The sequence below is a fragment of the Blautia hydrogenotrophica DSM 10507 genome, from assembly GCF_034356035.1.
GTDB lineage: Bacteria > Bacillota > Clostridia > Lachnospirales > Lachnospiraceae > Blautia_A > Blautia_A hydrogenotrophica.
The window spans coordinates 461,371-518,568 of sequence record NZ_CP136423.1 but is presented as its reverse complement, the minus strand read 5'-3'; the positions used below and the strand labels follow the sequence as shown (position 1 = coordinate 518,568).

Here is a 57,198-nt window from a genome sequence, read left to right as displayed (position 1 = left end):
CAACGCATAAATTTTTCCCTCTTGAAGCTTAAAAGAACAGTCTTGAAGAATTGGTAGATTTCCATATCCTTTTGTAACTTTTTTTACATCTACTTTCATCTTTTCCTCCTTTAATACCAACCGTTGGTATGTATTTGTCAAAAAAAATAATTGAGCGATTTTCCACACCCTCGCCAACTCAGGGCATGGAAAACCTATATTATTCAGATCGGCTCTTATAAATTCTCGCATACTCCGCAAATATCTCCACTGCCTGGTCTTCGATCACATCCAACCCAAACTTTCTCAACATATATTGATAAAACTTCATTCTCTTCGCCATCTCTGCCGGCCCACAGTGATAGATCATCGGATTCAGCCATATATTTCCCGTCAAGATTAATACTTCTGCCAATTCTTTCGGATATTCTGTCTGAATGGACCCATCTTCTACCCCTTCTTTTAGGATCTCATACGTCATTGTGGACACTTCCTCCATCAATTCCTTCATGTAGAGCTGCAGAAGCTGAGGACTTTTCATCATATCTGGAGCTGACTCGAACATCTCTTTCTGTGCCGGATTAAACACAGAAATGCGAAACAGCTCTCTTAACTTCTCTTTCCCATTTAAATCTTTACGACGGCGGACCTTCTCCATCTCTCCTGTAGCAGCAGAATAAATCATGTCAGATACTGCTCCCATAATCTCTTCTTTAGATTTAAAATGGTGATAAATGGCGCCTTTGGTCAGCCCCCCCAAATTATCAATAATATCCTGTATGGATGTGTGATCGTACCCTTTTTCCATGAACAGACGGGCAGCGGTGTCGACTATCCGCTTTCGCGTCTCCTCTGGATATTTATTTCTCGCCATAATTTTCTCCTACATACTAACGGTATGTTCATTATACATACTATCAGTATCTTCGTCAATACATTTTTCACCTTTTCTTTCTCATCTGTCCATCCCGCAGCTCATACACCTCAACTACACTTATCACTGAACAGCAGTATTTTCCTCATCTCCCTTGACAAAAATGCCTGAATTGTTATAATGAGATCAGTTATGGCAAACCAATGAGGCAGAAAAAAGACGGAGATGTACTCTCAGCGAGCGTAGGTAGGTGTGAGCTACGCAGTGTCAGCCGGGTAATATGGACTGCTGAGGGCGGCACCAAATATGCCGACGGCCGCGCACCGTAATTCGCGCAGGATATTTCCATATCCACAGAGGGTCAGAAATGACTAAACAAGGTGGCACCGCGTACTTTACGCCCTTGATCAAAAAATCAAGGGCTTTATTTTGTTATAGGAAAGACCTTGTCACACGAATATGCTAAGGAGGTAGAAACATTGGGAAAAGTTATTCTAACAGGGGATAGACCGACCGGCCGGCTTCATGTTGGCCACTATGTAGGCTCTCTGCGCGGAAGAGTAGAGCTGCAAAACAGCGGAGAGTTCGACAAAGTTTTTATTATGATTGCTGACGCTCAGGCATTGACCGATAACTTTGACGACCCGTCTAAGGTCCGCGCAAACATCACGGAAGTGGCCTTGGATTACTTGGCCTGTGGGCTGGATCCCGCAAAAACTACAATATTTATCCAGTCTCAAATCCCTCAGCTGACAGAGCTGACATTCTACTACATGAACCTTGTAACCTTATCCCGACTGGAAAGAAATCCCACTGTGAAAGCGGAGATCAAACAGAAAAACTTCGAGAAAAGTCTCCCCATGGGTTTTCTAACTTATCCAGTCAGCCAGGCATCTGACATCACCGCCTTTCTCGCTGACACTGTTCCGGTAGGAGAAGACCAGCTCCCAATGATTGAACAGACTAGAGAGATCGTTCGCAGCTTCAACAATCTGTACGGTGAGACTCTCGTGGAACCGAAAGCCGTACTTCCTTCCAACGCTGCCAGCCTGCGGCTGCCGGGAACCGACGGTAAAGCAAAAATGAGTAAATCCCTGGGTAACTGTATCTATCTGGCAGACCAGCCTGACGAAATCCGCACAAAGATCATGGGAATGTACACAGACCCTAATCATCTAAAAGTGTCAGACCCTGGAAACACCACGGATAACCCAGTCTTTTTATATCTGGATGCTTTCTGCAAAGATGAGCATTTTGAGAGGTATCTGCCAGAATACGCGAACCTGGCAGAACTCAAGGCACATTACGAGCGCGGCGGACTCGGTGATGTGAAGGTAAAGAAATTTTTGAACAATGTGCTTCAGGAAACTCTGGAGCCAATCCGTACCAGACGCGAAGAATTTGCAAAAGATATTCCATACATCATGGAACTCCTTCAGAAAGGAAGCGAAAAAGCTGAAGAAGTCGCGGCCGAGACTCTGCGCAGAGTAAGACACGCAATGCAGATCGATTATTTTGGAAAGTAACTAGACAGAGGGTATCCTTCAAAGCCCGCAGCTTGAAGGATACCCTCTTAGTCTCTCTCATCTTAAAAAATACATACTCAGATAATCAGCAGAAAGGCGACAGCTCCAAGCGGATAAAATATCCTCGATCATGCTCGCACACCAGACACACCTCGGGAGCTTTCTCTCCTTCATAAATATGTCCGCAGTTCAAACAAATCCAGCCTCTCTTCGCAGAAGAGACGTGAAGCTTGTTCTCTTCCAGCCACTGAGCAAATTTCCCGAACCGATCTCCATGAGACTTCTCGATCTGAGCAATCTTATAAAAAGAGTCCGCGACTCTCATAAATCCTTCTTCCTTTGCCTTATCTCCAAATCTCTGATAGACATCGTCATGCTCCTCGTACTCATTGTGCTGAGCCATACGCAGAAGCTCCGCCAAATCATCCGTCAGGTCCACTGGATAGCTTCCATCTACCTGGATATTCTGGCCAGACAGCTCTTTCAAATGTTTATAAAAAATCTCCGCATGTTCTTTCTCCTGATCTGCCGTATATAAAAAGATCTGAGCTATTGCCGCCTGATTTTGCTTTTTAGCCTGAGAGGCCCCAAAGGTATAGCGGTTTCTGGCCTGACTCTCCCCTGCAAACGCACGCATAAGGTTATCTTTTGTCTCACTAACGTTAAAATCCACTGCCATAATGTGATCTCCTTCATAATGAATTTTTTATAAACACATTATGAACCAAATCTTGGAATTTTATACGTCTTTGCGTTCTCACTCCCTGACCGTTTTCACTCTAAAGCACTGCGACATGATCTTCTGTCCCAGTCTTAAAAATATCCACGCCAACAACGCGCCACCCATATTATTTAGAATTCTCAACAAGATTGAACCACCCAAGCCATATATTCCCACTGCTGTCGAGAGTGCCCCAAGACAATTAAACACCGTTTTTCCTGGATACTGTCCACAAAAGCCCAGACATAATCCCGCTACCATTCCCAACATGGGGACATAAGACTCAGGAATCATGCAATAGAGTACTGCAAAGAACAAAGAACCCGCAATCGCTCCGCCTACCCTTTGTTTGGCCCTGAGATTTCTGTCACCTCTATAAAAAGTAAGAACTGAAGACCCAGCTAGTCCTACCCACATATAGCGTTCTACTCCCATCCCCATACTGATTAACAGAAGTAGACTGACGCCCAAAGCTGCCTGAATCTGCCACTGTCTTTTTGGGTCAGATAGGTGAAACTCTCTGACAATCTGTTTGAATCTTCTCTCCGGTTGGCTACTCCTATGTTTAAAATAGAAAACCAAAGCACACATGGCATACCCCAGCACGGCCATCCAAATCCTGTCTATAAATTCTTCTCTGTCAACCATGGTTCCAGACAAAAAGATATAGCCAAACAAATAAAGACCACCGTTCCCCATTTCCGGCCGCTCACAGGAAAACACTAAGATCAACAGCAATGAAAATACATTGATTAAAAAACCTAACCACGGACTCACCATCTGTATTAAGATTGGAGCAACCAGAAGGATAAAAAATATAAAGCCCAGATTTCTCAGCGAATCCGAAATGCAGTAGTGGAAATCTACAAACCTACAACTTAAAAAAATACAAAAAATCACCACGGCAAAATTGCTGTTTCCATCACCAAACAAAGCAGTCAAACTAGTTATAAAAATAATTGCAAAAGCCACGAGTAAGACCGCTCTTACGGCCATGGCGCCTACAAGCCGCATTTTTTCTCCAGCACTACCTGCTTTCTTAATCTCGGCTTTCAACACTGCTGGATCTAACTGCAGTGTATCATAAAACTTCACGTTCATTACTCCTTTCAAATTCCTGTAAAAAGCGATTGGCCACCATTACCATTTCAATGAAAGAATCAAATTCCTCTCCCATTTTTTCTCTTAAATAATAAATTGGCCTTAACATCGTCTGATAATCTTTGTTTAAAATTTCCTGTCCCGAATCCGTCAGATAAAGGTAATATTTTCTCTCATCTTCCTTACATTTTACTTTTTCTATATATCCTTTGCTCAAAAGAGATTTCAAAGTTCTGCTCACAGATTCCTTTCTCATTCCCATAATCTGGCTTACATCTAGTGGCGTTAGTTCCCCTAATTTCAAATATATCAAAAGCATCAACTCCATCTCCGCGGTTCGCAAAGTCAATCTTTGATTTTGCAACAGCATATTTCTGGAAAAATAATGCAGCTTCTGCATATTTTCAATCATCACCATCCACTCTTCTTTTCTCATTTATTCCTCCATATAATTAACATTGTTAATTATATTAACTCTTTGAAAAACTTTTGTCAAGCCCTTTCCACACAGCAGTATCTCTCAGCGATGAAATACGTTGTTATGACAGGTCCACATCAGGACGCTTTATGGCGCAGGACATCCATGCAACGAGGTCCTTCTCATAACAAAGAAGGAGCTTCTAAAGCTGGCTTTAGAAACTCCCTCTTATATAAAACACAGTTCTGTCTGCTGTAAACACAGAATAAGCTTTCCTGCTACACCATTTTACAGATTCTCTTTGAAGAATGCCTCGATCGCTGGTGCGGCTTCTACTTCGTCCGCTCCATCCACGCTGACTGTGATCTCGGTTCCTTTCTTAATTCCCATGCCCATAATAGCCAAAAGCTTGCCTGCATCCGCAGATTTTCCATTGGCCTCAATCGTAATCTTAGATGCGTATTTCTTTACTTCCTTTACCAGAATTCCTGCTGGTCTAGCATGAATACCCTGTTCGTCTGTGATCGTGTAATTGAACTGTTTCATAGTACCTCAATCCTTTCTCACTTAATTTTGTTATATAAAATAATACTTTCATAAGGCCTCAGTGTCAACTTATTTTCTTCAATCTTTTTATCTTTATAATTGCTGAGTAGAACTTCAAATTCCGACAGATCTTTCTCACACTTCCAAGTGACTTCATTTCCATAAAAATTGCTGACCACATAGATCTCCTCGCCCTCATAAACCCTGCGGTATGCCAATACGGAAGGGTTCTTCTGATCTAGCGGTTCCACATCTCCATAAGCAATCACATCGTACTCTTTTCGAAGCTGTACTAATTTTTTATAATGTTGGAAAATAGAATCCTGGTCTTTTCGCTCAGCCTCCGCATTGATGTAGGTATGATTGTCCGTAATCTCAATCCAAGGAGTACCCGTGGTAAAACCGGCGTTTTCCGACCCATCCCACTGCATAGGAGTACGGCTGTTGTCACGGGAGTGAATCTGAAGAATCTGATAGGCATTTTCCTCCGTCAGTCCCTTGTCCTGCAAAATTCGAAAGTGATTCAGGCTCTCCACATCCCTATACTGATCGATCTTCGTAAAATCTGGATTTGTCATTCCCAGTTCCTCTCCCTGATAGATATAGGGAGTTCCTCTCAGACAATGAATGACTGTCCCCAGCATTTTCGCCGATTCTTTCCAGTATTTCTTCACATTTCCGAATCGGGACACCACCCTCGGTTGGTCATGGTTGCACCAGAAGACCGCATTCCATGCCTTATGCTTTGCCATGTTCACCTGCCAATCAAAAATGATCTCCTTTAATTTCTGGAAATCAAAGGGTACCATCACCCATTTCTCGTTCCCCATAAAATCCACCTTCAGATGGTGAAAGCTGAATACCATGGACAGTTCTTTTCCGTCCTCACCTGCATAGTGGTAACAGTTTTCCAAAGAGGTACTGGACATCTCACCCACCGTGATAATTTCCGCGTCTGTCCCAAAAGTAGCCGCATTCAGTTCCTGAAGGTATTCATGTATTCTCGGGCCATCGGTATAAAATCTCCGACCGTCCCCTTCGTAGTCGTCCTTATACTCCCCCTTGCTTATCACATTAACTACATCAAATCGAAAGCCTTTCGCCCCTTTTCCAATCCAAAACTTTACAATCTTTTGAACCTCCTGGCGCACCTCCGGATTTTCCCAGTTCAAATCCGGCTGTGACACATCATAAAGATGCAGATAATACTCATCCGTCTCTTCCAGATACTGCCATGCGCTCCCGCCAAACTTACTCTGCCAGTTAGTAGGCGGAACTCCCGGCTCTTTTCCTTTTTTAAAAATATAGTAATTTCTGTACTTCGGATCACCTTTTAAGGCTTTCTGGAACCACTCATTCTGGTCAGAAGTATGATTGAACACCATGTCCAGCATCAGACGGATTCCCCTTTTTTCCGCCTCTTTTGCCAGCTCTTCAAAATCCTCCATCGTCCCGTATCTGGGGTCCACGTGATAATAATCTGCAATGTCGTAACCATTGTCTTTCTGGGGAGAAACATAAAATGGCGTCAACCAGATATAATCTACCCCCAATTCTTTGATATAATCTAGTTTTCCGATCACACCTCTTAAATCTCCGAGTCCATCGCCATTGCTATCACAAAAAGACTTGGGATAAATCTGATAAACTACGCTTTTTCTAAAATCTGCCATTTTTCACACCTCGACTCAATAAACTATTACTGCCTTATTAGGAAACCGCAGGCATGAAATCCATGCCTGCGTATTTTTTTATAACCTTTAAACTCTAACTGCGTCACTGTGCCTTCAAAATTGTGGTCTTTCCTGCCTGAACATCCATTCCGGTAATATACTGAATCTCTCCTGCCTCTCCTTCTTCTGTCACGATGATAACCGTCGTCGTGGGATGTCCGGCTGCACGAATTTTCTCCGGGTCAAAACGAATCAGCGGATCTCCTGCGCGAACCTTGTCCCCGCTCTTTACCAGTAATTCAAAACCATCTCCGCCCATGTCTACCGTATCCACTCCCACGTGAATCAACAGCTCCATCCCTTTTGCCAAAGCCAATCCACACGCATGTCCCGTATCTTCCATCACAACACTGACTTCTGCGTCTGCCGGGGCCACCACGGTATTGTCTGATGGCTCAATCGCCAAGCCGTCTCCCATTACATGCTGAGAAAACACCTCATCAGGCACATCATCCAGTGGAATCGCCTTACCGCTTAACACAGCCTTCAATTCCACATTTTCCGTGCTCATGGCATCGTCAGCCTGAACGTCTCCACTCTCCGGTTTTACGGACAGCTTTTCGTTTTTCTCCACCGCCACGTTCTGTTCAGACAGACCTCTCGCCTCAGCGGAAAGTTTTCTGCTGCCCACGATTGTAGTCAGCACAAACGGAACGACAATCGCCACCAACATTGCGATCAGGAAAATCAAGTAGTACTGAGCTTTGATCGACAAAATTCCTGGAAGTCCACCGACACCAATGCTGACTGCCTGCACACCAAATTTGACTGAAATCATGGCCGCTATGGAAGAACCTATCATGCCGCAGATCAGAGGAAATCCATATTTCATATTCACACCGAACAAAGCCGGCTCTGTAACGCCTAAGTAACAAGAAATACATGCCGGTACATTGACCTGCTGTGCACGCTCGTTTTTCTTCTGAAGTCTCGACATCGCCAACACACTGGAACCCTGCGCAATATTGGAAAGCGCAATCATCGGCCACAGAATTGTTCCATTATAAGAACTGATAAGCTGTGTATCAATGGCATTGGTCATGTGATGAAGTCCTGTCATAACAATTGGCGCATACAAAAGCCCAAAGACTCCCGCAAACAGCCATCCAAAATTCGACATCAACCCACCGTATACCACATTGGCAATGCCGTTTCCAATCTTCCAACCGATTGGTCCTACTACGGTATGCGCAAGTATCACAGCCGGCAACAAAGAGCAGAACGGAACGACAATCATGCTGACCACTTCCGGACAATGCTTCTTAAAGAATTTTTCCAGATAGACCAGAATAAATCCGGCCATCATAGCTGCGATCACCTGGCCCTGATAGCCGATCATCTGTACTTTCGCGAATCCGAAATCCCAAATCGGAATATCCGCGGCAGCGGTGTTCGCCACCGAAAAACCATTGAGCAGCTGAGGGGAGACTAAGGTCAAACCCAGAATAATACCAAGAATCTGCGTCGTCCCCATTTTTTTCGTGATCGACCACACAATGCCGACGGGCAGCATATGGAACACTGCCTCACCAATCAGCCACAGAAAATTATAGGTACCTGCCCAAAACTGAGAAATATCGGACAGACTTTGAGTTCCGTCATTGAAAAAGTTAATCTCACCGATAATGTTACGGAAACCTAAAATCAAACCGCCACAAATCAAGGCCGGAATCAGCGGAGCGAAAATCTCCCCCAGTGCTCCCATGATCTTCTGCAAAGGATTCTGATTTGTCTTCGCAGCAGCTTTCACCGCATCTTTGCTGACGCCCTCTACGCCGGCATATTTGGTAAACTCATTGTAAAAGATAGCGACGTCGTTTCCAATGATTACCTGGAACTGCCCTGCTTGTGTGAAAGTTCCTTTCACACAGGCAATCTCTTCGATGGCCTTTTCATCCGCTTTCTTTGTATCCACGAGAACAAAGCGCATTCTCGTCATACAGTGTGAAACGGCCTGGATATTTTCTTTTCCACCAATTGCATCTAGCAACTGCTTGACTTCATTTCCGTATTTACCCATGCTTCCTTCTCCTTAAAAAAATTATCTTGTTTAAACAAGTATATACTAGCACACTTGTTTAAACATGTCAACACTTTTTTCTTGACTTTTTAGTATTCCCCTATATAATAAATCTTATAATTCTATCATAAGAGAGTGTGTAAAATGCCAAAAAGCAAATATCAAGATATATACAAAAATTTAAAACAAAAAATTGAAAATGAAGAATTTCAGTATCAGGAACTTCTCCCCTCTGAAAATTCACTAATACAGATCTATGACTGTTCCAGAAACACCGTGCGCAGAGCGATCAGTCAGTTGGTGACAGACGGATATGTACAGACTATGCAGGGGAAAGGTGTGAGAAATATATTTCAACCTGTAGAGCAGACCTCCTATACCATCGGTGGAATCGAATCTTTCAAAGAATCCTCCGCGAGAAATCACGTAGTTGGTAGAAGTGAAGTACTGTGTTTTATGGAAATCACAGCAGATGAAAACATAGCAAAGCGCACAGGCTTTTGCGCAGGCACTGAACTATTTTATCTTCAAAGACTTCATTACCTGGACAACAAGCCATTGATTATTAATCACAATTACTTTTTAAAAGACTCCGTCCCTGGATTGACCTCTGAAATTGCAGAGAATTCCATCTACGAATATCTGGAAAACGAGCTGCATATGACTATCGTCAACAGTAAACGGGTGATCACTGTGGAAAAAATAACCGAGATTGACGAAAAATACCTTCATCTCAACGCCGACGATTACAACTGTATGGCAGTGATTACCAGCCAGACTTACAATAGTGACGGCACCATGTTTGAGTATACCCAGTCCCGTCACCGACCTGACTACTTTCGCTTCCAGGATAATGCGGTCAGGAAGCCTATCAATTGATTCTCCGGTCTCTCCTACAGGAAAAATCAGAGAAAGCAGTAGATTTTAGGGCAAAAAAACTCTTCTGAGAAGACAAGCATTTCTATTCTGCTTGTCTTCTCAGAAGAGAGCCTTTTAAAAATCGTATCTTCTTATCTCCCAACTCCTTAGACCAGATTTTTAGAATTTCACGTTGGCTATCTCATAAAAATAGAAATTCACTGTCTTAGAATCTCCTCTCCCAGCTACATCAGCTCAATATCTATAGCCCCACAGATTTTATTTTTCACATTCCACACAGTCTGTCCGTACCCCACATAATAAAAATGTCCCATCTGTCTACCTCCTGATTTTTGCAATCACATTCAACCAAACTTCCGTTTCCCGTCCCGGCCTCACATCGTATGTCTCAAAGCACTCCTCCACGCGGAAGAGCTTTTCTCTCTCAAACAAATCTCTCAGTTGTATCTCCATAAAATCACTGAAATGCCGTCCCCCAAAGCATCTCTCAGAATCTCCCTTTTTAAAAGACGCATAGAGAATCCCCGGTTCTCGCAAAGCCAGGTACAGCCTTTCCAAAACCTCTGGAAGTTTTCTTTTGGGAACATGGAGTAAAGAAGCGCACGCCCAAACACCGTCAAACGCACGCAGATAAGTAATTTTCGAGAACTCCATACATTTTACTTCCTGCCCCAGCCAACGCCCCGCTTTTTTACACATTTCTTCTGAGGCGTCAAAAGCCTCCACCTGATACCCTTGTTCCAGGAAATATCTGCTATCCCGGCCGCAACCGCAGCCGGCATCTAGAATTTTCCCCTTTGTTCCCAAATAGCTCAGAAACTTTTTTCTACAAAAGCTCATATCTACATGTAAAGTCTCAGAACAATAACGCTCAGCCCATTGATTATAGTAGTTCACCGTCTGGTTTTCTTTCATAGCTCCAACTCCCAAACCCACTGTTCCTTGCTGACTGGTAGACCGGCCAGAGTATTTCTTCTAACTGTCCTCCGAACTCTCCCTCACTGAGTCCGCTTCTGTACAGACGCTGCCGAATGTCATCACTGTTTAAATGTTCCCTCGCACATTTTTCGAATTCCACACGGACACTCTCATACCTCCACATCATCTGATAGGACAGATATTCCTGTCTGTTTAATAGCACAAAATACTTTTCCCAGGCTGGCAACCGATTCCCCTTGCTACTGTTTATACTTCTAGTGGTGGGATGAAGATTCCAGAACTCATCGTGGGCCACATAGGACCACGGAATAAAATGATCTATGGACAGATCTCGTTCTGTTAGCCTTCTCTCCCCGTATATGTCACAAATGGGACAAATCCCCAAGATCGTTTTCCAATATTTCTTAACCTTTTCTAGCTTCCGCTCCTGAGGTGGATAAAGCTTATCTGAGATTCCAGGTACGCTTGGATTTCGTCTTTGTAGGTAGAGAATCATATGGTATCTCAGCCATCCTTTGAGAATCTCCATATTTTTGCGGATATAAGCCTCCCAATCCGGCTGAATAGAAATTTTCGTCTCCATGCCACGATACAGACTGAAATAATATATCAGTCTTTTTTGTTCATTGATCCGCTGAATTTTTTCGTTGATTTTTCCGTCAAAATCCTTATTTTTAAACCCTGTGAGCAGCGGCGACTGAAGGCGGTAAGGTACATTCCCAATCAAAATCCTTTTTAACCGCAGCACCTCTCTGTCCGTACACTCTTCCAGAAAACCCAATATCTTTTCTTTTTTCTCAGAGGATTTCAGTTGCGAAATCTCCTGGAGATGCCGTACAATCAGTTCCAGATTATCCCTCGGCCCCAGATTTAAATGATACTCTGTGACCATATACCAGGCACTTGCGATCATCTCATTCACGATCTCCTCAAAAGACATCGTCGTTTTTCCTGATTCAATTTTAGATAAAATACCCTGAAACCAAAAAAATTTATAACATTCACTGGTGTTTGCAAACAGCCTGTTTAATGCTTGAATCTCCAATTCCTCCGCATATGGCAGATACATCTTCTCACCTCAGTTCTGCTATCTCTCAATGTAACAAATTATCAATGCCGCCACTAAATATATTTGTCAATAGGACTTCGATTCGAAATACATTTGAATTTCATCTATCAAGTCTCTATCCGCAGGAAGCCAATTTACACTATTTAATTCATTCTCCCCCAGCCATTTTGCTGCCTTATGTTCTCTCAGCACCGGCTCTCCTTCCCTTATTTCACATACAAAACATTCCATGGATAAGTGAAAATCAACATAATCATATTCAACTGTCTTTAGCCATTCCCTCACGTCCAGCTCTACGTCCAATTCTTCCCTGATCTCCCTCTCCAACGCTTCCCGAGCAGTCTCTCCTACTTCTAATTTTCCTCCTGGAAATTCCCAGTATCCTGCAAACTCTCCATACCCTCTCTGTGTCGCAAATACTTTTCTTCCATGGAAAATTACTGCGGCCGCTACTTTAATTTCCCTCATTTTCCTCGCGTTCACCCCTATAAAGTACAATAAAAGTTCCTCTGTCGCTATTTTAAGATTCCTTTTTTAGCTTCTTTTCTTGTTTTTATAAAGACAATAGTCTATTTAACTTTTCTTCATTTTTTTCTGCGATAAAACGCAACTTTAATATGTCCTCTTCACGATTTAGGACATGCATTCTTCTATGGCAATTCGGACAAATCGCAACAATATTGTCAATGGTATCTGTTCCACCGTCTGCCAAACGCTTAATATGATGCTCTTCTAAATATGGTTCATGATTACGGTCTAAAAATGGTGCATCCGCCCCACAAAACTGACATTTTCCCTCTGCGATTCGCTTTATCAATTCTTTTAGATAAGGGTCTCGATAATAGACCGTTGTCTCCACCGTTTTCGGCCTTCTTTCCCTTCGGCTTATCTTTGACCGCCTCTCCAATTCCCGACTTGATAATTGGGACAGTGCTCTATCTTCTGGCTCGTCAAGCTCCCTCACGGGTTTCAGTGGAAATATCCAGACTCTACGTAATTGGCCTTCTTCGTCTGCCTGAAGCGATTGATACGGCTCATCTGCCAACTGAACAATACCCCGATACGTATAGACTGCTCGTTCCATCACTTCAAACAAATGCACTTCTATCCCATTAGAATCTGAATAATATAAAGTTCCATTTTGGTTTCCCTCTAAACTTTGGTCCCCTAATTTCCCCATACCAGTATAGTGCAATATACCGTTTTTCCACTCATCTTTATACAAACTCTTCGTGTCATCCGAGATAATCACCAAAGTTCCCGTCTGTCTTGATCTACGCATACCGCCCATATTTCCACACTTAAACAGGGTTCTCAATTCATCGTTTGTCAAAGTATCCCCCAGTCTCAAACCTGCTTCAAACACTTGTATCGCCTCCCTTCTAGTATTCTTTAATCATAGGAAAACTCTTTTCTCAGAATTTCCTTGGGAGCCTCAATCTCATCCGCAATGGAATGCTCCGTCAATTCTGACAGTTGTTTAATTTTTTTGTTTATCAAAGGTCTCATACAATTCGGAACATGTTCCTGATGTGCCCTGTGGATTGCGACACATTCTTTACAGTTTCCATGATAGCGACAGGCTTTTTTACAAGGGCAGTGATCTTTGTTCCTGTACTCTTCCCTAAATTCTGCTGCAAATTCTTCCTGAAGCCGAAGCCCTTCCTGCCGGTCTCCCCTGTGAAATGCCCGCATTGCCTCTTTTTCTTTCTGGTTCCCTTCAATAATCAATCTGACTCCTCCTAACTTGATGTTACCGGATTTTACACAAACTCTACTCTCAGATATATTTTATCACAGTTTCTGTACAAATACAGAAAAAGAATCCGTCTTCTCCATCAAACTACAGCCAGTTTCTTTTTTCCTCACACCTCTTTTTTGAATTCCCTGTGCAAGCTCCCTGAAATTCCACATTTTCTGAGCCGACACAGACTACAACATACAGAGCAAAACGCTCCGAAGCTCACTACCACGAATATCCCATAATCAACAGAAAAGCGACGCCCAAAAGTCTTCCTCTTCGACAGACCGTAACATGTGAATGAAAACATACTATAAAACTCTTGGTTCCCACGTTTTCAGAACTATGATAAAATAAAAATTAAAAACCGCTCACTGTTTCATTATCACTCCTTGGCTATCAGCTCAAATCTGTAGTAAGCGCTGCTTTTTTGCCGCACGTACTGTCAATGAATTACGATAAATTAAACCTGCTGAGAATCCAAATCAACAGCGAGAATACAAAAGAAAGGAGGAGCTTTCATGGAAAACCACATAAATTTTAAAAAAGTGTTTAAAACTGCTGGCGCTTTTATGGCTTGGGTCATCGGTTCCGGCTTTGCCACCGGCCAAGAGGTTCTTCAATTTTTTTCCAGCTACGGATACCACAGTTACGGAGTCGTCCTCTTGAACCTGGCTGGCTTCATCGGAATCGGCTATCTGCTGATGCGCTCTGGCTTTGAGCATAAGACCAAGCCTGATTTTAACCACTTCAAATTCTTCTGCGGCAGTAAATTGGGAACCTTCTACACCTGGCTAATCACCGCAATCTTGCTGCTTTTGATTCCCATATTGGTGGCCGGCGGCGGTGCGACCTTGAAAGAATACTATGGCATCAACACCTACATTGGTTCCGCGCTTATGGCCGCCCTGGTCCTGGCCGCATATTTAATCGGTTTTGAGAGAATGATAAAAATTATCTCCTCTCTTGGTCCTTTGATTATTGTCTTTTCCCTGATCGTCGGCATCCTCTCTCTGTTTGCAGATATGGGAAATTGGGAAAAGATTCCTGCCTATGAAACAGCGCTTGCCCCCTACCACGCAGCCCCCAACTGGCTGATGAGCGGGCTTTTATATCTGGGGCTGAACTTCTTCCCTGGAAGTACCTATTTCACACGGCTGGGCTATGGGGTGTCCTCAAAAAAAGAACTGAAATACAGCGCAATTCTTGGCGGAACTGCCCTCCTCCTGTCGATTACAGTCGTCAGCACCGCCATCATGCTCAATGGAAATGCGACAGCGGGTTTGGAGATTCCCGTCCTCTACCTGGCGCGAAAAATCTCCCATCTCTTTGGCGGTGTATTTTCTGTCATACTGGTTCTTGGAATTTTTTCTTCCTGCTCTGCAATGATGTGGACTGTATGCAGCCGCTTTTCCTTTCCGCAGAAATCCTGGAATACCCTGTGCGCTGCCGCAGTCGCCGTATTTGCCTATTTCGTCAGCCTGCTTTCTTTTGGAAAACTGGTCAGCGCGATTTATCCTGTCATCGGATACATTGGATTAATCTTTATCGCCTGTGTGCTGTACAAAGGAATTTTTCACAGGGTTAAAAAATAAAACGTAAGACAAGAATAGGGCGGTGCACCAATCTATCGCGTGCGCCGCCCCATCTCTTAACCCTATAACAATTCCAAATAATGAAAAACTCTTTTATCTCGAAATTTCTCTTTCAATTTAGGCAATGCCGTCGGTTCAAAAACCACAATTGTCCCAGCTTTCGCCCTCTCAATATCTTCATATGCATCCTGTTCTATCGCCTGAAGCATATCTTTTTTTCCACAAAACAGCTTATACTCTGCTCCAACAGGTTTTTGCCAGACTGTCAGTGCATTGACTCTTTTATCTCCCTTCAGAATTGGAATAAATTCTTCACTGTTTACCTCCTGAATTTCTGATTCGCTGGGAATCAGCCTGCCAAGTAGTTCTGCATTGAGCAGATACCGAAGATTAAAACTTCCGGCATACACATAGGTTTTTTCTTTCACATCCATCGGCTCTAACCATTCCGGCAGATAGATCACCTCGAAAGGAACCGTTATCTCTGCCTTATCAGCCAATTTCGTAAGCACATAGGTAGTTTGAGCAGACAGTACCCATACCTGACGAACCTTCATTTTTGCATATTTCTCTACTAACTGTTTGAGATGTTCAATTCCCTCTTCCACCAGTCCATAGGCAAAGTATTCAAAGCCGACAAACTCCGCGTCCGCGCGGTTGACAAAGGAAATCCCCTTCCGATTCAAATATTCTCTCAAAGGCCCTTCCCCAGCCTTTGCATTCTGTGCGGTCTCCTCGTCCAACAAAATCGCCTTGTCGGACTTCTCATCCATTGGCAGCTCCCAGGAAGTTTTTTCATACAGACGTCCCTCTTTGGCCTCCAAAGCTTTTTGGAACTCTTTCACTTCCGGGGATTGATACCCTTTTTTCAGCAGCATTTCCCGACAGAGAATCGTGACGTCGGTGCAGTCCTCCGCACACTCCCGGAAATTCTGCCAGCGTTCTCCCTGCCTTGACAAAATGCTAGAAAAATTGATCTCGCCAATATAATCTGAAAGCTCGATCTCCCCCTTATACACAGCTCTGGCAAGCTGCAATCTTCTGGATGGATAATCGTGCATCATCTTTGTGGCACGAAATTCGGGACAGTAACAAACTGCCTGATCCATATGGATAACCTGATGATTCAGTTGATTTTCATAGTGTTCCAGTTGAAATTTTCTCATAGACCAAGCACTCCTTTGTTCAGTAATCCTTTGGGGTCCAAAGCGTCCTTTATCTTTTTCATCACTTCGACTCCTGCTTCCCCATGCTCGTCCGCCAGATAAGCAGCCTTCGCCTTTCCACAGCCATGATGATGAGAGATATTCCCACCGTATTTCAGACTGGTCCTGATAGCTGTATCCAGACACTCCAAATAGCGTTTTTCACCGTCATAATCATCTCCCTGGGTATCCGCATGGAAAATTACATATACGCTGGCTCCCGTATGATAGACATGAGAGAAATGGCAGTCCACCACTGTGCAAAGAGGTTCCAGTGCTCTTCTCATCTCTCTCCACACATTCGCGATGCAGTCCCATGGCGCCGCAACCTCAATGGCATCTGCGGTTCCGCCTTTCGTCGCGTCATAATCCAGCATCTTCTTTGTAGAGAAACGAGTACGGAACCAGGCTTCTCCCGCCTCAGTGCCCTTATTTACTCCACCGTTTTTCACACAGTATTCATTCACCAACTCACGTTCTAAGTCCACTTGTCTTGCCAGTCCCTCATATCCAACGATCAGCAGCACCTGATCTTTCTCATAGTGAAACTCTGCCAGCTTTGGAATAGCCTCTTCCTCATCGTACAGTCTCACCACCGCTGGATGCACATGGTTCTGCACAAACTGACGGATTGCTTCTAACGCATCCTCCGTGCGCTGGAAGGTATACGCTTCGAAATAGCGTTTCTCTGCCACTGGATATATTTTCATCTCCACCTTTGTCACAACACCATAGGTTCCCTCTGCTCCCAAAAACAGCTGATCCAGCTCAGGGCCTGTGGAAGCTTTTGGGCATTTATGACTCTGATACACATGGCCGTTGGGAAGTACCACTTCCAGAGAATTTACCATGTCGTCCATTTTTCCGTACTTGGTGGAAAAGGTACCGATTGCTCTGGTGGACACCATCCCTCCCAGCACCGCGCTCTGGAAAGACTGGGGATACTGACCACAGGTATATCCTGCATTATTCAGCAAATTTTCAAACTCCGCTCCGGTAAGTCCTGCTCCGCCGGTGGCAGTTCCATTGATCGGATTGATCTCGAAATCTCTCAGACGCTTCGTATCAATCATAACCTCTCCGTCCTCTGGTATGGTTCCGCCTACAATTCCAGAACCACCGCCATAAGGAATGATTCCCACCTCGTATTTCTGTGACAATTCTAAGATTTTGCTGACCTCCTGGGTACAGTTTGCCATCAGGATGGCAGACGGCAGATATTTATAGGTTCCTTGCAGCAGCCATTTGTATTCCCTTGGATAACAGCCGTGTGCATAAATCAGACGTTCCTCTTCTTTGGTCAGCACCGTGACTTCTGGCATTGCTTTCATTATTTCATCCAGAAAAGGCTTCACATTTTCTTTCTTCATACGATTTCTTCCCTCTGTCTATGATTATTTTTATTTCTGATGGACAATTCTGCGGAAACGTTCCAGCGCTGCTTTCGGATCGTCGGACTGGTATACATTTCTTCCAAATACAATACCGCCTGTGTTTGCAGTAACGGAGGCTTCTGCCATCTTATCCGCAGCGTCGTCCGCAATCTTAGAACCGCCTGCCACCAGCAGGGGCGCCGGTGAGATATCCTGTAATTCCTTCAATCTCTCTGGGGTATCCGGATATTTTACCTTGATAAAGTCTGCACCAAGCTCAGCAGCCATTCTGGTATGCACCTTCATCAGATCTAATTTCATGGTTCCATCCTCATTCGTCTCCTTACTCTTGACCACACGGGGTTCTATGATATGAATCAGTCCATATTTCTGGCACAATTCATTCACCTCATAATTACGGCGCATCTCGTTCGCCTCTCTCAGCGGATCGTCAAATCCAATGAACAGATACGTCATCACACCGATGGCTCCGCTGGCCAGGACACGGTCGATTGTGGTAACTGGTTCAATGGCACCCTCTGTATAACCCAACTGACTCTTGGAACGGCTGATGCTCTGCCAATCGTAGAGAGCGATCATCTCCGGAGCGTTTTTTCCGGTAAAAAGCTTCTGACAGGAAGGCAGAAAACCCATCGGCATCAAAACCGCGTCTGCGGCCTTTAAGGTCTCGTTCTGCCTCTTAATCTCTTCATTAGTCTCCATGCCTTTCATCGGTCCCATCAAAATTCCATGGGCATACGCCACCATCACAGTTCTCTTGGAATCCGGATTTAAAAAACGGCTGAGGCGAAGTTCTTTTCCGATCTGATTTGTCACTTTAATCATAATACTGCTCCTTTTTTATTCCTTCTTGAATTTTCTTCTGTTTTGTCTTATTTATTCTATATACAGAATACTGTATATATGAGTGAATGTCAAGTCTTTTTTATTTAAAACCTTTCTACTTCGACTTTGGATATGACATCCTCATAACATTCCAGCTTCAATTTGCCTGGCGCAGCTTCCAGCGCATTCAAAACCCCAAAAGCCATTCCTCTTTTTATAGCGTCTTCGACAGCTTCGCCGTGGTCAAAGCTCAGCGCCATGCCTGCAATCACAGAATCCCCGGACCCAATGGGATTCACTGCGTCGATTTGTGGCACAGACACCCGATAAAATGTATCCCTTTGTTTTACCACAGCCCCAGAAGCTCCTAAGGATACCACAACACATTCAATTCCCTGAAAAAGCTCTGAGGACAGCACGTTCTTGATCGCAGCTTCATCCTGAAAGTACAGCTTCTGACCTGTCAGCTCTTCTAGTTCTTTTTCATTGGGTTTAATCAGAAAAGGCTTATATACCGAATGAAGGCTCTCCCGCAGACAATCCCCGGACGTATCTAAAATTACTTTTCTATTTTTTTGAAGTGCAGTTTGCACCAGGCCGGCGTAGAAGTCAGATGTAGCTCCCTGCGGAAGACTTCCTGACAGCACAACAGTACCTGCATCGTCAAGAAGTCTCTCATACTGTTTGCAAAATCTCTGTAACTCTTCTTTCTGCACTTTTTCTCCACGTTCTAGGATCTCAGTGCAATGCTTTCCATGAATAATAGAAATATTATTCCGGGATTCCGCGGTTATTTCGCAAAATTCACAGGGAATCCCCTGTCTCTTCAATTCCCTTTGGATAAACTGCCCATTGCACCCGCCGGCGAGTCCAGCGGCAGTCACATCTGCGTGAACCTGTTTCAGTACCCGCGTCACATTCAGTCCCTTTCCTCCTGCCGTCTTAGTCACATTGGCTACACGGTTGGTCCCATCTGTCTTCAGTTCATCCATGACATAGGTGATATCCACAGACGCATTCATCGTGACCGTCAAAATCATGCCTGGACCTCCTCTCTCGTCATCAGACATTCCAGTTGTTCATAAAGTCTCAGATACTTGGCATATCCTTCATCGTATACCTTCTTCACTGCCGCATTCGGAGAATAGACCTTCTGCACCTTATTTGTCGCATTCCTGGCATCCTCATAATCCTGATAGACACCTGTCCCTATTCCAGCCAGTATCGCCGCACCCAACGTGGTAGCCATATCGGAACGGGGCACACGTATGACCTTTCCTGTGACATCGGCTTTGATCTGCATGAACACCTGGCTGTTGGCACAACCGCCCATACCCCAAAGCTCTGTCACCTGCGCACCCGCCTGTTCTGCAATCTCCAGATTGTGTCTCAGAGAATAGGCCACCCCTTCCTGGGATGCCCGGATTAAATGCCCTCTTTTCTTCTCGAAATCAATTCCATAGTATACGCCCTTTGCCGCAGCGTTCCAGATCGGAGAGCGCTCCCCCTTCATATATGGGAGAAAAATCACGCCGTCCGCTCCTGCCGGAATCGCTTTGGAGAGCTCGTCCATCTCATAATAAGTGTTGGTTCCCCTGATCTGTGCGTTTCTTTTTTCCTCATAGCAGTAGGTGTCCTTGACCCAATCTACGACGCCTCCGCCACCTACGGTTCCACCCTGCAAAAGCCAGTGGCCCGGTACCACATGATAGCCCATAATCAGCCTTGGGTCAGCGATGTATTCCTTCAGACAGATACTCATTCCCTCTGCCTGTCCGCCTTGTTCCTGAGTTTCTCCGTGAGCGATCACACCGGCTCCCAACGCTCCGCACGCTGCATCTAAGCCTCCTGCCACAACCGGGGTTCCCGCCTTTAGTCCTGTAAGCTTCGCTGCCTCTTCCGTCACACAGCCTACGATCTCGTCAGAATTATAGATTGACGGAAGAATCCTTTCCGGTACCCCAAACTGAGAACACAGCTCATGATTCCAGGTACCTTTTCTCATATCAAAGCACTGAAGGCCATAGCCCTGGGAAATGTCCTGGGTTCTTTTTCCCGTCAGCTTGAATACCACAAAGCTGTTCGCCTGCAGTACCACGTCGATTTTCTCAAAAATCTCCGGCCGGTTTCTTCGCAACCAAAGTATTTTCGGCAGAGTATAAGACGGTTCCAGAGAGTTTCCGCTGATCTCAAAAATCTTCTCTTCTCCTATTTTCCTCTTGTATTCCTCGCACAAATCGGCGGCACGAGTGTCCATCCAAATCGGATTTCTGCACAGCACTCTTCCCTCCTTGTCAATAGGAATCATGGACCACCCTTGCCCGTCAATGCCAATTCCTTTTATATTCACTTCCTTCATTTTGTCGTCTGCCATCATTTTTGAGACTGCCGCGCAGATGCACTCCCACCATTCCTCCGGGTCCTGCTCCACCCAGCCATCCTGTGGATAGTAGACGGGATATTTTCTCGTATCCGTCAAGATGACTGTTCCATCCTTCCGAAAAACCGTCAATTTACAACTGGAAGTTCCAACATCAATTCCCATCAAAGCATCCATCATTTTTCCTCGCCTCCAATTTCGTACAGAATTTTTATATGTCCGGAATCTTTTTTTCTCAGTTCCCAAAACGGTTCTTCCTCCGCTTCCAGCGGATAAATTCCAGTAATCATTTCTTTCAGATTAACGCTACCCCGCTCCATATATTCGAGAGCTGTCTTCCACTCATAACCTGGAAACGGAGCCGAGTAAGACATCATATTACCCGTTATCAATAATTCTTTTCGGAAGATCTGTTCAAATTCCTGCGGCCGGAACGTGATATCTCTGTGGCTGGTTCCCACATAAATAACCTTTCCGCCTTTTCCTGCCAGTGTAATCGCCTGCACCTGAGTTATCGGATGCCCTGCCGTCTCAAAGACCACGCCGGCTTTCTCATTCTGTCTAAAATATTCTTCCAACTTCACCTTCTCCGGGTTCAGTGTCACATCCGCGCCGATCTTTGCAGCAAATTCCAAGCGCTGTTCATTCATATCCACGATGTAGATCTTCCCCGCACCTCTCGCTCTGAGTGCGGCCACGACAGCCAGGCCAATCGCCCCAGCCCCCAAAATCAGCGCAGCCTCCCCTGCTCTGAAGGGAAGTCTTTCCACCGCATGAAGGCCTACTGTAAACGGTTCTACCAGCGCGGCCTCTTTGAAGCTCACCTGGTCAGGCACCTCAATAATGTTCTCTTCCGGCACTGCCACATACTCGGCAAACGCTCCCGGCTGATGGGAACCAATAAAACCATAATGCTCACAAAGCTGCGGCTTTCCTGCGCGGCAGGAAGGACACTTGCCGCAGACCATCAGCGGCGCGCCAATCACTCTTTTTCCCAATCTGCCCTCAGATACTTCCTTTCCTGCCTTTACAATCGTCCCGGAAAATTCATGTCCCAATATCTGCGGAAAATTATGTACCGCACCATCGAAGAATCTGGGAAGATCAGAACCGCAAATTCCGCAGTACGCCACCTTCACCAGAACTTCCTTATCTTTCAGTTCTGGTATCTCTGTCTCACATAAACACATTATTTGTTTGTCTTCCACTGCCAATGCTTTCATCAAATAGTAACCTCCTATTTTTCTGTAACTATTCAGCCATGCACCTGACAAAACCCAAAATCCAACGTAAGCTTGCTTTCAGAGAAAGTTTGTTTTTATCAAGCATATGGCTGGATAGCTACAATTTTTTCCATCTTCTATAAATTCCGTTACATCAGATTGAATATACGGACCAGCAACCACATGAGAAGATTGCCGCCCTCGTCCCAACAGCTGACGAGTGTTCCATCCGCTACATTGCTTCCTAGAATATTGGTGATTTCCGCCGCTCCCGTAGTCAGCGGAGCCAGATAGGTCGCCGCCAGCGTGGTAGGAATAATCCAAATCGTCGCCAGCAAAACGTTATAGACAATGTTTCCTTTGGTATAGGGTGCGATACCGCCGATCAAATACGGCAGAGCCGCCAGACTCGCCACCGGCAGAAAATTATTCCCCGGTAAAAATGCGCAGATGAAAATCGAAATCGGGTACATAATCACAACCGACGACATCACAGATGGGTCCGAGAGCAGCATGACCGGGTCGACTGCAATGTTCAGCTTTCGTCCCTTAAACTTTTCTTTCATAAAGTTTGAAAGGTTCTCAGTAATCGGAAGAATACCATCCGCGACGAACTGTAACATAGCCGGAAGGATAATCAGAATCGCAGCCAGCTTAATCGCTAACTGTATCACACCTGCGGAGCCGATTCCACTGATTATTCCAATCACAACTCCCAAAATCGCCCCTATGACGCTGCTCTCTCCGAAAATTCCAAACTTCTCCTTCATATCCGTTGAAGAAATTTTAATCTTATTCAAACCCGGAATTCTGTCAACTATCTTCATTGCAAAAAATGCAAAGGTGGCAGGAAATGTGGCAGAAGGCGCGGGTACTGTAATTCCTTCCAGGTGATTAAATTCCTGAAATTTCTTTGCATGAAAGTCTCCCAGAAACATGGAAATCGCCAGCATTCCGACCCCGCCTGCAATTCCGATCCACAAGTTGCCGCTGAATACATAGAACATAACACCTAAGGCCTCACCGTGCCAGATATTCCACATATCCACCCACAGTGTCTGCGTCAATTTGAGTGTCACACAAAGAATATTCACCGCCAAAATTCCCAGAATCACCCAAGGTACTCCAGCCCAGCTCCAAGCGGCCGTACAACTTCCATAACCAATATCTACTATGGAAAAGTCTGCATTGAGGCGCTGGGAAAGTGCTTCTGTCACTGGCTGCATCGCCTGGACGCAAAAGTCTGTAATCATATTTAAACCTGTCAGGCCGATTCCGATTTTCAGAGCACTCGTAACACTTCTGGAAATTCCTGCCCGGCATACCAATCCGATGACCAGCATTACAATGGGAACGAAATAAGTCCCCCCAAGTCCAATAAACCATGAAATTGCATTTTGTATAATTTCCACAATATCCTCCTTCATCCTGTGAAAATTTCAAACTTCTCCGGATAATTTTGAAATTTACCATTTGTTCTATATTCAGAATACTGTATTATATACTTTTTGTCAATTTCTTTCTCACACCTAAATTTTTTTTATCTATTTTCTACAAATTTAATTCTTTCAATTTATGTAAAATAACTTTTTGCTGCGTAACCCTCTTTCTTGCCGCAAAATCAAGTGGGCAAGCTTCCAGATCCTTAACCCCTGATTACAGAACAAAATGGGCAAGCCCACTTCAACTCTCCCGTCTCCTCAATCTTTGAGGGGCGCAGTCCCACTTTGCGCGCCGCCGCAACACCGCCTTGCGGTGTACTACCTTATTGCGGCGTACGCATCCTTAGCGGAGCGTTTCTGTAATAGGAACGGGCTTTCACGCATTAGTGTGACAAGATCTTTCCCATTACATAAAAAATATTCCTGAAGATATCCTCATATAGAGGAACACTTCAGGAATATTGCTATTACCCTTAAAAAATTGGCTCTAACTCTCGATTCAGCACTTTTTTCTGAATATCAATTACTTTTTCCACATCAATGCTTTCCATTATGCCAGTCATCAGACGGTTATTGCGATTGATACTCAACACTGCTTCACAGATGCTGTCTATATCAAAATCAGGAATCACCGATTCAAATTTTCGTGCTTTTATCATGTCTTCCGGAAAATGCACAGGTGTCGTCTGATGCCAAACCACCGTATCCATTTTCCCAGACAAGCTCTCAAAAGGAATCTCCCCATATCTGACATTGACATAGTCCGCGTCAGGAAAGGCAGCCTGTGTCAGCAACATGTGATCGTAGGAATTATAGTCTATCCCGACTATTTTTTTTCTCATCTCCTTATCTTCGCTTCTGATATTGTCAAGAATTACCAATGAGTCTGCGGCATAAAAAGAATTCGCCCCAAAACGAAGAGAAACCGCCAAAGCCTCGTCAGCCTTCTGTCGATGCCTCGCGGACTCCAACGATGATATTACAAAGTCCTCCCGCGTCGGCCGGTTCACAATCCTGTCAAACCGAACCTTGGAACCATATCCATAGACAATGACCAAGGGTATATCCAAATCATCCATAACCTCCCGCAGTCCCATGGCCAATCCCCTCATCTCCAAGCTTAGAGGTTCCGGAAACAGGCCGACCACATAGCGCTTCGAGAGAAATTTCCACAGTTCTTTCGTACTTTTCCCCGTCAGTATCGTCCCATACCTCTGCTGGGCCTGCAGCTGAATAATCCCATTCATCTCCAACTCTTTTATCGCCGTCTGGATGGTCCCTATTCCAACCTTCAATTCTTTCTGCAAATCAGTAAACGTGGGAATTCTCTCTCCGATTCCGCAAGATAAAAAAATTTCCGCCAGCTTTTGCTGCGCAATACCTTTTTGATTCAAATACACTAATCTCACCCTCTAAACAATTCATACTATAATTATCACTGAAACTTAAATTTCATATGTGAGCCGTTCTTTCTTCATCATATACAATATACTGTATCAAATATAAATTAATTTTGCAAGAGTCAGCTTACGCACCGGTAGAGCTATTTCAGATTCCAATCATTAATTGACTTTTTAGTATCAAGATGATAATATTTTCATATATTAATGCGGGAGGGTAAAAGATGACAGATAAACTTATGGATTGCATCACCAATCCAGTGAAATGCAAATTGTTGCTTGAAATACATTCACAAGGAAAATCTACTGCAAAACATCTAGCTAATATCTATAACGATATTCCTCAGGCTACCTTATACCGGCATCTCAAAAAAATGCTGAGCGACGGCATTTTACAGGTAGTAGAAGAGACACAAGTACGCGGTACGGTAGAAAAGACCTATTCACTGGCTGATAGCATCAACAGCGACATGGAAACAATGGTTGAAGAAAATTCCGGCAAACTCTATATGCAGTATTTCATGCAGTATTTTATAGGATTTGCAAAACAGTTTCAAAAATATTGCCAATCTCCGAATATCAATATCAAAAAAGATATGACAGGATTTTCTCTCTCCCCCCTTTATCTTTCTGATGATGAATTGACTGCTCTTGTGACAAACATTTCTCAGATCATCGGAGCAGTCAAAAACAATGAACCAACTCCCAAACGTAAGCTTCGGACAATAGGTATCATCGTATCTCCTGCTGAAAATACAGAAAAGTAAAATGACCGTCCCATGTTGGGACGGTTTCTATTGATTTAATATTATCATTATGATAATATTATTAAAAGAATAAAATACAGGAGGTAACTACATTGAACACTTTATTCGAAATTCTGCCCTTGCTTATTCCTGTCCTGCTGATAGACATTGCTCTTGCAGCAATGGCAGTAAGCCACATTTTACGCCACCCACGCTATCGCTTCGGAAATAGAACTATGTGGCTGGTAATTGTTGTAGTCTTACTGCTCTTCGGGCCACTTATTTATTTTGTCTTTGGAAAGGGGGAGATGGAATGAATGTCCTTACAGTCCAAAACTTATCTAAGTGTTTTGGAAAACAGAAGATCATTGAGAACCTGAACATGTCTGTCCCGGAAGGAAGTGTTTTTGGATTTATAGGGAAAAACGGAGCCGGCAAAACAACAACCATGAAAATGGTATTGGGCCTGTTACAGCCAGACAGCGGAAAAATTCATGTCTGCAATGAGCCTGTTTTCTTTGGACAGACAAAGACAAATCAATATATCGGATATTTGCCGGATGTCCCGGAATTTTATAACTATATGACGCCGACACAGTATCTTAAACTTTGCGGAGAAGTCATTGGGTTATCAAAAAGCTGCATTTTCCAAAGAAGTCAGGAGCTTCTCTCTCTTGTTGGATTAAACGGCGCTGCAAAACAAATCGGCGGTTTTTCACGCGGCATGAAGCAGCGGCTGGGAATTGCACAGGCATTGCTTACACAGCCAAAATTACTGATTTGTGACGAACCGACCAGTGCGCTTGACCCCGTAGGCAGAAAAGAGATTTTGGATATTCTCTATAAAATCAGCGGAACGACTACTGTATTATTTTCCACTCACATTCTTTCTGATGTAGAGCGTATCTGCGACCATGCTGCCTTTTTGAACGAGGGGAAAATTGCTGTCAGCGGGACGCTTGCAGAAATGAAGGCTTTACGTGGACATGACAGCTTGCTTTTGGAGTTCTCTACAGATAAAGATTTACAGCTTTTCAAAAAGCAAAAACCCATAGAACCATTACTGCTCCACTCTGAGGAAAACAACAGGGAACTCATTCTGCACAGCCGCGATATGGAAAACGTGCAAAATTGCCTATTTTCCGTACTTGCATTAACAGGAATTTGCCCTATAAAAATAGAACTTATGGAGCCGTCTCTTGAAAGTCTGTTTTTGGAGGTAGTAAAATGAGCGGATATTTGGCTTTTGTAAAAAAAGAATTTACGGAAAATATGAAAAACTATCGTTTTCTTATTCTATTTGCAATCTTTTTGGTCTTCGGCATTATGAGCGCGTTTCTTGCTAAGTTTACACCTGAAATTTTGTCAGCGTTAGCCGCAGATATGGAGATGACTTCCGAACCGGTACCTTTGGATGCATGGAAACAATTTTACAAAAACATTTCCGGCGTTGGTTTCAGCGCATTCATCATTCTGTTTGGAAACTGCCTGTCAAGTGAATATTCCAAAGGAACGTTAGTCTTAATGGTGACAAAGGGCCTATCCCGCAGAGCCGTTATTCTTGCAAAATATACGGTAGCCGCCGCGCTTATGACCGTCAGCTATTGGATTGCTTACGCCGCAGCATATGTCTACACAGCTCTTTTGTGGAAGGATATATGCCTTTCAAACGTCACTTTCGCCGCATTTCTGCTCTGGATCATAGGCTTTCTGTATTTGAGTATTCTGATGACTGGATGCGTGATATTCAAGCAGATGTTCACAAGCATACTCTTTACGGGCGGTATTGTAGCCCTGATATCCTTATTTGGAATGATAGAACCGATTGCGAAATTCAATCCGTTCATTTTAACCTCAAAAAATGTAGGTCTGATTTCCGGCAAAATCATTCCGGCGGAATTTATAATACCCGCTTTCATTTCCGTTGTTTTATCCATTTTGGGATTGCTGATTGCTATTCGGCTTTTCAACAAAAAACAGCTTTGAAAATTGGAAATATACGGTCATATCTCTTATTGCGGCATGCGCCTCTTACCCCAGGGCTTTTTATTTATTAGGAAATCCAGCAGAATTTCCTAGTAAACAAAAAAATCCCCAGAACACATAGGTTCTGGGGATTGAAACACATATTTGATATTTCGTCTGCTTATCTCTTAGAGAACTGTGGAGCACGACGTGCTGCTTTGAGACCGTATTTCTTACGCTCTTTCATACGTGGATCTCTGGTCAGGAATCCAGCGGATTTCAGAACCGGTCTGTACTCATTGTCTGCCTGCAGAAGCGCTCTTGCAACGCCGTGTCTAATTGCGCCGGCCTGTCCGGTGAATCCGCCGCCATGCACATTTACCAACACATCGAATTTTCCTTCTGTCTCGGTAGCAACCAGTGGCTGACGAACAACCACTTTCAAGGTCTCCAACCCGAAATACTCGTCGATATCTCTTTTATTGATTGTAATTTTACCAGTACCAGGTACCAGATAAACTCTTGCGATTGATTTTTTTCTTCTTCCTGTTCCGTAGAATTTTGCGCTAGCCAATTTACTCTACCTCCTCACTAAAATGTTAATACTTCTGGTTTCTGAGCTTCATGTTTGTGCTCTGGTCCAGCGTATACGAAAAGTTTCTTGTGCATAGCTCTTCCCAAAGGTCCCTTTGGAAGCATGCCTTTTACTGCCAACTCAAGAACTTTCTCAGGCTTCTTTGCTAACATTTCTTTCAATGTAGTCTCTTTCATTCCGCCTACATATTCTGAGTGATGATAGTAGATTTTCTGATCTAATTTCTTACCGGTTACTTTGATCTTCTCAGCGTTTACAATGATTACATAATCACCGGTATCTACGTGAGGAGTGAATTCCGGTTTATTTTTTCCTCTCAAAACTTTTGCTACCTCAGAGGCCAGACGACCTAAGGTGCAATCAGTAGCATCCACAACATACCATTTTCTCTCGATTTTATCTGGATTAGCCATATAGCTCTTCATGGTTTTCCCTCCTGGTTTTCTCTGTATTCAAGATTGATTCTAAAGGATAGAGCCGATGTCTCTCCCTCTATAATTTAAGCATCAAGAACGTATGGCGATCAGCAGAAAATGTCCGAAACTGCTATCAAAAATATCGTCGCCGGGGCTTTTGGCTCGGATATTCTCGCACTACGTCACATTGAGTAATTATATTATAATCACATTTCCATGTCAATCGTTTTTTACAAATCTTTCTATATTTTCGCAACTATTCAGCCATACGCCTGAAAAACAAAAATCCGGAGCAAGCAAGCTTGTGGAGGAGTTTTTATTTTACTAGGCATATGACGCTTAGCCATGAGCGGAGATTCCGACGCGTACGCGGCAGAAAAGCAACGGCAACTGAGACTCTGAACTTACATGGCTAAATAGTCACAAATTTTTACAAATCAGTGAACAGCAACAGCTATTCATATTGGATTCCCAGTAAAGTCAATCCCTTCGCCGGGGCAGTCGGTCCCGCCCACTCCCGATCCCGGGCGTCTAAAATCTCCTGCATCCGCTCAGGGGGATACTGACCATTTCCAATCTCAATCAGGGTTCCCGCGATGATTCGAACCATATTATAGAGAAATCCCTCTCCGCTGATTCGAATCGTCACCATATCCCCGAACCTCTCCACTTCAACGGAACGAATCGTGCGCACCGTACTTTTTACCTGAGCTCCTGCGCCACAGAAGCTGGCAAAATCATGGCGGCCAATCAGATAGGAGGTAGCCTCACGCATCTTCTTCTCGTCCAGTTTGTAATGATAGAAATAAGAGTACAACCGCTCGGTGGGAATTTGAAATCGTCTATTTAGAATTCGGTATTCATATGTCTTCACACTGTCACAATACCTGGGATGGAAATCCATGGGCATCTCCTCTGAGAGCTGAATCCGAATATCCTCCGGCAGCCTCTGATTCAACGCGTATGAAATTTTTTCTCCAGGCATCCTAGTCTCAGTGTCAAAGACTGCCACATTTCCCATCGCATGCACACCGGCATCTGTACGGCTGGCTCCGATCGTCTCAATCTCTTCTCCTAAAAGTTCACTCAGACATCGGTTCAGCTCGCCTTGTATCGTAATACCATTGGGCTGAACCTGCCATCCACAATAATTTGTCCCGTCATACGCGACAATCAATCCTACTCTCTTCATCTTCTATATTCCCACCACCCGAAAGACAAAGGCGACTCCCAGGTATAAAAACACAATCAAATAAGCAATATAATCTCTACTGTGATACCTCAGAGGTTTCATCTGTGTCCGCCCTTCCCCTCCGTTGTAACATCTGGCCTCCATCGCCATCGCTAAATCATTGGCCCGACGAAAAGCCGAGATGAACAGCGGTACCAGAAGCGGAACCATGCTTTTCGCCTTCTGAATGATATTTCCACTCTCGAAATCCGCCCCTCTGGCAATCTGCGCCTTCATAATCTTATCCGTCTCTTCTAAGAGAATCGGTATAAAGCGCAGAGCGATAGACATCATCATCGCAATCTCATGAACTGGAACCTTGATTTTCTTCAGAGGCCCTAATAGACTCTCCAACCCATCGGTGAGCTGGTTCGGGGTCGTCGTCAGCGTCATGATGGACGAACCGATCACCAGATATGTTAACCGGATAGCCATCTTCCCCGCCATGATAAGCCCCTCCCTGGTAACCTTAAAAAAGCCCAGTTTCCACAGGACTTCTCCTGGTGTCAGCATCATATTAAAAAGAACCGTAATCAGCAGAATGATAAAAATCGCTTTCAGTCCCTTGAACATAAATTTCACGGGAACCTTCGAGATTCCAATCATCGCCGCCAGAAATATCGTCGCCACCGCATACCCCGGAAATGTATGAAACACAAACACGGAGATGATAAACAGCAAAGTACCGACGAATTTGACACGAGGGTCCAATCTATGCAGTACAGAATTTGCTGGATAGTACTGGCCCAGTGTAATATCTCTAATCATTTGTCTTCCTTCCTGTCTCTCTTAGTTACTCAATTTCTGCCCTTTCTCAGAACGGTGAACTGCCTTTAAGATACTGATCTTCGCCTCCTCCACCGTCGTGGCAGTCACATCCACATCCATCCCCTTCTCTCTCAGAGCATGCATGATATAAGTGATCTGCGGGGCCGCCAGTCCCATCTGTTCCAGCTCTCTGTAGTGAGCAAACACTTCTTTCGGAACATCGTCAAAAGCTACTTTTCCCCTGTCCATCACGATAATTCTCTCCACGTACTTTGCAATGTCCTCCATGCTATGGGAGACCAGCACGATACTGATTCCCCTCGTCTCGTGAAGCTGGGCAATCTGGTCTAAGATCTCGTCTCGTCCTCTCGGGTCTAACCCTGCCGTCGGCTCGTCCAAAATCAGAATCTTAGGATTCATCGCCAACACACCGGCGATCGCCACCCTCTTTTTCTGGCCGCCGGACAGTTCAAACGGAGATCTCTTAAAATATTTCTCAGAAAGCCCCACCTGTTCCAGAGCTCTTATAGCCTCACGCTCGGCCTCCTCCTGGCCAAGCCCCTGATTCTTCGGACCAAAACATACGTCTGTCAGCACATCCACCTCAAACAATTGATGTTCCGGGTATTGAAATACCAACCCTACCTCGCTTCTCAGTTTTTTCAGATTGTATTTCTCTCCCCAGATATCTTCCCCATTGTAGAGGACTTTCCCCTGAGTCGGACGAATTAAACCGTTAAAATGCTGAATCAGCGTGGATTTTCCGCTTCCAGTATGACCGATCATTCCGATGAATTGTCCGTCCGGTATCGTCAGATTTACGTTCTCTAGAGCATGAATTTCATAAGCCGTTCCCGGGCTGTAGGTATAATACACATTTTCTAATTTAATTGACATAGGGCACTCACCAACTCCTCTATGGTCAGAATTCCATCTGGAATCCTAAGACCTGCTTTCTTCAGTTCGTAAGCCAACAGAGTCACCTGCGGTACATCCAAGCCATATTTCTTCAGTGTGTCCACCTGGGAAAAGATCTCTCTGGGGACACCGCTCATCACCACATGGCCGGAGTCCATCACATACACATGATCTGCAAACACCACTTCTTCCATATAGTGGGTAATCAATATGACCGTGACCCCTTCCTTCTCATTCAGTTCCCGTACCGCTTTTAAGACATCTTTTCGCCCATTCGGGTCCAACATCGCGGTGGGCTCATCCAGCACGATACATTTCGGCCTCATAGCCATCACACCGGCAATCGCAACCCTCTGCTTCTGGCCCCCTGAGAGCTTATTGGGAGAATGATGGCGATAGGCAACCATTCCCACAGCCTCCAAGCTTCGGTCCACCCGTTTCCAGATCTCATCCGTTGGCACACCAATATTTTCAGGGCCAAAGCCTACATCCTCCTCCACCACACTCCCAATGATCTGATTGTCGGGATTTTGAAAAACCATTCCCGCTCTCTGCCTGATCTTCCAGAGGTTCTCCTCAGAGGAGGTGTCCATGCTGTCCACCCACAAGGTTCCCTCCGTCGGCACCAGCAGAGCGTTGATGTGTTTTGCAAGAGTGGATTTCCCGGAGCCGTTATGCCCCAGAATCGCAATAAACTGCCCTTCACGAATGTCCAAATTTACATCGTCTACCGCACGGCTAGTCTGTTCCACATTTCCGTCGTCGTCATATTTCAAGTATTCATATCCTAATTTGCTTGCTCGTATTATTCCCATCTTATTCCTTCCCTTCAGGGTTATTGGGACTTTTCATCCTCAGTAAATCCAATCAAGCGGTCCATCAAATCCCAGATCTCTTCCCGCCCCTGTTTGGTCACAGCGGAAAAAGGAATCACCTGCGAGCCTGGAAGCAAGCTCAGTCCCTGCCGAACCATTTTGACATGCTTTTGTACCTGACTGCGCTTCAGCTTATCCAATTTCGTGGCAATAATAATCGGCTCATACCCCTGGGCGACAATCCAATCATACATCATCTTATCATTTTTTGAAGGTTCATGGCGAATATCAATCAATAAGAATACTGCCCGCAGCATCTTCGAACTGTGGAGGTAACGCTCGATCAACTTTCCCCACTTTTCTTTCTCCGACTGAGCCACCTTCGCATATCCATAACCCGGCAAGTCCACCAAATACATACAGTCATTGATATTATAGAAATTAATCGTCTGAGTCTTCCCCGGCTGAGAGCTGGTTCTGGCCAAAGACTTGCGGTTCATCAAAGCATTAATCAGTGATGATTTTCCAACATTTGATTTTCCCGCAAAAGCAATCTCAGGCCATTCGTTCTCAGGAAGAGTACTGGTCACTCCACAGACAATATCCAGGGATACATTCTTGATAATCATAAAGTACCTCGTTTCTATGCTCTATCGGCTCAGTGCCTGGGACAAAACCTCTCCCATGTTGTCCACCAGATGTATCTCCAAACCATCCGTGATCTCCTCGGACATCTCTTTGATATCTGCTTTATTCTCTTTAGGCACCAATACCGTCTTAATTTTCGCGTACTTAGCAGCCAAAAGCTTCTCCTTCAGACCACCAATCGGCAACACCCGCCCCCGCAGAGTGATCTCACCGGTCATGGCTACCTCCGCCTTCACAGGGGTCTCAGTGATCGCGGAGAGCATTGCAGTGGCCATGGTGATTCCCGCCGAAGGGCCGTCCTTGGGGACAGCCCCCTCGGGGATATGTATATGAATATCATTTTCCCGGAAAAACTCCGGTTTTATTCCGTAATCAGACGCCACAGAGCGAATATAGCTGATACCCGCTCTCGCAGACTCCTTCATCACATCTCCTAGCTGTCCGGTGAGAACCAGTTCTCCTTTTCCCGGCATCACATTCACCTCAATCTGCAAGGTATCTCCACCTGCGCTGGTCCAGGCCAGCCCTCGGACAATTCCTACTTCGTTCTGCTTATTCGCCATCTGATAAGTATACCGTTCCTGACCTAGATAATGCTCCAGATTTTTTGTAGTGACCACCACCTTCTGCTTGTCGCCTTCCAGAATCTCTCTGGCGGTCTTCCGGCAGATCTGACCAATCCGCCGTTCCAGGTTCCGAACTCCGGCTTCTTTGGTATACCCATTGATGATCTTTCTCAGAGCAGCCGGGCGAATCGCAAGCTGTTTTTCTTCCAGGCCGTTCTCCTTGATCTGCTTTGGAATCAAATGCTCCTTCGCAATATGCTCTTTCTCATTCTCCGTGTAGCTGGAGAGCTCGATGACCTCCATACGGTCCAGCAAAGGTCTGGAAATCCCCTGCAAGTCATTAGCTGTAGCGATAAACAGCACTTCAGATAAGTCCACCGGGAGTTCTATATAATGGTCGTTGAAGTGACTATTCTGTTCAGGGTCTAAAACTTCCAAGAGCGCCGCCGACACATCCCCCTTGTAATCGCTGCTGGTCTTGTCGATCTCATCCAGCAGCATCAGAGGATTATTGACTCCCACCTGACGCAGCGCCGCCGCTATTCTTCCCGGCATCGCTCCAATATAGGTTCTCCTGTGTCCGCGAATCTCCGCTTCATCCCTCACACCGCCCAGGCAGATTCTCACATATTTCTTATTCAGAGCTCTGGCCACTGAGCGAGCGATGGAAGTCTTGCCCGTTCCAGGCGGCCCTACAAGGCAGAGAATCGGGCTTTTTCCCTTCTCTGTCAGATTTCTCACAGCCAAAAACTCCATGATACGTTCCTTGACTTTTTCCAAACCATAATGGTCCTTCTCTAAAATCTGAAATGCCTCTTTTAAATCTTCATTGTCGTCTGTGTGAATCCTCCAAGGCATATCCAGCAAAGTCTCAATATAGTCTCTGGCCACATTGCTTTCCGCATTATTGTTGCTCAGGGACTTGAAACGTTTAATCTCCTTGGCAATCTTCTCCTTGATCTCTTCCGGCGCATCCAGGCCCTGCAACTTTTCCTGGAAAACATCGGCATCGCTGGAAGTGTTGTCCTCACCTAGTTCCTCACGAATCAATTTCATCTGCTCTCGCAGAATATATTCTTTCTGATTTTTATCAATTCTTTCTTTCACCTTACGCTGGAATTCTCTGCGGAATTTCAGAATCTCAATCTCATCTTCCAGCATTCCTTCCAGTATGCCGTAACGCTCATAGAGTGTCAGAGCGCCAAGCAGCTTTTGTTGGTCCTCATACGGCATCGGCAGGTTGATACAAAGCTGATCTACCAAGTGCTTGGCATCGTCAATTTTCATGATCTGCGCTGCTAAATCTTTGCTGACCTTTCCGCTTTCCATACAATATGCGTGGAAGCTTTCCTTGATATTTCTCAGTATCGCTTCTTTCACATTGTGGTCTTCAATGTCCTCTTCCTCGATGATGCCCACCTGTCCTTCCAGATACGGATTCTCCCGTTCCAGGCGCAGAAGCTCCGCCCGGCTAACTCCCTCAACCAGAACTCTCAGGACATCCTTCGGCAGCTTTACCACCTGTTTGATATACGCCACCGTACCAATTTTATAAAGGTCAAGAAGACCCGGATTTTCATTCTCCGGATCTTTCTGAGTCACTAAAAATACTTTTTGTTCTTTCAGCATAGCCGCCTCGACTGCCTTGATTGAGCGTGTTCTGCTCACATCAAAGTGAACGATCATCTCAGGCAAAATCGTGGTTCCCCTAAGGGCAATCACCGGCAAGCCATATATCAACTGTTTCATCTTACTCCCTCCTTGTCTCAGGCGGTTTCTGGTTTTCCTTTCCGGGCTTTTCTAAGAGCTTTGGGCTCCTGCGCTCCGGCCTCCCCGTAGGTAATCTCCGGTTCGGCTGTCCCTTCCACAGCCTCCTTTGTAATGACACACTTCTGAATCGTGTGGTCGGATGGTACCTGATACATCAAATCCATCATTGTTGACTCCATAATAGAACGAAGTCCCCTGGCTCCAGTTTTTCTCTCCAGGGATTTCTCCGCAATCAGTTTTAATGCATCTTTCTGGAAATCCAATTCGACGCCGTCCAACTCAAACAACTTTCGGTACTGTTTCACCAGAGAATTCTTCGGCTCCTGCAAAATTCGTATCAGCGCCTCCTCGTCCAGTGCATTCAACGACACCACTACTGGAACTCTTCCGATAAATTCAGGAATCAAGCCAAACTTGATAAAATCCTCCGGCATTACTTCTCTGAGCAATTCTCCCACATTGTGCTCCTTCGCACTTCTCACATCCGCGCCGAAGCCAATGGACTTCTGGTCTTTTCTCGTGGCAATGATCTTTTCTAACCCCTCAAAAGCTCCGCCGCATATGAACAGAATATTCGTCGTGTCAATCTGGATAAACTCCTGATGAGGATGTTTCCTTCCTCCCTGGGGCGGAACACTGGCAACAGTTCCTTCCAGAATCTTAAGCAGAGCCTGCTGTACACCCTCGCCGGATACATCTCTGGTGATGGATGCATTTTCAGATTTTCTCGTGATCTTGTCAATCTCGTCAATATAGATAATTCCATACTGGGCACGCTCGATGTCGTAATCCGCAGCCTGGATAATTTTCAAAAGTATATTCTCCACGTCCTCGCCCACATAACCTGCCTCGGTCAGTGTGGTCGCGTCCGCTATGGCAAATGGTACATTCAAAAGCTTCGCCAGCGTCTGGGCCAATAGCGTCTTTCCAGAACCAGTGGGACCCAGCATCAGAATATTGCTCTTTTGCAGCTCCACATCCAGACTCTTCGGCGCCATCACTCTCTTATAGTGATTATAGACGGCCACAGACAATGCCTTCTTCGCCTCATCCTGTCCAATGACGTATTCGTCTAGAAAGTTGTGAATCTCCTGAGGCGTCATCAAATTAATGTCTGAAGTCAGCATATCTTCATAGAGAAGGCCTTCCTCCTCAATAATCTCATTGCAAATCTCGATACACTCATCGCAAATATATACACTCTTATCTAAGCTGGAAATCAGTTTACGTACCTGATCTTCCGATTTATTACAAAAGGAACACCTTACTTTCCCTTCTTTTATTCTATCTGCCATGGAAATCTTTCCCTTTCCTTTCTTCTCTATAACAGCTATGCAAGGTAACGCACAGTTTACCCGTGCATCCCTTGCATACTAAGTTATATAAGGCTCCCATCTGATGGACAAGAGCCCTACCCGTTCTTTATCTGTGTGTAATAATTTTGTCAATTAAACCGTATGCCTGTGCCTCCTGCGCAGACATATAATTGTCTCTGTCTGTGTCCACTTCCACTACTTCCAATGGCTGACCGGTATTCGCCGCCAAGATTTCATTCAGAGTTCTCTTGGTCTTCGCAATATGATCTGCTACAATCTGAATCTCTGTAGCCTGACCCTGCGCTCCACCGGAAGGCTGATGAATCATAATCGTAGAGTTCGGCAGTGCGATTCTCTTACCCTTTGCACCGCCTGCCAGAAGAAAAGCACCCATGCTCGCTGCCAATCCCAGACAAATTGTAGATACGTCGCACTTGATATACTGCATTGTGTCGTAGATCGCCATGCCAGCGGTCACAGAGCCACCTGGACTGTTAATATACAGTTGAATATCTTTTCCAGCGTCCTCGGACTCCAAAAACAAAAGCTGTGCAACTACCAAGCTGGCAGTCACATCATTCACCTCTTCGCCCAGGAATATAATCCTGTCCTTCAGAAGTCTGGAATAAATGTCGTAATTTCTCTCTCCCCTACTCGTCTGTTCAACGACATATGGTACTAAACTCATAACTACGCCTCCCGTCAATGCGTCGAATTAAACTTCCTTAGCTGCATCCGCAATGTAAGTCACTGCGTCCTGAACAGCCATATCCTTCTTCATCTGTTCTAATTCGATATCTCCAATCAGTTCTCTCAGTTTGTCTTTTTCCATTTTATACATCTCAGCCATCTTGCCGATCTCTTCCTCGACTCTCTCCTCGGACGGCTGGATGTTCTCTACCTCAGCGATCTTCTCCAAAACCAATCTGGTTTGAATACGTTTCAGTGCCTGTGGTTTCATCTCCTCCATCAGTTTATCAATGGTCATGCCAGTGAACTGGAAGTACTGCTCCATAGACAGACCCTGTGCCTGCATTCTTCTGGAGAAATCATCTACCATTTGATTTACCTGAGTCTTAATCATTGCTTCTGGAATTTCCATGGAAGCATTCTCTACAGCTTTGTCCACCGCCTCGTCTTCTTTCTGACGTTTTGCATCGGCTTCTTTTTTCTCTGTCAGATTTTTCTTGATATCTGCCTTGTACTCGTCTAGAGTGTCAAATTCAGATACATCCTTTGCAAACTCATCATCCAGCTCCGGAAGCTCTTTCTTCTCAATCTTTTTAATCTCGCATTTAAAGACAGCTGCCTTGCCTGCCAGATCTTTTGCCTGATATTCTTCTGGGAAAGTCACATTCACATCCAATTTATCTCCGGTATTCGCCCCAATTAACTGATCCTCGAATCCTGGGATAAACGTGTTGGAGCCGATGGTCAGCGGATAGTCCGTTCCTTTTCCACCCTCGAACGGCGTTCCATCCACAAATCCTTCAAAGTCGATGGTAGCGATATCCCCGCTCTCAACAGCGCGGTCCTCCACAACGATGGTCCTGGAATTGTTCTCCTGCTCTTTTTTCAGCTCAGCTTCGATCTCTTCCTCTGTAACTTCTACCTCTATTTTTTTAATCTCAACACCTTTGTACTCTCCAAGAGTCACCTCTGGCTTCACAGCTACCTCAGCAGTAAAAATAAATGGCTTTCCAGCTTCTAGCTGAGTCACATCAATCTCCGGCTGGGAGACGATTTCCAGATCGCACTCCTGCAGTGCGTCAGAGTATGCCGTAGGAATCAGGGCATTGGCTGCATCCTCTAAGAACACGCCTGTGCCATACATCTTCTCAATCATCTTTCTTGGAGCTTTTCCTTTACGGAATCCAGGCAGAGTGATCTTATTTTTGTTTTTCAGGTATGCGCCCTGGATTGCTTTTTCCAATTCCTCGGCTGAAACTTCAATCGTAAGTTTCGCCATGTTTTTCTCCATTTTTTCTACTTGTAAACTCATTCTTGATATTTCCTCCTTAATTCTATATGTAAAATGGAAAAGTGGCATACCTCTCCATATTCACAGTCATTATCGTAGTATAGCATACAATCCCTGAAATAGCTAGTGTTTTTTACGGATTCCCCTGCCAGCTATTCAGCTTTTTCACATCCTACGATATACAATCTCTTCTCGTATCTCCTCAGCCCTTTTTTCTCCGCAGAGAATACGAATCAGCTCCAAACCCATATCCACAGCTGTCCCAACTCCACGGCTCGTGGTGATATTTCCATCAGTCTCCACCGCGTTCTCAGTCACTACTCCACCGAGAAGTCTATCTGTCACGGAAGGATAGGAAGTGCATCTCCTACCCTCCAATAATCCCAATCCACCTAAAATCCTTGGCGCCGCACAGATTGCAGCTACCTTCTTACCCTTTTTTGCGAATTCACTGACTACCTCCTTGACCTTCCCGCTGTTTTCCAGGTTGTCCGTACCTGTGCCTCCGCCCGGCAGAAATACCATATCAAACTCCTGATAATCATCTATCTGGGACATCCTCGCATCCGCCTGAATCTTAATTCCATGGGCTCCTAAGATTTCTTCCTTCTCGTGAATAGACACCATAGTTACCTCTACCTTAGCTCTTCGCAGAAGATCTACCACAGTCAGTGCCTCCACCTCTTCTAGTCCATCCGCAAAAAAAACACACACTCTACTCATCGTCCGCTCCTCCTCGACACAAAATATGAAAATACATCGTTCATCCAATATTTCCATTCTTTCCCATATGATCGAAAGAATACACTAAATTTGTCAATATTATAACATCTCTACTTTTTCATTACAACAGGGATTACAAAGGCTGAAGGCCGAAATATGAGAATAGGAAGAACGCCCTTACATTTCGCAATAAAGTTCTTCCTATAACAAAACAAAGTGGGCAAGCCCACTTCAACTCCCCATTCCCTCAATCTTGAGGGGCTTAGTCCCACTTGCGCGCCGCCGCAACGCCGCCTTGCGGTGTACTGCCTTATTGCGGCGTGTGCATCCCTAGCGGAGCGTTTATGTAATGGAAAAGGGCTTTCACGCATTAGCGTGACAAGGTCTTTTCTATTACATAAAACAATACTTGTTGAATATTACAAATTCAATCAGTATACTTATGACTAGAACGTCAATACTAAAGAAGGAGAATGCTTATGGAAATCGAACGAAAATTTTTAATCAGAGAATTGCCGGAAAGTTTATTATCTCACCGTACAGACACAATAAAATTAGACTTTCCCTTTCACGAAATCGAACAGGGATACCTCTGCACAAAACCGGTGGTTCGAATCCGCCGTCAGGACGATTCTTATTTTTTGACATACAAATCCAAAGGCTTCATGTCCAGAGAAGAATATAATCTACCGCTGACCAAAGAAGCCTATGAACATTTGCGTACTAAAACTGACGGTGTATATATCAAAAAAACACGGTATATAATACCAGCAGACATGGGCCTGCAAATTGAACTCGACATCTTCCACGGCGCTCACAAAGGTCTTATGCTGGCTGAAGTGGAATTCCCCGACGAACAGACTGCTCTTAATTATCAGCCTCCTGTCTGGCTGGGAGAAGAAGTCACATTCTCAGAGAAATTCCACAATAGCTACCTAAGCCAGCACCCATTCATATCAGCTTAACCCCAGCACAATCAGGGCAGTTGACTTTCACTGATATTTGGAAGTTGAACTTTACGGATACTGAATTCAATCCACTTTGAATAAAGTACTGGAATTTGGATTAATACATTTCCTAAAACACGAGAGAACCACCATTTTTTATTTCTTAACCGCAGGCTAAGCTCTAATAATTTACACATTTAATAACCTCCATGGTTTTTAGACATTTTATGTATTCATTTTGTTGCCCCTCGAGTTTTTTCGATCTTTTCTTGCTATAATCTACATATATAGAATATATTAAAGAAAGTAAATTGAGAGGAATTACAGGTTAGAAGGTATGAACATTTCGGATTTTCCCAATAATCTCAGAGTCCTACGTACCGCAAGAGGGTATACACAAGCTTATATGGGCCATAAACTTCATATCCAGCGTCAAAGTTACTGCAATTATGAAAATGGACAGCGCTCTCCCTCTCTGGAAATAACTTCCTCAATTGCTGAAATATTAGGTGTTGATCTAAATACTTTAATTACCGCAAAACTTCCAGCAGATGTACTCACCAAAGAAGATCTTGCTGTCCTTGAAGACTATCTTAGCCTGCCTCCCAAAGCCCAGGCGGACATTCGCCTGCAGATTGAGCAACTGAAAATGAATTCCGCTGAATCATAATTTAAACATACTTTTGGACCTTTTCAGAATCCTTGAAAAGGCTTTTTGCCGTTATATATTTTGGAAAAAAAGGTATCGCCCCACAAAGGCCATACCTTTTTTGTTGTCTCACATCTTTCTGCCTACCTCTACGCATGCCTTCATTGCTTCAATAATAGAGCTGCGGAATCCTCCTTTCTCAAGCTGCCGAACAGCCTCGATAGTCGTTCCTCCCGGAGAACATACCATATCTTTCAGTTCTCCCGGATGCTTGCCAGTCTCTAAGACCATCTTGGCACTTCCCATTACTGCTTGGGCAGCAAACTCATACGCCTGAGCTCTGGGCATTCCATCCGCCACAGCTGCATCAGCCATCGCCTCAATAAACATAAAAACATAAGCTGGCGAACTGCCACTGACAGACACCACCACATCCATAAGTCTCTCTGGAATTACCTCATATCTTCCAAAACTTCCTAAGATCTCTTTAATACCTGCCATCTCAATATCCTGAACATAGGAGTTCGCGCACACGCCTGTCATACCTTCTCCCACCAGTGCAGGTGTATTAGGCATTGTGCGCACAATTTTTACAGGTTTGCCGAACTTCTCTTCCAGCCATCTGAGGGTCTTTCCAGGCGCAATCGATATAATCACATGTTTTTCTGTAATTAAACCCTTCACCTGGGCGATCACTTCCTCATAAAACTGAGGCTTCACAGCCAATACGACTGTCTTCGTCTCTCTCACGACCTGACAATTGTCTAAGGTGACATTCACCCCCAGATTTTTTTTACTTCTCTCGTTACCTTCCACAGTCCGGTTGGATACGATAATCTCCTGCTTACTGCAAATTCCTTTTTCCAGAATTCCCCCAATCATAGCAGAAGCCATATTCCCGCATCCTATAAAACCGATTTTCATCTCTCAATCCTCCTACTAACATGAATCTCCCTTTTGCGCCAAACTGCTTCCCGGATGATTCAATTTCCAAAGCGTTCATAAAAATTTGTCAATGGCCTTACAGCCTGACTCAGAGTATCCACTACCTCGTCCAGATTTTCAATGGCATGATTTAGAGCTTCCATATCTAAAGTTTCCAGAGACTCATTGATTTTTTCAAGGTTCTCTTCCGTATCCAACGCTAAACCGCTGAAATCCACCTCGTTTAAGTCAGAAGTAACCTCGTCCAAATTTTTCAAAACCCGCGTCGCTTTCGGCAGCAAAGCCACCGCAAAAATCAACAAAAACGCCACCACCGCGATACAGGTGAACCGCGAATAAAACAGCTGCTTTCTCAACAATTTCGTCTGTATCGTCTCCTCCAAGTCACATTCGCGATTCTCTGGTCTCATACCATCATCCCCCATAGCTTACAGCACCAGTGAAGGAGCAGCATAGGTACGTGCCGCCAGCTCATTGTCCAACATATACAAGCTCTTCGGATCTGAACCAAACAATTCCATTTTTTTAATCAGATCGTTTGCGTTCGTCTCCTCTTCCCCTTGCTCCTTGACAAACCAATCCAAAAACTGCATCGTGCGGAAATCTTTTGCCGAGTATGCGGCATCGTAGATATTGTGAATCAATTCCGTCACATACTTCTCATGTTTCAGCCCTTCTCTCAGAGGGTCCATATTTTCACTCAATTTCAGATTGGGTTTTTCAATCGCTTCTAGTGTGACCTTCAAGTCATTATTCTGCATATACTGCATCATCAACATTGCATGGTCTCTCTCCTCTTGGGCCTGCACTTGATACCAATTTGCAAATCCATCCAGACCTTGCTCCACATAAAAATTATAAAAATCCAAATACAAGTAAGCAGAATAAAACTCCGCATTAATCTGTTGATTTAATAGCACTGCTACTTTTTCGTTTATCATAGTACTTGCTCCTTTCTCCTTTTCCTCAGTATAATACGGGCATACGCGAAAAAGCAACGGCTGAACCACTTTTTTTAAAAATTATTTCCTTTAGTTCCGATTCATACCAGTTTTTGCATCTGCCCTCTAACCTGGCAAAAGATAATACTAGCACTTTTTTCCCGGTCCATAATATATTAGAATTGTGTAATATTTTTAGGAGGAATTTATGAAAAAGAAATTGTTTGCATGGGTAGCTCTAGGTAGCTTATGTCTTGTAAGTTTAGCCGGCTGTGAAAAAGAAAATACCCCTACAGAAGCTCCGGCCTCCACAGAGTCTAAGGAAGAATTAACTCCTGTCACTCTAAACGAGGTGGCACATTCTATTTTTTATGCTCCTCAGTATGTGGCCATCGAGAATGGATACTTCGAAGAAGAGGGAATTGATTTAACTCTAGTCACAGGCTTTGGTGCTGACAAAACCATGACTGCTGTGTTATCAGGTGAAGCTGACATCGGATTCATGGGAGCAGAAGCCTCTGTCTACGCCTATCAAGAAGGTGCGAACGACCCTGTAGTCAACTTTGCTCAGCTCACTCAGCGAGCAGGTAATTTCCTAGTAGCACGAGAAGAGATGCCCGGTTTTACCTGGCAAGATTTAAAAGGCAGTGACGTCCTCGGCGGAAGAAAAGGTGGCATGCCTGAGATGGTATTTGAATATATCTTGAAACAAAATGGAATCGATCCTGAAAATGACTTAAACATCGACCAAAGCATTGATTTCGGCTCCACAGCTGCCGCATTTTCCGGAGGACAGGGGGATTTTACTGTTGAATTCGAGCCCGGCGCTACAAGCCTTGAGGCAGAGGGAAAAGGCCATGTCGTAGCTTCCCTCGGAGTAGACAGCGGCTACGTTCCTTATACCGCTTTTTCCGCCAAACAAAGTTATATGGATAAAAATCCTGACATTATCCAAGGTTTTACAAATGCCCTCCAAAAGGGTATGGACTATGTTCAGAATCACACTCCGGAGGAAATTGCCAAGGTTATTGAACCACAATTCACAGATACTGATCTAAATACCATCACAACTATTATTACCCGATATTATGACCAGGATACTTGGGCTGATAATTTGATCTTCTCTAAGGAAAGTTTTGATCTGCTACAGGATATCCTCGAAGGTGCAAATGAGCTCGAAGAAAGAACGCCTTATGAAGACCTGGTAAACACGGAATTTGCCGAGAAGGCCGCTGAATAAGTTCCACCCGGGCGCTCCTGTTCTTAGTCAAAAGACGGGAGCGCCTGGTACGCTTCATTTAAGCATCTTACAGGACACAAAATCTCTTTTAATAAGTCTAAAGAAAAACTGATATCTTTCTAAATTTTTTGTTATCTCCCTTGCAACAGCCTGAATAACCTTATAAAATAAATCCGTATACTCTCGAAATCGTTTCATTCTCAAATTCATGAAATGATGTTTATCCTCTGTAAAGATGAAAAAAAGAATTTCCGAGAGTCCCTAACTACGTATAAGGAGAAAGTTTATGGACACAAAAAATAGAAAAGATATTTTTGATGAAAATTTTGAAGTCACCTACGAAGAAGAGTTTCCAGAAATTCCCGTCGATGACCAAAATGATTACCCTACATACAAGACCTCAATCGACAGTAATTTTTCAGAAGACATTTATTCTCAGCCTTACCGAGCCCCCTCTGAAAGAAGCCCAAAATCTGGATACACGAAGAAGGACTATCGTCGCTCTTCAGAACCCAAATCCCGACAGAATTATCAGAAGGCTTCTCCGTCCCGGGACAAACGTAAAAAGAAAGCTCGCAGGATTCCTAATTTTGCCTCACCCGTAAAAAAGACAGCGCATGCCAGTGTCAAAGCGACCAGCTCAGTTATCCAAAAGATATGTAAGACAGCTTCGTTAATTTTAATGTTCCTTATCACTTGTCTGATGGCCTATAAATTCTGGACAAACCATTCTACTTACGGTGCCATCGCCACAGTAGTCTCTGATCGCAATTATATACTTGGCGCTTATGTCGCAGTCGCTCTAGTTCTATTGCTGTTCGAAATAATCTCTTTCCTCTGGGCTACCTCCGGTCCTAGAGTCAGCAACCGACAAGGGCGCAGTTTTAAATCAGATACAGGCCGTGGGATGTTTTCTTTCATCCTAATCTGCACCGGTTCTTTCGCCGCCAAGATACTGTTTTTCATGGTTCCGGAAACTCCCGCCCCACTGATTGGTGTCAGAGGAGCCCTCATGGTCTACGGTTCCATGTTTGATCTGTTGTTCAAGCTAGGTATCGCCGGAATTATCAGTTGTATATTAAGAAAAATTTTTTCTCGATGAGAGACCCATCAATAGGAAAGATTTTCTCTTTTTCACATTAACGCAACAACGTCTTTCCTATAAACACAAAAAAACGGCTTTACCCCTACGGTAAAGCCGCTTTCTTTGCAGGATTATAAGTTTAATCTTTTATTTTGCATCAGCCGGCACATAGACAACTGCTACCGGAGATAGATCTTCAAATTCCTGAGTGATCGCTTTCTGCTGGAAATCAACTTTCTCAGGTTTCAGAACTTCCCATACGTTTCTCGTTGTGCTGTAATGCAGAACACGTACTTCTCCAATACCTTCTTTCAGGTTTGTTACTTCCCATGTCATTGTCACATCTTTTGCATCTTTTACGATGTCACCAGACTTTGCGTCCACGATAGACAAATCCTGAATCTGTGTCAGCATCTCTAACTTAGAAACATCAATGTCATCATCCTCTGCCACCAGAGTTTTAGAATCTGTCAGAATATCTTTTACTTTTTCTGGGTCCTTATTGATATCTTTGATTGTATCTAAGACTGCCTTGTCCAACCCTAAGTCTTCCAAATCAGTCTTAAACTCAGCCTTATAATTACTTGGGTCAGCTTTCTCACCATTGATAGTAAAAGTGAAATCCTGAGATACTGCACCGTTCTTGGTTGGACTTGGTGCTGCCATCACTGTAGCTGCGGTCATCACTACTGCCAGACAGCCTGCAATCATTTTTACTAAGCCTTTTTTACTCATATTGCGCCTCCTATTTTTATTATTTTTGTGTATAAAATGTTTCCAGTATCAACTTCTGCAATTCGGTTTCATCGATGTGGTACTCATCGTGGAAAAGGCCCTTTTTCTCACTGCCTTCCACCACTATGTAGTCCTCTTCCGCCGAAAACTCATAGTCCATGATCATTTTCGCAAAATCTGACACTTCGTCGATTGAGATATTCGTCACTACCTGGGACAACAAACCTGTCGCCCTAGTCACTGTGCCGTTGAAGTCCTCCTGCAATTGCTTCCTCAATGACTGAACGTATCCATCGATATATACCCTTTGCCTTTGCATACGCGACGTATTCGAAAAGTCCACATCTGTGTCTCTTGACCGCACAAAGAGTTCTGCGTTTTCCGAAGTGATCGTCACCGTATTGCCTTTTTGATACTCTTCTCCCAGACTTGCCAGACTATCATCCGGCACCTGAACCGTAAAACTTCCCACTAAATCTTGGAACTGTTCAAATGCGGATAAGTTTGCTCCTGCATAATATACAATGGGGATATCCCATATCAGTTTGGAAACTGCCTCGCAAGTCAAAAGACAGCCCCTCTCTTGAGTTGAACCATAAGAGGAAGCCAGCGCTAAGTGCTGTTCCTCCCAACCCAAGGATTTTCCACTGGCATCGAAAATCCTGATAGGAACCATAGAATCTCGAGAAAATGAAAGAATTTTCATTTTTTCATTCTCTCTGTCCAGAACCATCAGGTCAATCACATCTGACTGACCTTCTGAATCATCCGTAGTATCAATCCCCATGCATAACAGCGTGAGCATATTTGTATTATAATCATATTGCTTACCATCTACTTCTATATGGCGGTATGCCCTTTCATTACTGGATTCTACCTGGCTCTTCTCCTCGTCAGGCCATATTTTCCACAAGACAATCGCCACCGTCAAAACAGCTAGCAGTACAACAGCAATTTTTAACCAAAATCTACTTCTCTTTTTTATACTCATAACTATAATATTTCTTCCCATAAGGGTAAGCGCCTTTTTGATTCTTCTTAATTCTATTCAAGGCAACTCCCAGAACTCTTCCACCGTTCTGTTCGATCTGCTGCTTTACCTTCTTGACAGCTTTCGTCTTCACGAAATCATTTCTCACTACTAAAAGAGTACCGTCCACTTGTCTGCTGATGATCGCTCCATCCACCAAATCTCCCATAGGCGGAGCATCCACAATAATATAGTCATACGCATCTCTCAGCGTCTCCATCAAACTTTCAAAACGTATTCCTGACAATAATTCCGACGGATTCGGCGGATAACTGCCGCTGAAAATAATCGACAAATTCGGGTCGGAAGTTCGATAGACAATTTTCATGCTCTGTTTAGACAGATATTCACTCACTCCTTGGATTTTCTCTTGTATTCCAAGACGTCTCACCAGATAGGATTTTCTCATGTCGCAGTCCATCAATACCGTGTTCTTTCCTAATGCCGCAAAACTCCTCGCCAACTCCAAAGAAACGGTCGACTTTCCCTCGCTGGGCATTGTACTGGTCAGCATAATAGCTTTGACATCCTCGCTATACATGATGTTTGTACGCAAAGTTTTGATCGCTTCCGCTGCCCCGTACTCTAACTCTTCATTGGGTAATACAATCTTCGCCTGCATTTCGTCTGTCCTCTCTTACCGTTTTTTCTGACCTTTGTAAAGCATACTAGCACTCTCTGGAATAATACAGAAAACCGGAACTCCAAGAGCCTTCGTCACATCGTCTTCTCCGCATACCTTATCATTGGATACATAACGGATCACTAACACCATACCTACCAAAAACAATCCTGCCAGAGCACCTACCGCTAAATTCTTTTTCGGCGATGGGGATACCGGTTCATTGTCAGCAACTGCTTCCTCAACCAAATAAGGCTCTTTTGCATCAATCTCTTTGACACTGTCCATGCTCACCTGAACCAACGTATTGACAACCTTGCTAGCCATCTTAGGATCTTTATCCTTATATTCTACTTTCAAGATTCGAGTATCTGTAGGATTGGAAAGTTCTATTCTCGCCTGAAGCTCTTTATAGTCCATGTCCAATTTCAACTCATCGATGACTTCCTGAAGAATTGGACGGCTGGTAAAGATAATCTCGTAATCGTTTGTCAGCTCCGCCCCGATCTGCAAATCCTGAAGAGATGATATTGTATTTCCTGCTCCTCTCATATAGATCATAGAAGATGCTCCATACATGGGTTCCACGATCTTAAAAGTGAATAATGCAGAGAGCAGAACCCCTGCCAGCAGTCCCAGCAAAAGCAACCAGATCTTCCTTTTCAAATATAGCAGAAGATCTATCAAATCTATTTCCAATTCATCATTTAAGTGTTCTGTCTCCATATAATATTTTCCTTTTTTCTTATTTATAGTAAAAATCTGTTTCGCTTAAACTGAAAAGCTCTTTCCACTAAGCTGTGGTTATTGTATCATTCTGTATCATGTAAGTCAAGAAATCTTCTCTGTGAAGTTTTACCATTTACCTCGCAATTTATTGCATCTGATTAGCATTTTTGCGTATTTATCTTGTCCGTGTAACAACTCTTTTCCTGCTCTCAGTCACTTAATTCCACAATGTTAACGCAATGGCGATAACTGCTGTCCAAGACTTTATCCGTGATAACTGTAGCCTCCTCAAACTCGCCGAAAGTGACTGCACTTGTGTGTAAAAACTTCTCATGATCGCAAAGCACATAGCGCTTTTGAGTCCTTTTCATCGCGCACTGCTTAATCATTGCCTCGTTGATGTCTGGAGTGGAAAAACCAGCCTCTCGTCCTACCCCGTTGGTCCCCCAAAAACCAATTGTAAAATGGTACTTCTGAAGATTTACATAGGCTTCGTTTCCCACAATCGCTTCTGTCGAAAGCTTTAACTCCCCTCCAATCAAAATTACTCGAAAACCATTCTGTGCTAAACGCATTCCATGAGACACTGCGTTCGTCACAAAGGTTGCCGTCTTTTCCTTGATGAAAGGAATCATATATCCTGTCGTCGTCCCTGCATCCAGATAGACGAAATCATTTTCCCCGATCAGCCCAGCGGCATACTGTCCAATTTTGATCTTCTCGGCCTGGTTCCTCTCCTCCCTGAATGCCACTTGCTCGTCTTTGGCACTGACTCTCTTCTCGGCTGTGACTGCTCCACCGAATACTTTAACCAGCACCCCCTCCTGATGCATCTGATTCAAATCGCGTCTTATCGTCGATTCCGATGCATGTAATTGTTCCTTCAACTCCTGAACAGTCACACTGCCTTTTACTGTCAGAAGCCTTAAAATTTCCTCCTGTCGCTTTTCAGTTAACATTCACACACTTCCTCCAAATAGATCCCGCACAGCCAAAAGAATCTCCTCTAAGCGCTCATAGTCATTGGCTCTGCGCACCTCTATTTTCATTTTAACTGTAATCTCCCAAAGATTCAACCAAAAGCAATTACTTTTTCATATTATATGGTCTACAATTAAGATGTTTTTATTTATACTAAAGACAATTATTTCAGCTTTTTTCCTACTTAACTTAATAGATAGAAAGCCGCGGTCAGGCGGAATGTCGTCCTTAGTTTTTCACTCCACTACTCCGACATTCAATACCTCACCGCGGCATACAGTCTCATAAACTTTTGTTTTACTGCTCCACTTTCTTCTTCAGCAAGCCCAGCGCCACAGCTCCTAACACTGTTCCTACAATCAATGCCAAGAAATACATCACTGCATGGTCAACCACTGGAAATACAAAGATTCCTCCGTGCGGAGCCATCAGAGTACAATTAAATGCCATAGAAAGAGCTCCAGCCGCAGCAGACCCCAAAATACAGGAAGGCAGTACTCTCAGTGGGTCAGAAGCCGCAAATGGAATCGCACCTTCTGTGATAAAGGCAAGCCCCATGATAAAGTTGGTAGGCCCTGACTCCCTCTCAGCCTTTGTAAATTTATTTTTGAACAGCAACGTCGACAGAGCAATCGCACACGGCGGAACCATTCCCCCGATCATGACTGCTGCCATGATATCATAATTTCCAGCAGCGATTGATGCAGTTCCAAACACATAAGCCGCTTTGTTAAACGGGCCTCCCATATCCACAGACATCATGCCTGCCACGATCATTCCCAAGACCACTTTGCTGGCTCCGCCCATATTTGTGAGCCCAGTATTCAAAGCTGTATTCAAAGCACCTATCGGCGGTTCCACGACAAAAGTCATAATCAGCCCGATAAACAAAATTCCAAAGAGTGGATACAATAAAACCGGCGCAATCTTCTCTATAGATTCTGGAAGTTTTGAAAAAGCTTTTCTTAAAAGAAGAATCAGATATCCAGCGATAAATCCAGCCAACAGCGCTCCCAAAAATCCAGATTTTCCATTGGCCGCAATTGCTCCTCCTACAAAGCCCACTGCCAGTCCTGGTCTGTCCGCAATACTCATCGCGATAAATCCAGCCAATATCGGCAGCATAAATCCAAATGCAACTCCTCCAATGTTTTTTAGCACCGCCGCTGCAGGTGTGATCGTTCCAAAGTTTGCCCGCATTTCATCCGACAAGCTAGCCATATCTACACTCAGACCATCAATCAGAAAAGCCAACGCGATCAAAATACCACCGCCCACCACAAAAGGCAGCATATGAGATACTCCATTCATCAGCTGCATATAGATCTTGTGTCCCCAAGAACCTGAAACCGCAGTTTGTTCACTGACTGCCCCGGACGCTGCCTGATACACAGGGGCATCTCCTCGAATTGCCCTCTCAATCAATTGGTCTGCCTTACTAATTCCATCGGATACTTGACATTCAATCAAACGCTTTCCATGAAATCTCTCCATAGGAACTTTCGCATCTGCCGCAACGATAATACAGTCCGCTTCTTGAATCTCCTGTTCCGTGAGAACGTTTTTTGCTCCTCCAGAACCCCTTGTTTCCACCTTAATCCAACAATTCTGAGCTTTTGCTGCTTTTTCTAATCCCTCTGCAGCCATATACGTATGTGCAATTCCAGTAGGACAGGAAGTAACTGCTAAAATCTTACACTTTTCTTTTGACTCTTTTTCTGATGTATCCGCCGACAACGATTCATCCAAATCCGGTTTTTCCTCATCTGCCGCGTCCACGATCTGAAGAAAGTCATCCACTGTCTTTGCATTTTTCAAATCTTCCACAAACTTTTCGTCCATCAATAAGACAGATAATTTACTTAGAACATCCAAATGGACGTTATCCTCCGTATTTGGAGCAGCAATCAAAAAAATTAAATTTACCGGTTCTCCGTCTAGAGCATCAAATTCTACTCCCTCCCGCACAACCATTGCCGCCAACCCTGGCCGCGTCACCGCGTCACATTTTCCATGGGGAATTGCTATTCCATCTCCAATTCCTGTCGTGCTCTCTTCTTCCCTTAAATAAACCTGTCTGCGGTAGGCTTCTAAATCATTGATCTTCCCACTTCTGGCCATTAGGTCAACCATCTGGTCCAACGCCTCATTTTTAGAACCTGGAGTTCCTTCCAGGCAAATACTTTTAGAATCCAGCAAGTCTGTAATTCTCATATTTTCTCCCTCCTTCACTTTTGCAGTGACTCGTAAATTTTTTCTACTTCCTCACCTGTCGCCAAAAACTCAGAAAAAGCGCTGGCACTTCCCGCTGCCACTCCCATCTTAAATGCAGTCCGGTAGTCACCGCTTTTAAACCAGCCCGCCAAAAAGCCCGCTACCATAGAATCTCCTGCTCCCACACCATTGACCAAAGTTCCTTTCGGCGCTGCTGTCTCATAGTATTCTCCGTTTTCATCCAGCAAGACCGCTCCAGCTCCAGCCATGGAGACCAAAACATTCCGTGCACCTCTTTGCTGCATCTGTTTTGCATAAGGTTTGACACTCTCCCGGTCATTTAGCTCCACTCCGAAAATCTCACCCAGTTCATGATTATTTGGCTTTATCAAAAACGGATGGCAATCCAATACATTCATCAAAAGATCTCTGGTGGCATCCACCACAAAGTTAATCCCTCGTCCTTTCAATCTCTCCATAATATCCCGATAGATGGAATCCGGAATACTGTCAGGAATAGAACCTGCTAAAACCAGCACATCTTCAGCTCTCAGACAGTCTAATCTATTCAACAGCTTTTGCAGTTCACTCTCCGAGATTACAGGACCAATCCCGTTGATCTCTGTCCCCTCTATACTCTTCAGTTTCATATTTATACGGGAAAACCCTTGCTCTACTTCAATGAACTCTGTCCGAAGGCCTGTCTTCTCTGCCATTTTACGAATCTCTTCTCCCGTGAAACCAGCTGTGAACCCCAAAGCTACACTGTCCACTCCTAAGTTGCTCAGAACCGTCGACACATTGATTCCCTTTCCCCCAGCCAAAAGCCGTTCCTGACTGGCACGGTTTGTCATTCCTACTTTAAAATTTTCTACAGCAACAATGTAGTCCAAAGATGGGTTGAATGTCACTGTGTAGATCATCTTTACGTCCCCTTTCACTGTTCTTTTATGTCTCTATTATACATTCATAATCATTCAATTTCAATCATATTAATTCACAATTTTTACACTTTTTTCTTGTAAATATTTCATAAACATTCATATTTACGTTATTCATTTACTTTTTATGAATGTTTATGATTGTTTTATAGCCATATTGAATGATTCTGATGTTTTAAAAAGAGGGGCTATACACAATCTGCATATAAAGCCCCTCCGTCCTATAAAAATTCCTTTAATTTTTCAATACTTTTTTCTTCAAATTCCTGTAAATCTTTCATTAGAGTCTGAATCTCTTTCTCTGCATCTGAATAATCGTGAAGTTTTTTTACTGCGTCTGTGATTCCCATCGTGGAACCTTGAATCATCATTTGAGCAATATGAGAATCACTTTTGTCCATCATTGTCTGTACATTCATCATCAGGTAAGTCTTCATCTTTTCCATACCGCTCAACTCTTTTTCTTCACATCCATGCTTCTGAAGAAGACTTCGAGCCTTTTTCTGAAAGTCCTCATAACCCTTCAATTGATTCTGTAGATGAGCCCTCATTTTCTCGTTTTTCACTAATTCCAAAAGCCGAGGCACCGTTTCTGTTCCCATCTGAGAATTTTGATAAATGAAATTTAAAAGCTCTGCATTGCCGTTCATCATACACACTCCTCTCAAAAATCATAGTAATAGCTTTTCTCATTTCCGGCAAAAATATACAGGAATGATCTTAATATTACGTTACTGTTCACTCATTTGCGGGTCGTGAGCAGTAACGTGCTTTGTGAGATATTGGAGACCTAAACTGCAACAATATTACAGTTCAGACTTCCAATTAGTTTCCCTCTGTACTTGTACACGGACTATGAAATATAGTATGATAATAGCAAATTTGTCAAAACTGCTCTGAGGTATCCATGAAAAAAACGTCAAAAAAGAAGCTATTCTTCCGAGTAATTTCATATTATCTGCTATTTGTCCTTGTATCCTCAGGGATATTTGTATCTTATACTGTCCTGTACCGCGGCAAAACTGAGCCGAAAACCGATGCGGTCTATACGAATACTGACGCAGCGCTTTATACCCTGAAGCAGTTCTCCGATATTGCCTGTCAAAATCCGATCATTGAAGAGTATGCTTTTTCAGACAATACCGATCACTTAAATTGGGACACCTATATTATTCCTGGCCTGAAAGCCACCCGCACCCTTGACTTTGGCCAGACCGGTCAAGCTGCTCTCTGTACTTCCATGACTCCCCAGGGACTCGCCGTAACAGAAGACTATCTCTTTATCAGCGCGTACTGTCACACTGGCGAACACAATTCCGTCCTCTATATGCTGGACAAGAACAGCCACCGATTTCTAAAAGAAATTGTCCTTCCCGGTAGAACACATGCAGGCGGCCTAGCCTATGACCCTATTCACCATAACCTATGGGTAGCTGGAAGAGAACGTGGTGTCGCCCAGGCCAACTATTATTCTTTGAAAGAATTAGAAGCCTACTCCTTTGAGGAGACAAAATCCCCTCTTAAGTACACGCAAAAATATTTTCTCTACGGCATCACCCGGGATTCTTTTCTGACTTATTACGATAAAGCTCTCTATGTGGGATTTTTTACTACGGACGCAGACAGCGTCATTGAAAAATTTGCCATCGGAGAAGACGGCGGACTCGTGGAACAGCTAGACCGAGAATGGGGCCTAAATATGAAAGTTCCCGTAGCTGAAGATATTACTATGATCTCAGGAAAGGCACAGGGAATCGCCTTTTACGGCGACCAACTTCTGATCTCCCAGTCCTACGGAGTATTCCCGTCAAGTCTCCGGGTATTTAACCATCTCCTGGCAGAGTCCCTGAGAGATCACCAAGCCGAATATAATTACCTCTTTCCTTGCCAACTGGAACAAATCTATGTAGACGGAGACACTTTATATCTTTTGTTTGAGTCAGCCGCCTACAGCTATCAGGCTTACGTTCCCACGGTTATGGATCGTGTCATTAAGCTAGACTTGTCCTTTCTGAATTCTGAATAGATATTCAGATTTTGGTGTAGCCAAAACTATTCACCAAGGCATCTATCTTTACCAGATTTTTGCACAACTTGCACTCACGACTCTTATAGGTACAGTAATCCGGTATATCTTTTTGTCTGAAAATAGAATCTACGTCCACACCAGCTACCTTGCTCACTGCGCTGAAAATAGCAGACACACCTCGAATAACGCCCCCATAGTAGAGAATACTCTCTATTCCGCTTTGCAGTGTCTTTCCAGTCGTGACAGAACTCATCAAAATAATACAGTTTTTCCCCTTAATCATCGGCTGAATATTGTCACGAAACAGTATCTGTCCCTGACTGTTAAATTCTGGTGAGGTTACATAGATTGTCTGATGTGCATTCATAGAATGAACCCCTGCCTTTGTCAATTCCTCTGCCAAAAAAGCCCCTATCACTTCAAGACTATCCATACATACAATGGTGTCTACCGGCGTAGATACCTGATACTTATTGGCTAGTTCCTTCGCTACAGCCTGAGCCTCAGAGACACGTGAACGCATAGTTGTCATGTCCAGATAATGCGTGATATGAGACTGTGGAGTCACAAAATGTCCCGGAGTCACCCGTAAGATAATATTCTTATTTCCTTTAGCGTAAATTTTTGTCATTTTTTCTCTCATAGAAAAACCTCCCATACATCTACATCAATTGCTGCAATCATTATACCATCCCAGAGCAGATACCGTAAAGATAAAGTCCAGGTGTTTTTCGTCAAACTGACCAGAAACCTCAAAAATCTTTGTAAGTTTCGAATCTAGATTCCAAAGCCACTCTCTTATATACTGGTTACAGATATGAAAGACAGGTAACAAAAAGAATTTTATTGGAGGAATATAAAATGGCAAGTTTATCTTTATCTCACATCAACAAAACCTATCCCAACGGCTTTGAAGCTGTAAAGGATTTTAATCTGGAAATCAAAGACAAAGAATTTATCATTTTCGTTGGTCCGTCTGGCTGCGGTAAATCTACAACTCTTCGTATGATCGCCGGCCTGGAAGACATCACTAGCGGTACCTTGAAAATCGGTGATAAAGTAGTAAACGATGTAGAGCCCAAAGACAGAGACATCGCGATGGTATTCCAGAACTACGCGTTGTATCCTCATATGACAGTATATGATAATATGGCGTTTGGACTGAAATTGAGAAAAGTTCCAAAAGATCAGATTGACAAAATGGTCCGTGAAGCCGCAAAGATTCTGGATTTGGAGAAACTGCTTGACCGTAAACCAAAAGCTCTATCCGGAGGTCAAAGACAGCGTGTTGCCATGGGACGCGCAATCGTACGTGAGCCAAAAGTATTCCTGATGGACGAGCCTTTGTCCAACCTGGATGCAAAACTGCGTGTTCAGATGCGTATCGAGATCTCCAAACTTCATCAGAGACTGGGAACTACCATTATTTACGTAACCCATGACCAGACAGAGGCTATGACCCTCGGTACCAGAATCGTCGTGATGAAGGACGGTGTAGTTCAGCAGGTAGATACACCTCAGAATCTGTATCAGAAGCCTGGTAACTTGTTCGTTGCTGGTTTCATGGGTTCCCCGCAGATGAACTTCCTGGATGCCACTATTTCCCAGAAAGGAAACGATGTCATCGCCACTGTCGGAGGATACGATATTACCGTTCCCGTGGCAAAAGCCACTATTTTAAAAGATCAGGGCTACATTGGAAAGACTGTAACTCTGGGAATCCGTCCAGAGGATATCCATGATTCTGAGATGTTCCTGGCTTCTTCCCCAAGTACAGTCATGGAATCCACCGTAAAAGTATACGAGCTTCTCGGTGCAGAAGTATTCCTGTATTTCGACATCGCTGACACACAGGTTACCGCCCGTGTAGATCCGCGTACTACCGCCAAGACCGGTGATCCTGTCAAATTTGCATTTGATATGGAGAAAGCTCACTTCTTCGACAAAGAGACTGAGCAGACTATCACCAACTAATAAAACTCTTGTGCTGTATAATAAGAGGGCTTCCGCTTTTGCGGCGGTCCTCTTTTTTCTGTTCTTTGGAGTAAGCTTTCCCCCTTATTCCAATAGTCCCCTTGCCAACAGAGGGGTCAATCATGGTATAATGACAAGATACCCCATGTAAACACAAATCACAGAAAGGACGTAACTTCGTGAGCTTATATCAGACCTTGCAGAAAACTTTAGAAGAATGGAAGGAAATCAGCCATTTAGATTTTTGTCTTCTGACCACAGACGAGAAAATATATCTGACCACTGCCAGCCGCCGTCTGCCCTCCTCAAAAAAAATTCAGGAATTCTTAAAGAACGACTCCGTTGTCAGCCTCGCCAATACCTCGTCGCATCTCTATAAAATCCTGCTCTCAGATACTTTAAACTACATATTGGTCGTATGGGGAGAGGGTCCATCCGCACACACCATCGGCGAATTGGCCGTGTGTCAAATCGCCACTCTTCTGGAAGCTTCCAGGGAAAAGACTGATAAAAATGTCTTCATGCAAAACCTTCTTCTAGAAAATTACGCACCAATGGATATTTTCAACCGCGCCAAAAAGCTTCATATTTCTACTAGCTGCCGGCGCGCAGTCTTTATCATCGAGACGAAGCAGGCCCACGGAGAAGACGTCATTACAATGGTGAAAA

60 protein-coding genes (2 of these 60 cut by a window edge) are annotated in these 57,198 nt (G+C 44.1%); 14 read left to right on the top strand and 46 right to left on the bottom strand.

Translation table 11 applies throughout. The features are described from left to right. Positions 1 to 99, bottom strand: partial view of an ABC transporter ATP-binding protein gene (locus BLHYD_RS02490; protein ID WP_040350446.1) — the beginning only. Its footprint begins 612 nt before the window's first position; only the first 99 of its 711 coding nucleotides appear in the window; it begins with the start codon at positions 97 to 99; its stop codon lies off the left edge, out of view. A gap of 100 nt (positions 100 to 199) precedes the next feature. Further along, the gene (locus tag BLHYD_RS02485) at positions 200 to 853 is read right to left on the bottom strand and encodes a TetR/AcrR family transcriptional regulator (protein WP_005947305.1); all 654 of its coding nucleotides are present in this window, start codon (positions 851 to 853) and stop codon (positions 200 to 202) included. A 479-nt stretch (positions 854 to 1,332) separates the two neighbouring features. On the opposite strand from BLHYD_RS02485, the gene trpS reads away from it, so the two are divergent. Next, on the top strand, positions 1,333 to 2,379 hold the full coding sequence (trpS, locus tag BLHYD_RS02480; RefSeq protein WP_040350445.1) for a tryptophan--tRNA ligase: 1,047 nt from the start codon (positions 1,333 to 1,335) through the stop codon (positions 2,377 to 2,379). An 85-nt stretch (positions 2,380 to 2,464) separates the two neighbouring features. Here the strand turns inward: trpS and rbr are convergent, their stop codons facing one another. The 6 genes from rbr to treP all read right to left on the bottom strand — a co-directional run bounded on the left by rbr (position 2,465) and on the right by treP (position 8,918). Continuing rightward, on the bottom strand, positions 2,465 to 3,058 hold the full coding sequence (rbr, locus tag BLHYD_RS02475) for a rubrerythrin (RefSeq protein ID WP_005947299.1): 594 nt from the start codon (positions 3,056 to 3,058) through the stop codon (positions 2,465 to 2,467). 78 nt (positions 3,059 to 3,136) lie between these two features. After that, entirely contained in the window at positions 3,137 to 4,195 is a 1,059-nt protein-coding gene (locus BLHYD_RS02470; RefSeq protein WP_040350444.1) for an FUSC family protein, read from the bottom strand. Beyond that, on the bottom strand, positions 4,182 to 4,637 hold the full coding sequence (locus tag BLHYD_RS02465; protein ID WP_005947296.1) for a MarR family winged helix-turn-helix transcriptional regulator: 456 nt from the start codon (positions 4,635 to 4,637) through the stop codon (positions 4,182 to 4,184). The genes BLHYD_RS02470 and BLHYD_RS02465 overlap by 14 nt, the downstream gene beginning before the upstream one ends. A 270-nt stretch (positions 4,638 to 4,907) precedes the next feature. After that, positions 4,908 to 5,165: an HPr family phosphocarrier protein gene (locus tag BLHYD_RS02460; RefSeq protein ID WP_005947294.1), complete on the bottom strand. Its 258-nt coding sequence runs from the start codon at positions 5,163 to 5,165 to the stop codon at positions 4,908 to 4,910. Positions 5,166 to 5,182: 17 nt separating this feature from the next. Continuing rightward, a complete protein-coding gene (gene treC / locus BLHYD_RS02455; RefSeq protein WP_005947292.1) occupies positions 5,183 to 6,838 on the bottom strand; it encodes an alpha,alpha-phosphotrehalase in 1,656 nt (551 codons plus the stop codon). Between the two features lie 103 nt (positions 6,839 to 6,941). Next, positions 6,942 to 8,918 carry a PTS system trehalose-specific EIIBC component gene (treP, locus tag BLHYD_RS02450; RefSeq protein WP_005947290.1) on the bottom strand — a complete coding sequence of 659 codons (1,977 nt, stop codon included), beginning with the start codon at positions 8,916 to 8,918 and terminating at the stop codon, positions 6,942 to 6,944. A 144-nt stretch (positions 8,919 to 9,062) separates the two neighbouring features. On the opposite strand from treP, the gene treR reads away from it, so the two are divergent. Beyond that, positions 9,063 to 9,797, top strand: coding sequence for a trehalose operon repressor (treR, locus tag BLHYD_RS02445; RefSeq protein WP_005947288.1), 735 nt, complete (start codon positions 9,063 to 9,065; stop codon positions 9,795 to 9,797). A gap of 318 nt (positions 9,798 to 10,115) precedes the next feature. Here treR and BLHYD_RS02440 read toward each other — a convergent pair whose 3' ends face one another. The 5 genes from BLHYD_RS02440 to BLHYD_RS02420 all read right to left on the bottom strand — a co-directional run bounded on the left by BLHYD_RS02440 (position 10,116) and on the right by BLHYD_RS02420 (position 13,536). Next, positions 10,116 to 10,712 (bottom strand): class I SAM-dependent DNA methyltransferase, encoded by a 597-nt coding sequence (locus BLHYD_RS02440; protein ID WP_005947286.1) that lies wholly within the window; start codon positions 10,710 to 10,712, stop codon positions 10,116 to 10,118. Further along, positions 10,681 to 11,805: an HNH endonuclease domain-containing protein gene (locus BLHYD_RS02435; RefSeq protein ID WP_005947283.1), complete on the bottom strand. Its 1,125-nt coding sequence runs from the start codon at positions 11,803 to 11,805 to the stop codon at positions 10,681 to 10,683. The genes BLHYD_RS02440 and BLHYD_RS02435 overlap by 32 nt, the downstream gene beginning before the upstream one ends. Before the next feature lie 66 nt (positions 11,806 to 11,871). Then, positions 11,872 to 12,273 carry a (deoxy)nucleoside triphosphate pyrophosphohydrolase gene (locus tag BLHYD_RS02430; RefSeq protein ID WP_005947281.1) on the bottom strand — a complete coding sequence of 134 codons (402 nt, stop codon included), beginning with the start codon at positions 12,271 to 12,273 and terminating at the stop codon, positions 11,872 to 11,874. Between the two features lie 85 nt (positions 12,274 to 12,358). After that, positions 12,359 to 13,171, bottom strand: a complete 813-nt coding sequence (locus BLHYD_RS02425) for an HNH endonuclease (protein WP_005947279.1) — start codon at positions 13,169 to 13,171, stop codon at positions 12,359 to 12,361. Positions 13,172 to 13,197: 26 nt separating this feature from the next. Further along, positions 13,198 to 13,536 carry a hypothetical protein gene (locus tag BLHYD_RS02420; protein WP_005947277.1) on the bottom strand — a complete coding sequence of 113 codons (339 nt, stop codon included), beginning with the start codon at positions 13,534 to 13,536 and terminating at the stop codon, positions 13,198 to 13,200. Positions 13,537 to 14,067: 531 nt separating this feature from the next. Here BLHYD_RS02420 and BLHYD_RS02415 point away from each other — a divergent pair. Then, positions 14,068 to 15,141: a YkvI family membrane protein gene (locus BLHYD_RS02415; RefSeq protein WP_005947273.1), complete on the top strand. Its 1,074-nt coding sequence runs from the start codon at positions 14,068 to 14,070 to the stop codon at positions 15,139 to 15,141. A 62-nt stretch (positions 15,142 to 15,203) separates the two neighbouring features. Here BLHYD_RS02415 and BLHYD_RS02410 read toward each other — a convergent pair whose 3' ends face one another. The 8 genes from BLHYD_RS02410 to BLHYD_RS02375 form a co-directional block, all read right to left on the bottom strand. Then, positions 15,204 to 16,307: a hypothetical protein gene (locus BLHYD_RS02410; RefSeq protein WP_005947271.1), complete on the bottom strand. Its 1,104-nt coding sequence runs from the start codon at positions 16,305 to 16,307 to the stop codon at positions 15,204 to 15,206. Further along, positions 16,304 to 17,716 carry an FAD-binding oxidoreductase gene (locus BLHYD_RS02405; RefSeq protein WP_005947269.1) on the bottom strand — a complete coding sequence of 471 codons (1,413 nt, stop codon included), beginning with the start codon at positions 17,714 to 17,716 and terminating at the stop codon, positions 16,304 to 16,306. Before BLHYD_RS02405 ends, BLHYD_RS02410 begins: the two co-directional genes overlap by 4 nt. Before the next feature lie 30 nt (positions 17,717 to 17,746). Then, on the bottom strand, positions 17,747 to 18,565 hold the full coding sequence (locus BLHYD_RS02400) for a class I fructose-bisphosphate aldolase (RefSeq protein ID WP_005947268.1): 819 nt from the start codon (positions 18,563 to 18,565) through the stop codon (positions 17,747 to 17,749). Positions 18,566 to 18,669: 104 nt separating this feature from the next. Beyond that, the gene (locus BLHYD_RS02395) at positions 18,670 to 19,605 is read right to left on the bottom strand and encodes a 1-phosphofructokinase family hexose kinase (RefSeq protein WP_021844361.1); all 936 of its coding nucleotides are present in this window, start codon (positions 19,603 to 19,605) and stop codon (positions 18,670 to 18,672) included. Further along, positions 19,602 to 21,125, bottom strand: a complete 1,524-nt coding sequence (locus BLHYD_RS02390) for a xylulokinase (RefSeq protein ID WP_005947263.1) — start codon at positions 21,123 to 21,125, stop codon at positions 19,602 to 19,604. Before BLHYD_RS02390 ends, BLHYD_RS02395 begins: the two co-directional genes overlap by 4 nt. Beyond that, entirely contained in the window at positions 21,122 to 22,168 is a 1,047-nt protein-coding gene (locus tag BLHYD_RS02385; RefSeq protein WP_005947262.1) for a galactitol-1-phosphate 5-dehydrogenase, read from the bottom strand. The genes BLHYD_RS02390 and BLHYD_RS02385 overlap by 4 nt, the downstream gene beginning before the upstream one ends. Positions 22,169 to 22,317: 149 nt before the next feature. After that, positions 22,318 to 23,580 (bottom strand): PTS transporter subunit IIC, encoded by a 1,263-nt coding sequence (locus BLHYD_RS02380; RefSeq protein WP_021844357.1) that lies wholly within the window; start codon positions 23,578 to 23,580, stop codon positions 22,318 to 22,320. A gap of 503 nt (positions 23,581 to 24,083) precedes the next feature. Further along, positions 24,084 to 25,004, bottom strand: a complete 921-nt coding sequence (locus tag BLHYD_RS02375) for a YhfZ family protein (RefSeq protein ID WP_196795166.1) — start codon at positions 25,002 to 25,004, stop codon at positions 24,084 to 24,086. Positions 25,005 to 25,234: 230 nt separating this feature from the next. On the opposite strand from BLHYD_RS02375, the gene BLHYD_RS02370 reads away from it, so the two are divergent. From BLHYD_RS02370 to BLHYD_RS02355, 4 genes are all read left to right on the top strand, one after another. Further along, on the top strand, positions 25,235 to 25,777 hold the full coding sequence (locus BLHYD_RS02370; RefSeq protein WP_005947256.1) for a helix-turn-helix domain-containing protein: 543 nt from the start codon (positions 25,235 to 25,237) through the stop codon (positions 25,775 to 25,777). A gap of 92 nt (positions 25,778 to 25,869) precedes the next feature. Continuing rightward, a complete protein-coding gene (locus BLHYD_RS02365) occupies positions 25,870 to 26,073 on the top strand; it encodes a PLDc N-terminal domain-containing protein (RefSeq protein WP_005947254.1) in 204 nt (67 codons plus the stop codon). Beyond that, on the top strand, positions 26,070 to 26,987 hold the full coding sequence (locus tag BLHYD_RS02360; protein ID WP_005947252.1) for an ABC transporter ATP-binding protein: 918 nt from the start codon (positions 26,070 to 26,072) through the stop codon (positions 26,985 to 26,987). Before BLHYD_RS02365 ends, BLHYD_RS02360 begins: the two co-directional genes overlap by 4 nt. Then, positions 26,984 to 27,742 (top strand): ABC transporter permease, encoded by a 759-nt coding sequence (locus BLHYD_RS02355; protein WP_005947250.1) that lies wholly within the window; start codon positions 26,984 to 26,986, stop codon positions 27,740 to 27,742. Before BLHYD_RS02360 ends, BLHYD_RS02355 begins: the two co-directional genes overlap by 4 nt. Before the next feature lie 160 nt (positions 27,743 to 27,902). Here the strand turns inward: BLHYD_RS02355 and rpsI are convergent, their stop codons facing one another. The 12 genes from rpsI to BLHYD_RS02295 form a co-directional block, all read right to left on the bottom strand. Continuing rightward, complete coding sequence (gene rpsI, locus BLHYD_RS02350; protein ID WP_005947246.1) at positions 27,903 to 28,295, bottom strand: 30S ribosomal protein S9; 393 nt, start codon at positions 28,293 to 28,295, stop codon at positions 27,903 to 27,905. A gap of 17 nt (positions 28,296 to 28,312) precedes the next feature. Then, on the bottom strand, positions 28,313 to 28,741 hold the full coding sequence (rplM, locus tag BLHYD_RS02345) for a 50S ribosomal protein L13 (protein ID WP_005947244.1): 429 nt from the start codon (positions 28,739 to 28,741) through the stop codon (positions 28,313 to 28,315). A gap of 445 nt (positions 28,742 to 29,186) precedes the next feature. Continuing rightward, positions 29,187 to 29,924: a tRNA pseudouridine(38-40) synthase TruA gene (gene truA / locus BLHYD_RS02340; protein WP_005947242.1), complete on the bottom strand. Its 738-nt coding sequence runs from the start codon at positions 29,922 to 29,924 to the stop codon at positions 29,187 to 29,189. Positions 29,925 to 29,927: 3 nt separating this feature from the next. Continuing rightward, positions 29,928 to 30,731 carry an energy-coupling factor transporter transmembrane component T family protein gene (locus BLHYD_RS02335; protein ID WP_005947240.1) on the bottom strand — a complete coding sequence of 268 codons (804 nt, stop codon included), beginning with the start codon at positions 30,729 to 30,731 and terminating at the stop codon, positions 29,928 to 29,930. A gap of 21 nt (positions 30,732 to 30,752) precedes the next feature. After that, a complete protein-coding gene (locus BLHYD_RS02330; RefSeq protein WP_005947238.1) occupies positions 30,753 to 31,628 on the bottom strand; it encodes an energy-coupling factor transporter ATPase in 876 nt (291 codons plus the stop codon). Further along, positions 31,613 to 32,464: an energy-coupling factor transporter ATPase gene (locus BLHYD_RS02325; protein ID WP_021845746.1), complete on the bottom strand. Its 852-nt coding sequence runs from the start codon at positions 32,462 to 32,464 to the stop codon at positions 31,613 to 31,615. The genes BLHYD_RS02330 and BLHYD_RS02325 overlap by 16 nt, the downstream gene beginning before the upstream one ends. 20 nt (positions 32,465 to 32,484) lie before the next feature. Then, positions 32,485 to 33,093, bottom strand: a complete 609-nt coding sequence (gene yihA, locus BLHYD_RS02320) for a ribosome biogenesis GTP-binding protein YihA/YsxC (RefSeq protein WP_005947233.1) — start codon at positions 33,091 to 33,093, stop codon at positions 32,485 to 32,487. A gap of 21 nt (positions 33,094 to 33,114) precedes the next feature. Beyond that, positions 33,115 to 35,427 (bottom strand): endopeptidase La, encoded by a 2,313-nt coding sequence (lon, locus tag BLHYD_RS02315; protein ID WP_005947232.1) that lies wholly within the window; start codon positions 35,425 to 35,427, stop codon positions 33,115 to 33,117. Between the two features lie 17 nt (positions 35,428 to 35,444). Then, entirely contained in the window at positions 35,445 to 36,743 is a 1,299-nt protein-coding gene (clpX, locus tag BLHYD_RS02310) for an ATP-dependent Clp protease ATP-binding subunit ClpX (RefSeq protein WP_005947230.1), read from the bottom strand. A 127-nt stretch (positions 36,744 to 36,870) separates the two neighbouring features. After that, positions 36,871 to 37,452: an ATP-dependent Clp endopeptidase proteolytic subunit ClpP gene (gene clpP, locus BLHYD_RS02305; protein WP_005947228.1), complete on the bottom strand. Its 582-nt coding sequence runs from the start codon at positions 37,450 to 37,452 to the stop codon at positions 36,871 to 36,873. Between the two features lie 27 nt (positions 37,453 to 37,479). Continuing rightward, positions 37,480 to 38,766 carry a trigger factor gene (tig, locus tag BLHYD_RS02300; RefSeq protein ID WP_021845744.1) on the bottom strand — a complete coding sequence of 429 codons (1,287 nt, stop codon included), beginning with the start codon at positions 38,764 to 38,766 and terminating at the stop codon, positions 37,480 to 37,482. 144 nt (positions 38,767 to 38,910) lie between these two features. Further along, complete coding sequence (locus BLHYD_RS02295; RefSeq protein WP_021845743.1) at positions 38,911 to 39,468, bottom strand: DJ-1 family glyoxalase III; 558 nt, start codon at positions 39,466 to 39,468, stop codon at positions 38,911 to 38,913. A gap of 479 nt (positions 39,469 to 39,947) precedes the next feature. On the opposite strand from BLHYD_RS02295, the gene BLHYD_RS02290 reads away from it, so the two are divergent. Beyond that, a complete protein-coding gene (locus BLHYD_RS02290; RefSeq protein ID WP_040350443.1) occupies positions 39,948 to 40,433 on the top strand; it encodes a CYTH domain-containing protein in 486 nt (161 codons plus the stop codon). 11 nt (positions 40,434 to 40,444) lie between these two features. On the opposite strand, the gene BLHYD_RS02285 is transcribed toward BLHYD_RS02290, so the two are convergent. Continuing rightward, a complete protein-coding gene (locus BLHYD_RS02285) occupies positions 40,445 to 40,612 on the bottom strand; it encodes a hypothetical protein (protein WP_021845741.1) in 168 nt (55 codons plus the stop codon). 140 nt (positions 40,613 to 40,752) lie between these two features. Between BLHYD_RS02285 and BLHYD_RS02280 the strand changes: the two genes are divergently transcribed. After that, positions 40,753 to 41,085, top strand: coding sequence for a helix-turn-helix transcriptional regulator (locus BLHYD_RS02280; RefSeq protein WP_005947218.1), 333 nt, complete (start codon positions 40,753 to 40,755; stop codon positions 41,083 to 41,085). A gap of 108 nt (positions 41,086 to 41,193) precedes the next feature. Here BLHYD_RS02280 and proC read toward each other — a convergent pair whose 3' ends face one another. From proC to BLHYD_RS02265, 3 genes are read right to left on the bottom strand one after another with little or no spacing between them, the layout of a single operon-like run. Next, positions 41,194 to 41,988, bottom strand: coding sequence for a pyrroline-5-carboxylate reductase (proC, locus tag BLHYD_RS02275; protein ID WP_005947217.1), 795 nt, complete (start codon positions 41,986 to 41,988; stop codon positions 41,194 to 41,196). Positions 41,989 to 42,047: 59 nt separating this feature from the next. After that, positions 42,048 to 42,419 (bottom strand): hypothetical protein, encoded by a 372-nt coding sequence (locus BLHYD_RS02270; protein WP_021845740.1) that lies wholly within the window; start codon positions 42,417 to 42,419, stop codon positions 42,048 to 42,050. Positions 42,420 to 42,437: 18 nt separating this feature from the next. Beyond that, positions 42,438 to 42,950, bottom strand: a complete 513-nt coding sequence (locus tag BLHYD_RS02265) for a ferritin (protein ID WP_021845739.1) — start codon at positions 42,948 to 42,950, stop codon at positions 42,438 to 42,440. 208 nt (positions 42,951 to 43,158) lie between these two features. Here BLHYD_RS02265 and BLHYD_RS02260 point away from each other — a divergent pair, with 208 nt between their 5' ends. Both BLHYD_RS02260 and BLHYD_RS02255 read left to right on the top strand, forming a co-directional pair. Next, complete coding sequence (locus BLHYD_RS02260; RefSeq protein WP_005947211.1) at positions 43,159 to 44,190, top strand: ABC transporter substrate-binding protein; 1,032 nt, start codon at positions 43,159 to 43,161, stop codon at positions 44,188 to 44,190. Between the two features lie 286 nt (positions 44,191 to 44,476). Beyond that, complete coding sequence (locus BLHYD_RS02255) at positions 44,477 to 45,292, top strand: hypothetical protein (RefSeq protein ID WP_005947208.1); 816 nt, start codon at positions 44,477 to 44,479, stop codon at positions 45,290 to 45,292. A 129-nt stretch (positions 45,293 to 45,421) separates the two neighbouring features. Here the strand turns inward: BLHYD_RS02255 and BLHYD_RS02250 are convergent, their stop codons facing one another. From BLHYD_RS02250 to BLHYD_RS02215, 8 genes are all read right to left on the bottom strand, one after another. Then, positions 45,422 to 46,009 (bottom strand): hypothetical protein, encoded by a 588-nt coding sequence (locus BLHYD_RS02250; protein WP_005947206.1) that lies wholly within the window; start codon positions 46,007 to 46,009, stop codon positions 45,422 to 45,424. A gap of 19 nt (positions 46,010 to 46,028) precedes the next feature. Further along, positions 46,029 to 47,000: an LCP family protein gene (locus BLHYD_RS02245; protein ID WP_005947204.1), complete on the bottom strand. Its 972-nt coding sequence runs from the start codon at positions 46,998 to 47,000 to the stop codon at positions 46,029 to 46,031. After that, entirely contained in the window at positions 46,978 to 47,661 is a 684-nt protein-coding gene (locus BLHYD_RS02240) for a CpsD/CapB family tyrosine-protein kinase (protein WP_005947203.1), read from the bottom strand. Before BLHYD_RS02240 ends, BLHYD_RS02245 begins: the two co-directional genes overlap by 23 nt. A gap of 15 nt (positions 47,662 to 47,676) precedes the next feature. After that, positions 47,677 to 48,387: a YveK family protein gene (locus BLHYD_RS02235; protein WP_005947201.1), complete on the bottom strand. Its 711-nt coding sequence runs from the start codon at positions 48,385 to 48,387 to the stop codon at positions 47,677 to 47,679. Between the two features lie 212 nt (positions 48,388 to 48,599). Next, positions 48,600 to 49,349, bottom strand: coding sequence for a DeoR/GlpR family DNA-binding transcription regulator (locus BLHYD_RS02230; protein ID WP_005947200.1), 750 nt, complete (start codon positions 49,347 to 49,349; stop codon positions 48,600 to 48,602). Between the two features lie 319 nt (positions 49,350 to 49,668). Next, on the bottom strand, positions 49,669 to 51,585 hold the full coding sequence (locus BLHYD_RS02225; protein WP_021845734.1) for a PTS fructose transporter subunit IIABC: 1,917 nt from the start codon (positions 51,583 to 51,585) through the stop codon (positions 49,669 to 49,671). Positions 51,586 to 51,599: 14 nt separating this feature from the next. Continuing rightward, the gene (gene pfkB, locus BLHYD_RS02220) at positions 51,600 to 52,508 is read right to left on the bottom strand and encodes a 1-phosphofructokinase (protein WP_021845733.1); all 909 of its coding nucleotides are present in this window, start codon (positions 52,506 to 52,508) and stop codon (positions 51,600 to 51,602) included. Positions 52,509 to 52,747: 239 nt separating this feature from the next. Further along, entirely contained in the window at positions 52,748 to 53,179 is a 432-nt protein-coding gene (locus BLHYD_RS02215) for a hypothetical protein (RefSeq protein ID WP_005947194.1), read from the bottom strand. 254 nt (positions 53,180 to 53,433) lie between these two features. Between BLHYD_RS02215 and BLHYD_RS02210 the strand changes: the two genes are divergently transcribed. Continuing rightward, positions 53,434 to 54,552, top strand: coding sequence for a hypothetical protein (locus BLHYD_RS02210; protein WP_005947192.1), 1,119 nt, complete (start codon positions 53,434 to 53,436; stop codon positions 54,550 to 54,552). Positions 54,553 to 54,556: 4 nt separating this feature from the next. Here BLHYD_RS02210 and BLHYD_RS02205 read toward each other — a convergent pair whose 3' ends face one another. Next, positions 54,557 to 55,198, bottom strand: coding sequence for a type I phosphoribosyltransferase (locus BLHYD_RS02205; RefSeq protein ID WP_040350440.1), 642 nt, complete (start codon positions 55,196 to 55,198; stop codon positions 54,557 to 54,559). A gap of 218 nt (positions 55,199 to 55,416) precedes the next feature. Here BLHYD_RS02205 and BLHYD_RS02200 point away from each other — a divergent pair, with 218 nt between their 5' ends. Together BLHYD_RS02200 and BLHYD_RS02195 are read left to right on the top strand one after the other, a co-directional pair. Continuing rightward, a complete protein-coding gene (locus tag BLHYD_RS02200) occupies positions 55,417 to 56,529 on the top strand; it encodes an ABC transporter ATP-binding protein (RefSeq protein ID WP_005947187.1) in 1,113 nt (370 codons plus the stop codon). Positions 56,530 to 56,708: 179 nt separating this feature from the next. Further along, a protein-coding gene (locus tag BLHYD_RS02195) for a PucR family transcriptional regulator (protein WP_005947183.1) crosses the window boundary here: on the top strand, positions 56,709 to 57,198 show its beginning. It continues 590 nt past the right edge of the window; 490 of the gene's 1,080 nt are visible here — the first part of the coding sequence; its start codon is at positions 56,709 to 56,711; its stop codon lies beyond the right edge, outside the window.

Excerpts from the sequence above, each read along its gene's own strand:
- BLHYD_RS02390 (WP_005947263.1), bottom strand. The coding sequence starts at position 21,125 with ATGATGGATGCTTTGATGGGAATTGATGTTGGAACTTCCAGTTGTAAA.
- proC (WP_005947217.1), bottom strand. The coding sequence starts at position 41,988 with ATGAAAATCGGTTTTATAGGATGCGGGAATATGGCTTCTGCTATGATT.
- rbr (WP_005947299.1), bottom strand. The coding sequence starts at position 3,058 with ATGGCAGTGGATTTTAACGTTAGTGAGACAAAAGATAACCTTATGCGT.
- BLHYD_RS02415 (WP_005947273.1), top strand. The coding sequence starts at position 14,068 with ATGGAAAACCACATAAATTTTAAAAAAGTGTTTAAAACTGCTGGCGCT.
- tig (WP_021845744.1), bottom strand. The coding sequence starts at position 38,766 with ATGAGTTTACAAGTAGAAAAAATGGAGAAAAACATGGCGAAACTTACG.
- BLHYD_RS02325 (WP_021845746.1), bottom strand. The coding sequence starts at position 32,464 with ATGGGAATAATACGAGCAAGCAAATTAGGATATGAATACTTGAAATAT.
- BLHYD_RS02260 (WP_005947211.1), top strand. The coding sequence starts at position 43,159 with ATGAAAAAGAAATTGTTTGCATGGGTAGCTCTAGGTAGCTTATGTCTT.
- BLHYD_RS02210 (WP_005947192.1), top strand. The coding sequence starts at position 53,434 with ATGAAAAAAACGTCAAAAAAGAAGCTATTCTTCCGAGTAATTTCATAT.
- BLHYD_RS02270 (WP_021845740.1), bottom strand. The coding sequence starts at position 42,419 with ATGAGACCAGAGAATCGCGAATGTGACTTGGAGGAGACGATACAGACG.
- BLHYD_RS02240 (WP_005947203.1), bottom strand. The coding sequence starts at position 47,661 with ATGCAGGCGAAGATTGTATTACCCAATGAAGAGTTAGAGTACGGGGCA.
- BLHYD_RS02205 (WP_040350440.1), bottom strand. The coding sequence starts at position 55,198 with ATGAGAGAAAAAATGACAAAAATTTACGCTAAAGGAAATAAGAATATT.
- treR (WP_005947288.1), top strand. The coding sequence starts at position 9,063 with ATGCCAAAAAGCAAATATCAAGATATATACAAAAATTTAAAACAAAAA.
- BLHYD_RS02410 (WP_005947271.1), bottom strand. The coding sequence starts at position 16,307 with ATGAGAAAATTTCAACTGGAACACTATGAAAATCAACTGAATCATCAG.
- BLHYD_RS02285 (WP_021845741.1), bottom strand. The coding sequence starts at position 40,612 with ATGTGTAAATTATTAGAGCTTAGCCTGCGGTTAAGAAATAAAAAATGG.
- BLHYD_RS02400 (WP_005947268.1), bottom strand. The coding sequence starts at position 18,565 with ATGATTAAAGTGACAAATCAGATCGGAAAAGAACTTCGCCTCAGCCGT.
- treC (WP_005947292.1), bottom strand. The coding sequence starts at position 6,838 with ATGGCAGATTTTAGAAAAAGCGTAGTTTATCAGATTTATCCCAAGTCT.
- BLHYD_RS02385 (WP_005947262.1), bottom strand. The coding sequence starts at position 22,168 with ATGAAAGCATTGGCAGTGGAAGACAAACAAATAATGTGTTTATGTGAG.
- pfkB (WP_021845733.1), bottom strand. The coding sequence starts at position 52,508 with ATGATCTACACAGTGACATTCAACCCATCTTTGGACTACATTGTTGCT.
- BLHYD_RS02395 (WP_021844361.1), bottom strand. The coding sequence starts at position 19,605 with ATGATTTTGACGGTCACGATGAATGCGTCTGTGGATATCACCTATGTC.
- BLHYD_RS02255 (WP_005947208.1), top strand. The coding sequence starts at position 44,477 with ATGGACACAAAAAATAGAAAAGATATTTTTGATGAAAATTTTGAAGTC.
- rplM (WP_005947244.1), bottom strand. The coding sequence starts at position 28,741 with ATGAAGAGCTATATGGCTAATCCAGATAAAATCGAGAGAAAATGGTAT.
- BLHYD_RS02235 (WP_005947201.1), bottom strand. The coding sequence starts at position 48,387 with ATGGAGACAGAACACTTAAATGATGAATTGGAAATAGATTTGATAGAT.
- BLHYD_RS02245 (WP_005947204.1), bottom strand. The coding sequence starts at position 47,000 with ATGAGTATAAAAAAGAGAAGTAGATTTTGGTTAAAAATTGCTGTTGTA.
- BLHYD_RS02370 (WP_005947256.1), top strand. The coding sequence starts at position 25,235 with ATGACAGATAAACTTATGGATTGCATCACCAATCCAGTGAAATGCAAA.
- BLHYD_RS02265 (WP_021845739.1), bottom strand. The coding sequence starts at position 42,950 with ATGATAAACGAAAAAGTAGCAGTGCTATTAAATCAACAGATTAATGCG.
- truA (WP_005947242.1), bottom strand. The coding sequence starts at position 29,924 with ATGAAGAGAGTAGGATTGATTGTCGCGTATGACGGGACAAATTATTGT.
- lon (WP_005947232.1), bottom strand. The coding sequence starts at position 35,427 with ATGAAACAGTTGATATATGGCTTGCCGGTGATTGCCCTTAGGGGAACC.
- BLHYD_RS02440 (WP_005947286.1), bottom strand. The coding sequence starts at position 10,712 with ATGAAAGAAAACCAGACGGTGAACTACTATAATCAATGGGCTGAGCGT.
- BLHYD_RS02335 (WP_005947240.1), bottom strand. The coding sequence starts at position 30,731 with ATGATTAGAGATATTACACTGGGCCAGTACTATCCAGCAAATTCTGTA.
- BLHYD_RS02430 (WP_005947281.1), bottom strand. The coding sequence starts at position 12,273 with ATGAGGGAAATTAAAGTAGCGGCCGCAGTAATTTTCCATGGAAGAAAA.
- BLHYD_RS02225 (WP_021845734.1), bottom strand. The coding sequence starts at position 51,585 with ATGAGAATTACAGACTTGCTGGATTCTAAAAGTATTTGCCTGGAAGGA.
- BLHYD_RS02290 (WP_040350443.1), top strand. The coding sequence starts at position 39,948 with ATGGAAATCGAACGAAAATTTTTAATCAGAGAATTGCCGGAAAGTTTA.
- BLHYD_RS02200 (WP_005947187.1), top strand. The coding sequence starts at position 55,417 with ATGGCAAGTTTATCTTTATCTCACATCAACAAAACCTATCCCAACGGC.
- BLHYD_RS02250 (WP_005947206.1), bottom strand. The coding sequence starts at position 46,009 with ATGAGTAAAAAAGGCTTAGTAAAAATGATTGCAGGCTGTCTGGCAGTA.
- BLHYD_RS02280 (WP_005947218.1), top strand. The coding sequence starts at position 40,753 with ATGAACATTTCGGATTTTCCCAATAATCTCAGAGTCCTACGTACCGCA.
- BLHYD_RS02435 (WP_005947283.1), bottom strand. The coding sequence starts at position 11,805 with ATGTATCTGCCATATGCGGAGGAATTGGAGATTCAAGCATTAAACAGG.
- BLHYD_RS02460 (WP_005947294.1), bottom strand. The coding sequence starts at position 5,165 with ATGAAACAGTTCAATTACACGATCACAGACGAACAGGGTATTCATGCT.
- BLHYD_RS02485 (WP_005947305.1), bottom strand. The coding sequence starts at position 853 with ATGGCGAGAAATAAATATCCAGAGGAGACGCGAAAGCGGATAGTCGAC.
- yihA (WP_005947233.1), bottom strand. The coding sequence starts at position 33,093 with ATGATTATCAAGAATGTATCCCTGGATATTGTCTGTGGAGTGACCAGT.
- treP (WP_005947290.1), bottom strand. The coding sequence starts at position 8,918 with ATGGGTAAATACGGAAATGAAGTCAAGCAGTTGCTAGATGCAATTGGT.
- BLHYD_RS02360 (WP_005947252.1), top strand. The coding sequence starts at position 26,070 with ATGAATGTCCTTACAGTCCAAAACTTATCTAAGTGTTTTGGAAAACAG.
- BLHYD_RS02405 (WP_005947269.1), bottom strand. The coding sequence starts at position 17,716 with ATGAAGAAAGAAAATGTGAAGCCTTTTCTGGATGAAATAATGAAAGCA.
- BLHYD_RS02295 (WP_021845743.1), bottom strand. The coding sequence starts at position 39,468 with ATGAGTAGAGTGTGTGTTTTTTTTGCGGATGGACTAGAAGAGGTGGAG.
- BLHYD_RS02330 (WP_005947238.1), bottom strand. The coding sequence starts at position 31,628 with ATGTCAATTAAATTAGAAAATGTGTATTATACCTACAGCCCGGGAACG.
- clpX (WP_005947230.1), bottom strand. The coding sequence starts at position 36,743 with ATGGCAGATAGAATAAAAGAAGGGAAAGTAAGGTGTTCCTTTTGTAAT.
- BLHYD_RS02230 (WP_005947200.1), bottom strand. The coding sequence starts at position 49,349 with ATGTTAACTGAAAAGCGACAGGAGGAAATTTTAAGGCTTCTGACAGTA.
- clpP (WP_005947228.1), bottom strand. The coding sequence starts at position 37,452 with ATGAGTTTAGTACCATATGTCGTTGAACAGACGAGTAGGGGAGAGAGA.
- BLHYD_RS02215 (WP_005947194.1), bottom strand. The coding sequence starts at position 53,179 with ATGATGAACGGCAATGCAGAGCTTTTAAATTTCATTTATCAAAATTCT.
- BLHYD_RS02355 (WP_005947250.1), top strand. The coding sequence starts at position 26,984 with ATGAGCGGATATTTGGCTTTTGTAAAAAAAGAATTTACGGAAAATATG.
- BLHYD_RS02465 (WP_005947296.1), bottom strand. The coding sequence starts at position 4,637 with ATGAGAAAAGAAGAGTGGATGGTGATGATTGAAAATATGCAGAAGCTG.